We start from the raw sequence: 43,885 nt of genomic DNA, 5'->3' as shown, positions 1-43,885 counted from the left end.
GGTAGATGCCTTCTTTCGCCGCAGTATCAAGAATTTGATATTGAGATGTTTGATGCAATAATTTTTTCAATGTATATACAATTTTCGTTGGGTATCCTTCTTTTCGATCAACCATGTCACGAAGTCCACGAATTACACCACGAATTTGACGATGACAAGTATGCTTTAAAACATGAATGAATTTATTCATGTCTGAAGACAGTTCACCGATATTCATTTCTTGTAGGACTGATTCAATAAATTTCGCTTTACGAGCATAGGTAGCTTTTGGTGTAAATGGATCCCTGTGTTGCTCTTCTCCAGATTCTTTCGTACATAAGAAGTCCGAATGGATAGATAGATATAAGGTTGTATATCGTTTTGTATGCCTTACACCTTTTTGCATTTTGCAAATTTTGAATAGGGGATTACCCGTACATGGTAAAGCAGTTGTTAATTCTTCGATAACCGCACGGATTTGGTGCGGATATTTTTTATGTAAGAAACGATACATCCCACCAAAGTGAGTTTTGTTGCCCCTTTCGTCCTGCTTGTCTAAAGAACGCTTTAACGTTGTTTCGGTATGTTGTTGCATAGCAATGTCTAAGAATAGTTTCTTAGCTGCTACAGATAGCTTAAAGAAAGCCTTTGTAAATACAACAGGACTAATATATACGTAGGGATTAGCCTTTTCTGTTTCTTCATTCATAAAATGAGTCAATTTGATTGTATATCGACCATCTACGCCATTTTCGATAGAGATTATGTTATGTATACTTAATTTCTTTAGAGCAATATAGAACTGAGAATGCTGGATGTATGCAAATTCTTCTTTATATTGCTTGTAATCTTCCCACATCATATGTATCGTTACATTTGGAATGACACCATTAGTAAAGCATTTTTTATGTAGATATAAGAACACTTCAAGATCTGCATTCGTAATACCATATAACTTATGTTTTCTTCCTGTTTTTTCTGCAAGTGCAGACATTGCTCGACGTGAAAAAGATGGTTTCGCTTGTTCGACAAAGCCTTCTACATCCGCAATACGTTCTTCGTATGTCATGTGCTGCAGAATATCTTCTAAATATGTATCTTTATAGCTGTAGTACTTCTCCTCAAATGTTGCAACAAACTTCTGCCAAGATTTTAGTGTAACTAAAACAGCATTTGTTGTTTTTCCATTTAAGCTACGCTGATTTTGAATAATAAATGATTTCCCCATCTTTTTCACCTCCGTTCTGCAAATTCAGAAATATATGTCAAAATACTATAAAATATACCAATTTTGATTATAGCAAATCGAAGATTGGTGAAAGGTGTTCCTTTAAGAAGAAAGATAGCAACTTGCAACAGCTTATAAAGCTAGGTGTATCAAGGGATATGAGAATTCTATTAAATTTTTTTGTGTTAAGGATACCGCAAACGTGTTGCAAGTTGAATTATATGTATAAGAATAAGTAAAAAGTCATCTCCCCACTTGATATATAAGGGATTAGATGGAAAATGACAAAAAAGTTAGGGTAAGGATACCGCAAACGTGTTGCAAGTTAAGAAGTATGCTTATTAATCATGAAATATAACGATTATCGTTGATGTAATAGGTTTAATTAGATTTGTATGGATTACGATAGGGTGAGGATACCGCAAACAGTGTTGCATCTTATGCGAAAAATAAGGGTAAGGATACCGCAAACGTGTTGCAAGTTGAATTATATGTATAAGAATAAGTAAAAAGTCATCTCCCCACTTGATATATAAGGGATTAGATTAAAAAAGACAAAAAAGTTAGGGTAAGGATACCGCAAACATGTTGCATTTTATTTGAATAACTTGTTGAAAGTATAAAAAAATCACTCAAAAATTTAAAAATAGAATGATTTTTTGTGTAATGTATTAGGTTGAGAAAAAAATATACTGTTGCAAGTTAGACGAAATAGGGTAAGGATACCGCAAACATGTTGCAAGTTGTAGAGTAAAGGAAAGAAAAGCGCAAAAGGAATGCAAGCAAAGAGGAATAGGGAAAAGAAAGAGCAAACGTGTTGCAAGTTGTAGAGTAAAGGAAAGAAAAGCGCAAAAGGAATGCAAGCAAAGAGGAATAGGGAAAAGAAAGAGCAAACATGTTGCAAGTTAAGGAATTAAGGAGAAGAAACCGCAAAATCTTGTAAATATCTGTTACAATAAATTAAATATAATAGTAGTAAAGATTTTTATGATGAAAACTACTTTGTTGTGATCCATGGTTTAGGGAGGAATATAAAGTGGATAACTTATTACAAATGTTCCGAGATGCATTGCTAATCTCTGAGCCAATTTATAAAACGAACGAGCTATTATGGAATAAGTGGAATGCGTACTTTAAAGATGTTGAAAACAATAATAACAAAGTACTAACCTCACACTATGCTTCTCCATCATTTACTGCATTAGTATCTTGGTTAGAGAAAAAGCAAGAATCCGGAATTACATTAGTACAAATTTATGCGAAGATTGATTCTTATAAGGAAGAAATATATAAGGAAATTGAAGAGTATATAGAAAAAGAATTTCAGAATGTAGCGCATTCAAATTCCATAATATTAGAAAATGATCAAAATATAGATAAGACAAATATAGTGAACCATGAGGATTATTACGAAGTAAATAATTCTGCTGTTTATTATAAACTAAGAGATGGAATTGCAAAGAATCAATTTGAAGAAGATGAAAAAAGTAAAGTCCTACAGTATCCCATTGAAACGAAGTCTTCTAATGGTGTAGCTCAACTTTCTTCACACAAAGACGAGGATTTAAGACTTACAAACAATGAAGAATCAGCTCGATGGAATACCCTTGTTGATGATGTAATGAGTAATATGGATGATTTGACGGCAGACTGTTTAGATGCAATTACAATACAGTGGATAAATGAGGCGAAATCTCCAGATGAATTCATTGATTTTTCATACGAGCAAGTTTTAGAGATGTGCAATATTCCAAAGACAGTCGTTAAAAATAAAGAATATTATCGAGCGGAAGATAAAATTAAAATAGCGAAGAGGATTGCGGCTTTAGCAAGTATTTTTATCTATTTAAATGATGATAATGAGGTCGTAGTACTAAACGATCGTGATGACGAAGGAGAACGAGTAGAATTAAAGCGTGAGGTTATTAAAAGGTTATTTGTTTTAGATTCGGTTGTATTGTGGAGACATAGTGTTACAAACGAATATATGGGGATTGAATCTTGTCGTATTAAGCCAGGTAGTTTTTTAACGAATTATTTATACGGATCAAATAATACAACAGCATTATTGTCAAAAAAAGCACTTGAATACAATAGTTATAGACATAAATATCATAAAAGGTTAATTCGATATTTAACATGGCAATGGAGAATTAGACAAATGTATTCATCATTGAAAAAGCCATATTCTATAGGAGGGGACAAGGGTTTACTATCAGTAATGGATATTCCAAAAGATTGGAAGCCAAATCGAATTAGAGAACAGCTAGAGAATGTTTTAATGGATTTAGAAAATGAGAAGGTAATTTCTCATTGGGAGTATAGTGACCCGCTTGATGAACAACAAGTTGGGAAACGTAACTGGTTTAAAAATTATTACTCTAACTTAGGTATAACTATTTTACCGCCTGAGGAAATGCTACAGTCAATGGATAGTGGAATAGGAAAGAAATTTATAGAGGAACCACAAGATCAATTACCTGTAGTAACAGTTGTTGAAGAGGTTAGGGAGACTGTGGAACCAGTCGAACAAAGAGAGAAGAAAATTCGGGATCAAATACTGAAAGTGCATAATGAAAAAAATGTAAGTATTCGTGAAATAGCAGATGAAGTTAGTATTTCGCCATCTACGCTGTCTAGATTTTGTAATTATAAAACAAAACGCTTGTCTAAAAAAGCATTAGAAAAGTTAACAAAATGGTGTGAAAGACAAGAGATATTAGAGAAGATGTAACGTAGACTAAAAACTACTTATAGAAATAGTTATAAATAAAATATTGGGATTGTCAAGAAATCTGTGTAAGTTTTTGAAACGAACACAGAGAATAGCAAATATTAAGGCAAGATCGCTTCTGTCTTTTTTATCTTCTTTTGACTTTCGGTTTGTGTGATAATTAAATCGAAAGGTCGTGGAAGAATGAAGATAGCGGTGATACAAGCAAGTACCCAAATTAGCAAAAATGAACTGATTTTTGAAGGGACAAAAAGGGCTGTGGCGAGGCATGGATATGAAGTGCTCAATTTTGGTGTTACAGTTGAAGAATCCGAGTTAAGCTATATCCAAGTGTCCTTAGCTGTTGGTCTACTTCTAAATTCAGGTGCAGTTGATTTTGTCGTCACTGGATGTAGTAGCGGTGTTGGTATGTCGATTGCCTGTAATACACTTCCGAATGTCATTAGTGGTTATCTGCCAACTCCAACAGATGCGTTCCTATTCGGTAGGATAAATAACGGAAACTGTGCATCACTGCCACTTGGATTGAACTTCGGTTGGGCGGGCGAATTAAATCTTCGCTTCACGCTTGAGAAACTATTTGAAGAACCGTTCAATACTGGGTATCCTGAAGAATCCGCCGAACGAAAGAAACGTGATGCAGAACTTTTTAAAGCAATCAAGAGTTTTTCACATCATGGCATCGTTGAGATTCTAAGTCAGATAGATGGAGCCGTTATTAATCCTGTTCTTCAAAAGCAAGATTTAGTGGAATTCCTCTTGCGAAATGGCACCAACACAGATATATCAAATTATCTTATCGAACAAACGAAGCATTTAAATTACGATAGGTAAATACTGTATTTTTTCAATACGTTTTGGCGAATTTATCGTTATCTATAAGTTGATTCAACACCATTGACCACTTGCGGATATGACCGACATTCCATTTGTTTTGGATTTCTTTTACACGTAAAAACAGAACTTTTATTAAGGCGTTTCCGGTCGGGAAAGCGCTTTTTCGTTATCTTACGGAAACTTGAATTGACACATTCGGCAACATTACACTCTCTAAAAAAGAAGCAGGTACCTCTTAAAGGTATCTGCTTCTTTTCACATAGATTCTATAATCATTTGTCTTTCATACCACTTGTTAAGTTTTTCATTAACACTTTTTGAAATGCGTTTCATTTTTTTATTACAAAATCTTGATAGCGTAGCAGGGGATAAACCTATTTCATCTGCTATCTCACGCATTGTTTTATTTTGATGCATATGCTGATGCATGATTTTTTCCCGAATCATATCCTCTGATCCTATAGTAGTTTGTTTTACTGTATCTGCAGTATAAGGTTCTTCCTGCTTCTCTTGCATATCTATTGTTTTTTTCTTCACCATACTATCTATATTATTCATCAATTCTTTTGGAGGTAAGATAATGATTCCCAACTTTTCATAGTAATTCTTAAACCAATTACGTTCGCCTATCTTTGTTTCATCCAATTCTTCTGCATATGCCCAATGTGAAATGACATTTTCTTTTTCTAAGTCAATTAAAACATTTTCCAGTTGTTCTCGGATTCGAGTTGGGCGACCCTTCGTTGTTTTAATACCTATTACAGATAGTAGACCTTTTTCTCCACCAATGGAGTATGGCCTTTTTAAAGTACTGTATTGTTGACGAATTCGCCACTGCCAAGATAAATAACGTATTAAACGTTTATGAAACTTGTGTCTATAGCTATTATACTCTAATGCTTTTTTCGACAATAAAGCAGTTGTACTATTAGATCCATACAAATAACCTGATAAGAAACTACCTGGCTTAATCTTACAGGATTCTATTCCCATGTATTCATTAGTATTCTTATCTCTCCATAACACTACAGAATCAAGTACGAACAGCCTTTTGATTACTTCACGTTTCATTTCGAATTGTTTCCCAGTTTCTGCTTGATCGTTCAATACTACAACTTCATTATCATCATTCAAATAAATAAAGATACTAGCTAAAGCTGCAATACGTTGTGCTATTTTTATCTTATCTTCTGCGCGATAATACTCTACACCATTTGCGGATGCTTTTGGCATATTGCACAATTCCAATACGTTTTCATAACTAAAATCTATGAATTCATCTGGTGATTTAGCTTGATTTAGCCACTGGATTGTAATGGTATCCAAACAATCTGCTGTAAGGTCATCCATATTACTAATTACTCCATCGACCAATATGGACCATCTCTCTGCTTCGTTTGTGTTAACTAGTCTCAAATCCTCATCCTTATGTGAGGATAGTTGTGCAACTCCACTTGAATTTTTCGTTTCTAATGGCAATACCGGTTTTGCTACTGCTTCATCTTCCTCAAAATGATTTTTTGCTATTCCATCACGTAATTGATAGTACATTGCGTCATTAGTTACAGGATAGTAATCATCCGATATATCTGCTATATGTTCTTTTACCTGACTATCTTCAAAAATTGAAATTTGAGTTGGCTCAACTGCTTCAACTTTTCCTCCGAATTCTTGTTCAATGATCTTATCTAGTACATTTTGAATCTCAATTTTATATTTATCCAGATTGGCATAAATGTTCAATACCGATACTCCTTGCTCTTGTTTCTGACCTAACCAAGAAACAAGCGTTGAAAAGGAAGGGGACATATTAGCAGATGTTACTAATTTATCGTGATTCTCTTGTACTTCTTTATAATATTTATTCCATTTGCCCCATAACTGCTTATTTTCTTCATAAATTGGAGCAGCAAGTAGGAGGGCATCACTGAACAATACTAATACTTTTTCCATATTTAAATACCTCCTAACAATGTTAATTACAAACATAATTTGCATCTTAAAAATGTGAAACGTCATAGCTATATGATGGCTACATAGCCTTGAAGTTAAAATATTATCAGAATAGTCCTTACAAGTATCAGCTTTCTTATACAATCTAATTATGGACTCATTTAATTTCTTCTGTGCTTGTCTTTATTATATAAAACTGTTTCTATTTGTAAAATTACTACTTTACAATACAGTTTCAATTTTTAAAAGTAAATTAACTATTTACACTGATTTTCTTCCTACAGCTTAGATAACTTACTACATTAGGTTACACCCTTTATAACCAGCTGCTTCTTACTTGAAATCATACAGCCTTATCATGGCTATAACTCTTTACTTGAAATCATGCAGCCTTATTGTGGCTGCAATTCCTTATCTTTAATTAGACATAGCTCTATTGTGGCAACAATTTAGTAATTTATGAAACGTTATAGCTATATGATGGCTACAACTCTTAAAAAATGAAACGAGCATGCCCTGATCATTATCCTTCTAAAAAAAATTTTATTCTATATGATTTTATGATAAACGTTGATATAAAGCCATTTCATAAAATATGATTGAAAACTCGATTAAACCATTATAGCTATATGATGGCCACAACTATCATCATAAAAAATCATGAAAACCCTTATATACCAAGGGTTACAGCGGTTTTTTATATAAGTTAAGTTGTTTTGAAAACATGAAACGCTATAGCTATATGACGGCAGGAAATATGAAATAAAATGAAACGTTTATAGCGGTATGATGGCTACAACTTTTCAAATAAAAGCAAATCTATATCCCTATATAACAACGTTTCTGTGGTATTTACAAAATATTATTATTCAACCAAAACATGAAACGTTATAGCTATATGATGGCTACAACTTTAAAACGAAATCAGCGAAAAACCCTATTAAATCAATGCTTAATAAAGATTTACTACAATTTATACTACGTTTCATATTTACTAAACTTCATAGACCTATGGTGGCAACAAACTTTTTTTCATGAAACGTCAAACCCCTTGTCGCACAAGGGATTGAGGCACGTTTCATTTTTTTGTTTTTCCTCTTAAAGGGACAGATTTCACCAGCATTCGATTTGATATAATCAAAAATGTAATTCTATACCTAATTGTGGGGAAAACTGCAACTTAAAATAAAAGGAGGTGAAAAAGATGGAAAAACCTTTCGTTATAAAGAACAAACGTAGTTTGAATGGTGAAACAACAACACCGGTAATTGTAACAATTAAATCATGGCAAAAGTTAGTAGAAGCTTTGGAAGGTAGGTATTACAGTTTTAAAGATACTTATTTAGAAGACATTGTGAAGTCAATGTCCTATGAAGAACGAATTGCAGATGAAGAGGGGTTTGTTGAACAAGCAAAGCCATCTTTTTCACTGAAAATGAAAAAAGTTTTAGATAAAGTAAGTGTATTTGATAAAAATGAGGGCAGAAAACATAAGCTATATGGTATTACAAATGCTGATTTAGAAGTATTTCTATTTCTTTATAAAAAATGTAATACATATGGTGAGCTTTCGCATGTATCGATCCACATGCTTTGGGAAGATTATAAAAATTATAAAGAAGCATTTGCACATATTCACCACTCACAATTTTATGTGGCTTTGAAGAAGTTAAGTTTCCATAACATCATTACAATCGAAAATGAGTACAGTGGTAAATATAAAATCATCTTAACTGATTTCATGAATAAGGAAACGAATAAAGCAAATGCATATACATTTATTAGCCCGATAGTATTTACCAAAGAATTCTTTGAGTTATCCATTGCAGCTAAGAAACTATTCATGGATGTAGCAATGCAGCAGAAACGCGAAACTACCCTGAAACGTTCTTTATTCAAAGTTGATGAACAAGGAAACTCAACACACTTTGGTGGTATGTATCGTTACTTACATAAGAAATACCCACATCAGATTCGTGCTGTACTTGAGGAATTAGAAACAAAACTTTCTGCTACTGGATCTCCTTTATTTAAAATTTGCAAGTTAGAAAAAGGGAAGAGGAATAAAAAGCAATACACAACATTGCATTTATCTGTACATCCTGATTTCTTATGCGCGAAAGAAGAAGGAGCAGAATACCGTGATCCATTTACACCACGAGATACATATAAGCGTAAAGTTAAATTCATTGAGAACTTGTTAGTTGAAATGAATATTGCTGAATTTGCAAAGGATATGAACCAATTCATTAACGTTTTAAAACACTCTTGTCATCGTCAAATTCGCCAAGTAGTTCGTGGATTACGAGAAATAATTGATCGACAAGAAGGATATCCGAAAAAGCTTGTTTATACACTAAGTAAATTATTAAAGCAATCTTCTCAATATCGTGTATTAGACACAGCCGCTAAAACTGGTATTTATCCTTTAATTACACACAATGTACCAAAGCATGAACAAGAAGAGGCCATTTTTAAATTTGGTACTCATTTTGCTATATACTCTTTACGCAATGTTCAAAAGCTATTCCGGAAAGCGCATGACCTGCTTCATGCGAAATATGCTGTACCTGTAACCATAGATGCTTATCACCGTAATTACATGCAGTATCAAGAGGAATCACTATTTAGGAAATATGCTTATGAGCAAGGAGTAAATATTAACGCATATACAGCATTAGAAATTGAAATTCGCGAACTATTAAAATCTAGTGGGCATAAAGGAAATCAAATCCCTAGCGATATTCGTGAACTGTTCATTGAAAAAATTGATAAATTGCCGAAGGAAAAGATTCGTGTAATTGAGGTCGCTGAAGACTTTAATTTAATTCAGTTTCTACAGTCCTTAGAAGCATATTACCGTTCAACTAGTGAAGTACCGCATACGGTCGATCAGCTGCTTCCAGCAATGTAAAGATAAAGCTCTCTATTTTTGAAAAAACAAAAGTGGAGGGCTATTCGTATTGGAGATAACATGTGGAATGCATTACTTCAAACAAAACAGAGAGAAAGTTTTCAATCTTAATGATTACGACTCTCTATTTTTTATGCAATTACATACATTGCACGTGGAACAAAATGAGATATTCACAATTTCCGAGTTGAAGAATCTGAATTTTTATTTTTTTATGCCATTTCATCTACAAAAAAGCATAAATATTTTTTATTATTCTGTTGATATCTTAATAATTTTGTCCTGATGTGTATAATAGAAAGCTTTAAGTACTGTTCTTATCATGTTCTATCTCTAAATCTACTTAAAATCAGAAAAAATTCTGTTAGTTATGTTTAAAAAGTGGATTCTGTTCCTAACTATGACCAATTTGTTAATAAATTGGTCATAGTTTTTAAGAAATGTGGAAAGTTTGTTCGTAAGTCAGCGAAATTTGCATTTATTATTTATTCATTCACTCGAATCAAATTAACGATGATTATATGTAGATTTTATATACCTACTTTACGATATTTTGTAGTTTTTAATCATCATCCAGCTCATTAAGTACGTTCCCAGTATTTACTTTTTATGATTTTTTGCGGCTAGAGTAATTATGAACCCTTAGCACAGCACTGTTTTAACACTCTTTTCCCTCTGTATAAAAGTATTATCTTTTTTCTTTATATATTAAAGATATATATTATATTAGGTTTTAATATTGTTTAATGCTTACTATAGAGAATAGGTCCTGTGTAAAACCAATTTCATTTCTTAATGGAATTGGTTCTTTTATGTACTGTAATAAACATTTTATTTAGTATTAATCATTCCTAAAAAACTTTGATATAAAATATAAATTTTTTTATATTCTCTTAGATTTCCGAAAAAAGTAAATCATACTTAAAGTAGATAGTTGATTAATGGAAATTACAGGTGTGAAGGTACAAAATAAAAAAGCAAGAGCATTAGAATTATTAGAGAAGGTAGGACTCACAGAAGTAGAAGCGAACCGAAACGAAATGTCTTGCAACTAAGTGGTGGACAACAACAACGTGTAGCAATTGCTCGAGCACTATCTTGCAATGTCGATTTATTGATTGCTGATGAACCAACAGGAAACCTTGATGGAGAAACAGCAAATGAAATTATTGAGTTGTTTCAGGAGCTCGCTCATCAAGAGGATAAATGTGTAATTGTAGTTACGCATTCACAAGAAGTTGCAAAAAAATCGGATCGAGCAGTTTATTTAAGGAAAAAGAAGTTAGTAGTAAACGAAATTAATAATATTTAAGAAAAAAGCTAATTTCGTTCTTAATACACGTAATTTTCAAAATTAAAATTTATGGCTGTTAATATTTGTTATATAATATATTTGTCAAAGCATTACCCCTGTAATTTCTATGATGAATCTGTAAGATAGTTTGTTTGTCTCGTATATTCATCTGAAACTAAAAAGAACTTGTAGAGATTCCTACAAGTTCTTTTTGTTTTAAGGGTTAAATGTGGATTTGAAATAAAGTTACGATTTTTTGAGGGGAGGGAATAAATATAAAAGTTTGTAAAAAAGAGAGGTTTTTAATACGAAAATTTGAGTTCAAAGATTGGCAAGCTGTCCATGAGTATACGCCATCAGGTGGTTTTGGTGCTACATGGCAAGAAGAAATGAAAAAACAGAAATAAAATAACGTATATACCTATTATGTGGATTAATTGGTAAATTTATAGAATAAATATCATATTTTATGATATTTATTCTATAAAATTCGAAAAGATGACAGAGTGTTGGAAACCCAAGAGGATTTCTCAACACTCTGTCTATTACTAAATATTAATATTGTTGTTGATATTGTCTTATAAGAAGGAATTCATTTAAGATATTAATTGAAAATATTAATTGGGAGGATGTTAGAAATGGAATTAAATAACGGGGATGGAATTAGTATAGAAAAAGGTACAAGTATTAACATGGAAGAAATGGAGTTATTATTACTAGCTGATCCCTCAACAGAAGTAGTTAATGGGTATCTTAAAAAGGGGGATTGTTTTGTTTTAAAAAAAGGTGCTGTTACTGTGGGTATTATGATTTTAATTCCTACTCGAACTGAAACAATTGAGATTATAAATATAGCAGTTTCCGAAAAAGAGCAAGGAAAAGGATATGGGAAATATTTACTTAGATTTGCTATAGACTATGCTAAAAAAGAAGAATATAAAACTATAGAAATAGGCACGGGGAATTCTAGTTTAATGCAATTAGGCCTTTATCAAAAATGTGGTTTTAGAATAACCAGTGTGGATAAGGACTTTTTCTTACGCAATTATAATGAAGAAATATATGAAAATGGTATTCAATGTATGGATATGATTAGGTTAACGCAAAATATATAAAAATTATTTGTACATAAAAATCGCAACGTCCATTAAATGTGGAGAGTTGCGATTTTTTGATGTAATGCGTCATTATGATTTGTGGGTAGTAAGAGCGAGTATATGTATTTGTGAATTATTACAAGATAAACAAGTGTTAATAAATGTATCTGTTATGTCAACAATTTGAATATATTTCAAATTGTTTTTTATAATTCAGATAGATTTTTTTCCATTAATTTTAATAAAAAGTAAAAAATATGAAATTCATCCGTTTTAGTTATAATTAAATATTCATTTGAATAATCGTTATGTGTAATTTATTGGATAATTATGAGTGTAATTTTTACTTTATTATGGGATGAAATTCTTACTAAATGTAGATATAACAACTATTATGTCGTTTCAATGATATAAAAATGTACAGTTAGTAAAATTAGAATTTTCATAATAATAAATATTATTATGTATTGAGAAAGTAAAAAATTAGAAAAAAATCAATTGAATCCCATAAAATAACGTGTGAATATTATAGATATAAGAAAACACTTTGATGTTTGAGGTGACTTTTCTACAAATTTAAATGCTTATTACATTAGGAGGAATGATAGTATTAATAATTTAGTTTGTTGCTAATTCAGTATTTTATATGCATCCATGGGCTTTTAGAACGCACAGTTCTTATTTGCTAGTAAGAATTTTAATATTAAATTTCTGGGGAAGTGATAAGTAATGGTCACTGCATTAAATAATGAAATTAAAAAATCATTAGTTGAAAAAATTGTGAATAAAAGTGCGTGTATTGGATATATTGGTCTGGGATATGTTGGACTACCATCGGCTCTTAAATGTTTAGAAGCAGGTTATGAGGTAAGAGGATTCGATAAAAGCACAGCTAAAATAGAAAAATTAGAATGTGGAACAAGTTATATCAGTGATATACAGGATACCGAAATCCAAGATGCTTTACATACAAATAGGTTTTTTATTAGTACAGAAATGAAATATATAAATGGATGTGATGTTGTCGTTATATGTGTTCCTACTCCTTTAGAAAAAGATAGTAAACAACCAGATTTAACATATATTCATTCAGCAGCTAATGAAATAGTCAAGTACATTAGAAAGGGTACATTAGTCATTCTAGAAAGTACTACTTATCCAGGTACAACAAGAGAAGAGATTTTATATAAATTAGAACATGAAACCAATTTTGAAATTGGTACAGATATTTTTGTAGCATACTCTCCAGAGAGGATTGACCCTGCGAATAAATCATTTTCAATCCAAGATATTATTAAAATTGTAGGTGGAGTTACGTCTAATTGTACAGATTGTGCTGCAGCCTTTTACAGTAACCTAATTAATGGGATCCATAAGGTCAGTAGTCCAGAAGTAGCAGAGACAGCGAAGTTATTAGAAAACACTTACCGTTTTATAAATATTGCTTTTATTAATGAAATGACACAAATATGTAATGAATTAAACATTAATATTTGGGAAGTAATTGATGCCTCTGGGACTAAGCCGTTTGGATTTCAAAAATTCTATCCAGGTCCTGGTGTAGGAGGACATTGTATTCCAATTGATCCTATATATTTTAAGTGGATTGCAAATAATAAAGATTTGGCAACAAGAATGATTGATGTAGCACAAGAAATTAACGAAAACATGCCAAATTATATTATTAAAAGGGCATTACAGTTACTACAAGATGAAGATGGAAAGAATGTTCTTATGATTGGCGTAGCATATAAGAAAAATGTTAACGATGCTAGAGAATCGTCAGCTTTGGATATTATGAATGGTTTAATGCTAGAAGGGTATAACGTCGATTACCATGATCCATTTATTGAGGATCTAATTGTGGACAATCATAATGTGAAAAAATCTATCGATTTAACTATGAATGCATTAAATAAATACCATTTAATTATTGTTCATACGGATCATGATTGTATTAATTTTAATTTGTTCAATGAGGCAAATTGCTTAATTTTAGATACAAGAAACATATTTAAAGATGAATCAATATATAAAAAAAATATTATATGTTTGTAGGTGATTATATGGTAGAATTTATTCCTTTTTATCGACCAGAAATAAATGATGAAGATGTTGAGGGAGTTATTCGTGCTCTTAAGTCTGGATGGCTTTCAAAGGGGCCAAAAGTGATAGAGTTTGAAGAGAATTTAAAAGAATATCTAAATACTGAACATGTAGTAAGTTGCAATTCAGGGACTGCGGCGTTACATTTAGCGTTATTGTCTTTGGGGATTGGATTAGAAGATGAAGTAATAGTTCCAAGTTTTACTTTTTGTTCAAGTGTAAACGTTATTATGCATGTAGGTGCAAAACCAGTATTTGTAGACATAGATGAAGAGGATTTATGTCTTGACCTCCATGATGTTAAAAGAAAAATCACTAAAAAAACTAAAGCCATTATTGCAGTTCATTTTGCTGGATACCCAGCCAAATTAAAAGAACTTCAAAAGATATGTAAAGAACACGGCTTATTTCTGATAGAGGATGCGGCTCATGCATTAGGAACTAAGTATGATGATACTTTGATTGGTACACATGGAGATATTATTTGTTTTAGTTTTTATGCTACTAAAAATATAACAACAGGTGAAGGTGGAGCGTTAGTCACTAAAAATGAGGAGATTGCTGAAAAAGCTAGATTATATGGTTGGCATGGCATCACCAAGAATGCATGGAATCGTTATGGCGAAAAAGGAAGTTGGCGTTATGATGTTCTATTACCTGGATTTAAGTATAACATGATGGATCTACAAGCTAGCTTAGGTATTAGTCAGTTAAAAAGAGCTGATAAAATGATTGAAAAACGAAAGAGAATAGCGGAAATATACCAGGAAGAATTAAAAGAAATCCAAGAGTATATAACATTACCTAACTATGTAAACAATCCAAGTATAAAACATGCATGGCATTTATTTGTTATAAAGATTAATCCTAATTCTCCTATCAGTAGAGATCAGATGATTCAAGAAATGAAAAAGAGAAATATTGGGCTGAGTGTTCACTTTATTCCCGTTCATATGCATCCATATTATCAAGAGAGATTTAATGTACATTTACCCAAAACAGAAGAAGTATTTGATCAAATTATTTCATTACCATTGTATAGTGCACTTACAGAAAATGAGGTTGAACATATCGTTACATCTTTAAAAAGTTTATACCAATTAAAGGTAGGGAGGTAAATATTTATGAAGATAGGAGTTATTGGTGGCGGTGGATTTATTGGTAAACATGTTACAAAGGAGTTAATAGCAAGAGGTTATGAAGTAATTATATTTGATAAATTTAAACCAAGTATTGATGTTCCTTTTGAAGAAATTGATATCTTAGATATTGCGACATTAAGAGAAAAGCTTATTAATGTGGATGGGGTCATACATTTAGCTGCATTAGTAGGTGTTGATAATTGCCGTTCAAATGAAGAAGATGTAGTCAGGGTGAATTTTGAAGGCACGAAAAATATTGTAGAAGTTTGTATAGAAAATGGAATAGATAAGTTATTATTTTCTTCTAGTTCCGAGGTGTATGGGGATGGTGTGAGTGTTCCGTTTAAAGAAAATGATGTCAAAATTCCCAAATCAGCTTATGGAAAAGCTAAATTAATGTCAGAAGATTTTTTGAAAGAATATGCTAATAATAGTTTTAAAGTCAGAGTGGTACGTTATTTTAATGTATACGGTTCACAACAAAATGATAACTTTGTGATTTCTAAGTTTTTAAAACAAACTCATAACGGCGAAAATATTACTATTTATGGGGACGGACAGCAAATTAGATGCTTTAGTTATATTAGCGATATTGTTAACGGAACTATATTAGCATTTGAATATGAAGGAGAGAATTTTGCTGATTTTAATATAGGAAATAACAAGCCTATATCTATGGAGGAATTAGCGGGAAAAATCAATGAGTTAATGGGAAACAAAAGTGAAATTGAATTTCTTAATTTAGGAGATGAGGGAGTAAGAGATTCTAACATAGAAATATTTAGAAGAATCCCTTCGATAGAAAAAGCTCAATTATTATTAAACTATCAACCAGTTATTTCATTAAATAAAGGGTTAGAGATAATAATAGAGGAGAAATATGGAAACACAGTATCTATATCCTAAAAACCCCAAAAAAATTAAGTATCCAATATATCCTTCTTTTTGGAGTATATTTGATCATATATATTTTTTGAAAAGTATATATAGATCCAATCATTCTAATCTAAAAGAGAGTTTACAAACTCTCTACCCTAATTCCGAAATTATATTAACTAATAGTGGTTCGTCGGCATTAGTAGCAGGGTTAAAGTATCTAAAGATAAAAAAAGAGGATGAAGTAATTTTATCAAATTTTAATTGTCCTAATGTAATAGAGGCTGTATTAACAGTAGGAGCAAAACCTGTATTAATTGATTTGACTACTGATTACTCACTTTCTCTTAATAAAATAAAAAAATACTCAAATGAAAATACAAGAGCAATTATTCTTACACATGTGTATGGATGTCATGAAGATTTAGAGGTTATTAATTGGGCCAGAGACAATGATATTTATATAATTGATGATGCAGCACAAGCAATGTTCTCTTATCAAAACGAAAAATTAATTGGTAGTTTAGGTGACATTGGAATTTTAAGTTTTGGGGGAACTAAACCCATCCCAAGTATAGGGGGAGGAGCATTACTTCTTAATCGTACGGTAAATGACTTGTGTGATATGGATGAAGAAAAGAAAGAAGAAGTGCTTTTAGATTATAAAAACCACCTGAAAACGCAATTAGCTTTAAGAATTAAGAAGAGTAGGCTACTGGGTTTATTTACTGATTATTGGGAAAAGTCAGGGATTCTTCCTTCTTATAATGATAGCAAATTGGATTCTTTGCCAGAGGAAACGGAAGTTATATATCCAAAAACAATGTCCACATTACGCTCATTGCTAATTGATAAACACTTAAAGAGAACGAAAAAGATTTTAGAAATTAATATATGTAATGCCAGTTTGTGTTATACGATGCTGCAATCAATTGAAGAAAAGTACGGGGTAAAGATTATATTTTCAGCTCAGAATGTTTATTTGAACTATTTCACTATTATTTTCAAAGAACCCTCTGATAGATATGAGTGTTCCGTATATTTGGCGGAAAAAGGAATACAAACTTGTTGGAATTATCTACCTTTAGGTGAAATCCCTATCTTTTCCAATTATGCCACAGAGTCAAAAAATATAGAATTTTTATGGTCTAGAGTATTATCAATACCTTTTAAATATCCTTTAAGGAAAAAAGACCTTAAGTATATATGTAGTCAAATTCTAATATATTTAGAGAAAAAGAAGTAAAAGGTGATTATATGGAAATCGAAATATGTACTGATGCCCAATATTGGGATACTTGTATGGAAGAATATAATGGTTCCGTATTCCATTGTTATGAATGGGGAAAATTAATGGAATTATTACCTGGTGTTCAATTTTTTCCAGTATTAATAAAAACAAGGGGTACAGTAGTTTTATCTCCTATATATGTACAGGATGGTAGGGTGCTGGGAAGTTTAATTGGTTATGGAGGCCCTGTAATCATTGGCCAAGATAAAATAGATTTTGCATTTTATGAATCGATAATAAATAGGAAGTTTGAAAATAAAATTCAAAAGCTTTTATTACCTATAACAATAAATCCTTTTCAAAGTTATAGTGATGAAAAGTGGGAGTATAAAGAAACTTATATGTTAGATCTACCAAATAATTTTGAGGATTTATGGACATCGTGTTCAGGAAAAGCTAGGACAAGTGTTAGATATGCCCGTAAACAGAGTGTTGAAATTCGGCCTATAGCCTTAGAAGAATTAGATGAATTTTACAATTTATATCAGGAACATAATAACAGTATAGGAGCGAGTTATTCATTTAGTAGAGAGTTTTTTTATTATTTATTTATAAATTTAAAAGAAAGAATCCTTTTCTTAGGAGCATTCTTAGAAGAAGAACTAATTAGTTCCAGTATATTTATAATGGATAAACAAGTTTTATATTACTGGATTAATATTAATAATATCAAAGGGAAAAATACACAATCTTCATACTTACTACTAAATGTTGCGTTTGAATTAGCAATTCATAATAAATTAAAGTATGCGGATTTAGGCTATTCACATAATAAAGGGATTGCTAGACCTAAGATATACTGGGGAGCAGCTTTGAAAAAATGTTTTTGTTTAAAAGAGAGGATTTAAACTATGATTATTAGTGGCCACCAACCAAGTTATTTACCTTGGTATGGTTTTTTTGAAAAAATTCATAAATCGGATGTGTTTGTATTTCATGATATAGCACAATTTGAAAAGAAAGGTTTTTTAAATAGAAATCGTATTAAAACTTCCCAAGGAGTATCCTGGTTAACGGTTCCGATGCAAATGAAAAATTATAAAGAAATCCCATTGAATAAGTTAAAGATAGATAATACACAAGATTGGGAGAGAAAGCATTGGAAGACAATAAGAATTAATTACTCTAATGCGCCCTATTTCAATGTATACAAGGATTATCTAGAGGGTTTTTATTCAGAAAAATGGGACAATCTTAACAGTCTAAATATGAATTTTATTCATTTTATTATTCGAGAATTAAATATTGATACGGAATTATATTATGCATCAGAGATAGAGGGTATTACAGGGAAAAAAAGTGATTTTGTACTAGAGCTTTGTCAAAAGTTTAATGCCAGTACTTATTATTCTGGAAGTTTAGGTCAAGATTATTTAATAGAAAGTGATTTTGAGCATGAAAATATAGAAATCATGTACCAAAGGATAAGAGAGTATTCTTATCCACAGTTATTTGGTGAGTTTATACCGCATTTATCTATGCTAGATGTTTTGTTAAATTGTGGTCCAGAGGAAACAGAAAAATTAATTAAAGGAGTTTAAAATCATATGAATGTACTAGTATTTGCTGCACACCCGGATGATGAAATTATTGGTGTTGGTGGAACAATAGCAAAACACGTGGAACAAGGTGATGATGTACATGTTGTAATCCTTGCAGAGGGGAAATCTTCGAGATCTAAAGAATACAGAGAACTAGATTTAGAGGTTAAGAGCCTGTCTTATAAAGAAACGGAGGGGGCATGTACTACACTTGGTGTAACAAGTTTTGCGAGGTTAGATTTTCCTGATAATCGTCTTGATACATTGCCATTACTAGATGTTGTAAAAGAAATTGAAGAGCACATTAATAAAATAAACCCTACGATTATTTATACTCAATATGGTGGAGATATAAATATCGATCATACTGTTGTTTATAGAGCAGTGATGACAGCTACACGACCTCTACCAAATAGTAATGTTAAATGGGTGTTTGCATATGAAACCTTATCTTCTACTGAGTGGAATTATAATGAGAAAGATAAGTTTCTTCCTAATTATTTCGTAAATATTGAAGAACATTTGGAGACAAAATTAAATGCGATGAAACATTATGAATCGGAGTTAAGGGAATTTCCTCACCCACGTTCAATAGAAGCAATGAAGCACAATGCTTTTGTATGGGGAGCAAAGTCAGGATATAAAGCGGCTGAAGCATTTATGTTAGTAAGAGGAACATGGTAGGTGAAGAGAATATGTTAATACCACAGGTACCATTCTTTGGATTAGATAGCAAACAAATTGATTTAAAATGGGTTGAACAAGGTTATGGATTAGAAGCAAATATTTTTGATGGAGAATCTTTACATGATAAGTCATATACAACAAAGTTTTCAGATGTACTTTCTTTTGTTCAAACACTTAATCCATCTTTATTAACCTTGCATTTTCCAACTGATAATGCAGACTATTTAAATAGTGAATTTATAAAAAAACAGTTATATGAGTTTATTAATCTTGCTATAAAATATAACGCAGCAGGTATAACAGTTCATGCTAATCAATTTATGAACATAGCAGAATTTCAGACTTATAATCTTATTGATAATAGAAAAAGAATTATAGAGTTCTTTAAAATGATAGATGAGGAAATAAAAGGAACCAATATATGGATAGGTGTTGAAAACTTACCCATAATTGGAAACTTAGGTGATGACTTTGATCCTATATTTGTATACCCAGAAGATTTTAATGACTTGGTAAATTTGGATTTATCTAATGTTGGAATAACGTGGGATATATGCCATTGGTCTATCACTTATCTTACACGTCTAGGAATTTCTAAATTATTAAGACAAGAGGAAATTGAGTATAAAGACTTTCATAAGTATATAAATTTAATGGATCATATCAAACATTTACATTTTAGTTCTTTTAAACATTTGACGATTCCTTATAGTGAGGTACGCTGCTTTGAGGGAGAAAGTCCGACTAATGGTTCTATTAATGAAAATTTATTACATGAAACTTTATTAAAAGTAAAGAATCAAGTTTCAAGTAGAAATATAGGAATTGTATTTGAAGTACAGGAGACTGATTACACAAATAGAGTGAAATCATGGGAGACTCTTAATTGGTTCCAAAAGAATATTACTGGCGTACAAGCAAACTCGAATTTTTTAAAGATATAAAAAGAGTTACTGCTTTAATATCATAACAAGTAATTTGAGTTAGAGATGATTTTAGTAAACCTTTTCTTCTAAATAAGTATGTTAGAAGGAAAGGTTTTACTATTAATGTTTTCTAATAAAAGGGAGGACAAATGAAAAAATTAGCTATTACAAAAAAAATCATTGTAAGTTTTGGAATTCTATTGCTTTTCTTTTTTAGTAATCCATATGGAGAACCAGTAAAAGTAAATGCTATGGTTAATAATAATCTGTATTCTCCTGTGACAGAACAAGTTCGTGCTAGTCGTGCCATTGAACATATATGTTTTCTTTCTGAAAAAATTGGTCCACGGCCAAGTGGGACTATGCAAGAACATAGAGCAGCTAAATACATTGGAGATACATTGCAGAAATTAGGGTATGAGGTTGAATATCAAGCACTTCCTGTACCTGATCAATATATTGGAAGTATTTCTTTTAGTATGTATGGGGAAAAAGATTGGCAGGTTGGGGCAGCATCTAATGCATTTATATCTAAAAATCCGGTGGTTGGCTCGGTAGTTTTTATAGGAAAAGAGACCAATATTAATAGTTTATCTGAGTCAATCCATGGGAAAATAGTATTATTAGAACAAGCCGATACTATTGAAAAATATAATGAACAGGTTGAGCATGTAGCGATAAAGGGAGCAAAAGGTGTGTTGTTATATAGTACGATTGGGGATAGAGGGAACTATGGAGAAGCTTTTAATCCAATTTTAAAAAAGGAACAATCGATACCTGTATTTGGACTTGCCTATAATCAGGGGATTAGAATGAAAGAAAAGTTATTACATAATCAAAATGTAGTCAGTTTAAAGGCAAAGCAAGAAGTAAATTTGCGCTCATTAAATGTTATTGCGAAAAAAAAGCCTAAACATACGACAGGTGATGAGGAAGTAGCAATAATGAGTGCTCATTATGATAGTGTTATCGGGGCACCTGGAGCAAACGATAATGCTTCTGGAGTAGGGCTTTTATTAGAGTTGGCTTACAATTTTAAGGATATAGAGACTAATAAAGAAATTCAATTTATTGCTTTTGGAGCGGAAGAAAATGAATCTTTAGGAGCTTATCATTATGTTAATCAGTTATCTGCTAAAGACAAAACACGTATTCGAGGAGTGTTTAATGCAGATATGATTGCAACAAGTTATCATCAGGCTAAGGATTTATATGCAATGACGTTAGATGGCTCTCAAAATGAAGTAACAAATACTGCTGTAGCTACTAGTAAAGAATTGAGGAAATCGGTTGTGTTAACTGGAAAGTTTGATTCTAGTGATCATGTACCATTTAATCAAGCTGGAATTCCCTCTGCTTTATTTATATGGATGGATGTAGAGAGTTGGGATCCTCTTATTTATCATGTTGAAAGGGTTTTCCATACACCTCAAGATACCGTTTTAGAGAACATCTCGGCTCAACGTATGCAAGATGCACTGGAGATTATTGGTACGAGTTTATATTATTTTATCAAAAGATAAGTATTTTTATGAATTGGTAGCTTATTTTGCTAAATTTAGATTTTGGTAAAAGTGTTATAAAGCTCTTTACGTAATAAAAAATATACAGTGAGCATAGGTGAGATATATATGAGAAGTACATGGAAAGAGTTCAAGGGGATGGACCTTAATGTATGGATTCGCTTTATTGGAGAAGCTTTAAATGGTATTGCAATGATGATGTTAATGCCATTTTTCGCATTATATTTAAAGGATAAAGTAGATTCTTTGCTTGAGGTAGGTGTGATCATAGCTTTATCTCCAATTGCAGCAAGTATAGGCTCGTTAATTGGAGGACATATAGCAGATACTTATGGCCGGAAACCAACTATGGTACTCTCTATGGCTAGTAATGGGTTATTAATGCTGTTTTTTTTGTTCATAGATGGTTTTATAGCATATGCAATCTTATCTATCGGTTTAGGGTTATGTAACTCTTTTTTTGAACCAGCCGCATCTGCAATGGTTACGGATGTAACAGAACCAGAAAAAAGAACTGAGGCATATGGATTACTTAGAATGGCTCATAATATAGGAGCAGCGATAGGTCCTATAATTGGCGCAGCAGTTGTAGTTGTATCAAAAGATGTCATCTTTTTGATTACTTCTGGAACCATGCTGTTTTATACAATATTAATGGTACTGTTTTTAAAGGAAACAAAACCTAAAAATGTCATGATACATGAAGAAACACCTGAAAATTCAATAAGATCCACATTAAGAGTTGTTATAAGGGATAGGATATTACTTTTCTATATAGTTACAGGAATCATTATATTTATGGGATTCTCGCAATCGGAAGGTATGTTACCGCTTCATTTTAGTAATGAGAAGACAATGATTTTTGGAAATAGTAATCCATTTCCATATTTAATGACGTTAAATGGCCTATTAGTTGTTTTTTTTCAATTTCCCATTTCAAAATGGTTAACTCACAAATCGATTGGGAAATCAATGCTATATGGCGCAATTCTTTTTGGTATTGGTCTTTTGGCAATAGGATGGTTACCAAAGTGGTTTCAAGTAATAAACACAAACGATTTAGTTATTTTAGTTTCATTATTAATAGCTTATACAGTTTATACTTTAGGAGAAATGATTATGTCACCTGTCCAAATGACTTTCGTTGCTAATTTAGCTCCAGAACATTTGAGGGGTACTTATATGGGAGCCGCTAATCTGCAGTGGATTACAGGTAATATATTAGGGCCTCTTTTAGGCGGTTTGTTACTGGAGCATCTTCTAGGGCATATATTATTTACAATCTTAGGTGTGGGATGTGTTATGTCTGGATTTGTTTACTTATTATTAGATAAACTTGTTGAGAATAGAAGTAAACAGATACCTATAAAACAAACATCTTAATTTTAAAAGTGTTATCAAGTTGAAAAAAATTTCTATTTTATGAATTAAGTAAAGCGCACGTTTATTAACAATAAACGTGCGCTTTACTTATTATCATTTATAATGTATTGAAGTCAATTCATACATAGTAACTTTGACAGGCTACGGTTTTAATACGATAAAAATTAATTTGATTCTTCTTAGTCGACTACAATCAGATTTCTTGTCTTATCAATATGATTAAGTAGCATATGATACTCTTCTTCATACATAGTTAAACGTTGTAGAAGGGTTTGATTCTCTGCTTCTAAATATTCAATTTGCTTTTGTAAATTTGTCAATTCATTCACTTCTTTATAATTTTGTAGAAAGATAATAATGTCATCTAATGTAATAGATAAAGAGCTTGTTTCTTTTGTTTGTTGGATGGGGGACTTGTTATTTCCAGTTTTTTGATTTTGTTTAGCCTGTTGTATTTCTTCTTCGTATTGTTTTCGTACGCATGAGTTCCAACGAAATCCGCAAGCAGCAGGTGTCCTAGCTAATTGCTTAGCTACCTCTTTAAATGCAGCTAATTGTGTTCCACCGTCACGAATATTTTGAAGTACTATTGTTGCGAGAAGTGAATCGTTATCGTTAGTCCAGGAATCTTGTCTTGAAATTACCATTTTTCAATCCCCCTTATATGCCTTTAATTACATATATGCAATTACTTAAAATGATAGAAGCCCAACTTCTCTTAAAATGTAAAGGTTTTATACTTAAATAAGAGATCGGTTTAATATGAGGAGAATAAGACTCAAATTAAAATAATTAGGAGTAAGTTGATAGAAGTATACACTCTTTAAAATGCGAAATTGCATAAAAAATAAGGTTGACTATTTATTAAGTCTGTAACTACACTTGTTACAGCTATGCGACTAAAGTAATAGATTTGATGGCATGAACTAGTTGTATTAATGATATATAAGTGAATATAAAAAAATGAATGGAGTTGAAAATATAACCCTAAATATAAGACGCTTGTATAAAAAAGAAGTTAGGTAATCTATAGTTTTTTATAATCATATATAAATTAAAAGAGGTGCACGATTTGAAAATTTTTAAGGGAATTCTAGTTTCTTCAATTGCATTAACAGCATTTAATGGGGTGGGAGGACTACTCCCAAGTGAAAAATCAGAAGTTGCCTACGCAGCTAGTTACGATTATTCAAATAAGCAATTGAATTCTATTGTACATAAGCAAGTTACTAAACAATTAATTTTGAAATTTAAAAATGAAGCAAATTTGCCATATCAGGATGGGATAGAAAAATTCATTAAAGAAGAAAAACAAGACCCTGAATTAAATGGAATTTTAGCCAAATATCAAAATGTAACTATAAATCGACTTTTTAGTTCTTTAAATCCTAAAGAAATTAAAAATCTAGGTAAAGAAATAAAAGACTCTGATCATATTTCTTCTAATTTGCTAAACTATTATATTGTAGAAACCCAAGGTGATATTGATGTACAAGCATTGCTTGTACAATTTGAGAAATCATCTCTTGTTGAAACGGCATATTTACAGGAAGAAGAAGCTCCACCTGAAGAGCGTTTATCCAATTTATCAGTTAATCCATATGATGAACCTAGACTTACAAGGCAAGGTTACCTTGAACCAGCACCATTAGGAATCAATGCACCTTATGCCTGGAGTATAAAAGGTGGAGATGGAAAAGGAACAACTTTTGTAGATATGGAGTATGGCTGGTTATTTAGTCATGAAGATTTAGTGAATCAGAAGATCGAATTGATGTCCGGACAGAACAAGAGTGAACACCATGATCATGGTACCTCAGTCTTAGGAATTGTTTCTGCAGAAGATAATAACATAGGTGGAATTGGGATTGCACCAAAAGCTAAGGTAAAGGTTGTATCTCAGATTAGAGACAACGGTATGTATAATACAGCTGATGCTATATTAAGTGCGGTTAACAATATGCAAGCTGGAGATATTCTTTTATTAGAAGCTCAAGCAACTTATGAAGGATATGGAGATAAGAACTATCTTCCTGTAGAAGTAAAACCGGATATATTTGATGCAATTCGTCTGGGAACAAATAAGGGAATTATTATTATTGAAGCAGGTGCAAACGGCGGAAATGACTTGGATCAATTTAGAGACCGTAATGGTAAACAAGTTTTAAATCGTAATAGCCCTGATTTCAAAGATTCAGGGGCGATTATGGTTGGAGCAGCTTCTGCAAGGGTCCCTCATAAACGTTCATATTTCTCTAATTATGGTAGTAGGGTAGATGTATATGGATGGGGGAATGCAGTGGATACAACAGATGCTAAACCACGTGAATTTATGATAAATCTATATACTTCTAGCTTTAGTGGAACATCTAGTGCATCACCTATCATTGCTGGTGCTGCTGCATCAATTCAAGGAATTACAAAAACTAATCTGGGAAAAGTATATACACCAAGCCAGCTTAGAGATATTTTAAGTGATCCTAGTACAGGAACGAAATCCAATGATCCAGCCTCTGATAAAATTGGTGTTTTACCTGATTTAAAAGCCATTGTATCTAAACTTGGCTTTTCACCAAACTTAAGCAATGATTCTTCCATTGTATTCCCAGAGGAACAAGAAATAAATAAAGGGAATGAAGGAACTACTATTACATTCCCGAAAGAGGATTCCGCTAATAGTGAAGGGAACTCTAACTTCATTTTCCCAGAATAATTGTAGAAATACCTTTTATTTAGTATGAAAGAATCTTATATAAGTAGTTGTTTATAATACTAGTGAGACAGGCTCTTATGTGTAATAGTATAAGAGCCTATCTGTTGTACTTTTAACTATATGAGGAAGGTACTTCTGGGGATATTTTAATTGCTTTAACAAATAAAGCGTTAAATTGAATTTATTTACAAAATATACAAGCCGTTTAAGAAGATTTAAGAAGGAGGGCAATTTAATATTTTTAATGTATTATACTGCGTAGCTGAAAAGGTTATATAATGGTTATGATATAATAAAATTCAAGTACAATAAGGAGGGGAAAATTAAATGATTTTTCAAAGCATGATTACAGCTATTATAGAAAAATTACAAGAGACTGTGAATCCCTATTGGATAATTGTATTTGGATCCATAGCAGAGGACAGAGAACGAGATGATAGTGACATTGATATAGCTTATTTAAGTGACATAAAATTAGGGAATTATGAACGTTTTTTATTAGCACAGGAGTTAGCGGATATTGTTCATAGAGATGTTGATTTAGTTGATTTATCAGAAGCTTCTACAGTTTTCCAAGCTCAAATTATACATACAGGAAAGACAATATTTTGTTCGGATGAAGAGCGAAAAACAATTTTTGAAATAAAAACTTTAAAAATGTATTCAAAATTGAATGAGGAACGCAAAATCGTATTTGAGGATATAAAGAAAAGAGGTTCTATATATGAAGAATGAAGTTATTTTGAATAAAATTTCTACAATAGAGCGTTGTATAAAAAGAATTCAAGAGGTATATGGAAATAACCCTGATAATTTAGAGGATTATACAAAGCAAGATTCTATAATATTAAATATTCAAAGAGCATGCGAAGCAAGTATTGATTTAGCAATGCATATTGTTGCAGGAAAGAAGTTGGGACTACCTCAATCTAGTAGAGAGGCATTTGATTTGTTGGTTGATGCAGATATACTTAGTACCGAACTGGCAAGTAAGTTAAAAGCAATGGTTGGGTTTCGAAATATTGCTGTTCATGATTATCAAAGTGTAAACTTAGATATTGTTCGCCAAATTATTGAAAAACATCTAAAGGACTTTAAACTATTTACGAAAGAAGTTATGGGAATTCTAGAACTATAAAAGTACAAATCTTAGAACTATGATTAAAGTGGAGAACACTGTAGTAACTGTATATCATGAGGAGGAAAGTACTTCAGTGGGTTCTTTACTTGCTTTAACAAGTAAAAATAAATTAAGCGTTACATGGACATATTGAAAAAAGGCATCTTAAGGTGTCTTTTTTTGTTTTGGAAATTATTCGTATATTTTATTATAAACGGAACATAATATTACTAAAATCAGTGGAGGTGTGTATGAAATGCAAATTCGCGAAAATAATAATTCGAACGAAATCTTGATAGCAGCTGCAGCAAGTGCTATTGAGCAAATGAAATATGAAATTGCTCAGGAGTTTGGTGTTACACTTGGACCGGATTCAACAGCAAGAGCAAATGGTTCAGTAGGTGGGGAAATTACAAAACGCTTAGTGCGTATGGCGCAAGAACAGTTATCAGGACAATATAAAATTCACTAAGAGAAAATATGTGTTTGAGCCAAAAGATAGGGAAGGAGTGTGAAAGTATTATTCACACTCCTGTTTTATCGTGTATAGGTAAAGTGTTTAAATCAACTAAATGGCTAACGTTGCTCAGTTGATGGCAGTTAACTTTTTAGATGTATTCCCACAGTAGAGCAGTTAATTCATTTAATGTTTTATATGGAGATAAATTAGCATTCATATGCTAATTTTCATGGAAAATAGAAAAACCACCCTTATAAAAGTGGTTTCTAATAATTATTTTGGATTATACATTTACAATTAGGCGATAAGATAATTGGGCAAAGTTAAATTAATAAGAGATACTTTATACATTTCTATTATTTTGGTTCTGGATAATGATTGTAGTACGAGATTCTAATAAATTCTTGGTAGATATTTGTTAATTTAGCATCTCTAAGAGCATCGTTGAATCTTTGCATACGTACACTACCTTGAGCGTATCCTCCACCAGGAGTATAAGGATTTCTAGCTTCAAAGTCATCCATAAATACTTTTAATTTTTTATAGTCTTGAGATTGATAGAAAGCAGCGGCTTCTTCAGGTGTAACATCAAAGTAAGAAGATGATGCTGAGTTATAAGTAGCTGCTTGAGCAGTAGGTGTCTCTAGCATAGTTGCAGCCCCACCAAACATAGTAAGCGCCATAGAAGACACAATGATTTTTTTAAACATAATAAAACCTCCATATAGAATATTTGGATTAAAAATCATCCTGTAATCATTATAGTTACAACGGAAATGATTATCAAATGCAATGGTGCATAATTTATGATGTGAACGAGAAGTCCCTCCATCTCTATATGAAGGAATGTAATAGGAAATTAATAGATTGAAAGAGGGATATATACTATTGGTGTTAACAAGGAAATAAAAAGGCTTTTTTTAGTTGGAGGAATTTAAAAGGCCCCGTCATTACAGACAGGGCCTTTCAAAAGGGCATGACATTTAACAACTGAAGGTACCATTATACTACCATTAATGGGATTGAAATTCCATTTGTTTGGTGTTGAGAAATAAAAAATATATGTTGTAGGAGGAGAGATGAAGAGATGTTTCTTATAGATTTTGAAATACGAGAAAGCAAATGCCGAATTTAAATCTGTCTTTAAACAAAGGGATAGAAGTATTACTTTTGCTTAGCAAAGCGTGTTAAGCCTCATTCAAAGTCAAGTAATTGACTACAAAATAATTCTCTCAACACAAAATATAGTCTGGTTAAAAAATTAGGGGGATCAAATCATTGAAGCAGTAAAAAAACTGTTTTCAGGATAGGTAACCTTTTTGTTTTAAAAAGAGAATATATTTTCTCAACAGGACAAATGGTAATCATCTATAAGTACTAATTATAAGGATAATAGGAAAATAGAAATTAATAATAAAGGAGAATGCGAAATGAAAACAGTAGTATCTGATAGAAATCTAGCTGAAATCCGCGAAGAAGATGTAGAAGTCTTAAAGGTAATGGCACATCCGGTTCGGTTACAAATTGTAAATGAATTAATGCACCATAAAAAGTGTAATGTTACGCAGTTAACGGAAATATTAAGACTCCCACAATCTACTGTTTCACAGCATCTATCAAAATTAAGGAGAACCGTACTCCGTGCAGAAAGAAGAGGGTTAGAGATGCATTATTATATAGATAATGCTAAGGCTCGTCAGATTGTAGGAATTTTAGGTTTGTGGGGAAGTGATAAGTAGCGGCTACATTACATTTTAAAATGAAACACATTTGACACTCCCACCCCTAAAGGGGCCAGCTGACTAACGTCAGTGGGATTCTTGCTACCAAAGGCGAAGTCCATTTCTGGTATCGCTGACGTGCAAGATTGCGGTGTGCCATCACCACTCCCACAACAGACCATATAGGTTCGTGGGCTACGGTACTGTGACCATACCGTACAGATTGTTGGTTCTCAAATTACAAAAACAATTAAATTGATACATTTAAGGTGCAAGTTATAAAAAATATTAAAGGGGGAATTTTTATGTTTAAGAAATTAGTAGTAGGGGCTTTAGCAACTGGGTTTATGCTGTCTGGTGCTACAGGAACATCCGCAGCTGTAGACACTGATAATAATTTGAATAACAGTAATAATTCAATTGCCGCAACATGTGATTATAAGGCTTTTCCTTATAATAGTAAAGATGATATGCCTATGGTAGTGATTAATGGTAGTGATTAAAGGGGGAATAAAGCATTATTTAAAAGGAACTGTTATAAACGGTGGACAGTTATACGGGTTATATGAACCTGAATATTGTTAAAGAAAGGACACTCATTTGAGTGGCCTTTCTCCGACTTAAAAAATATAACAATCATCGAGTAAGCTTATTATAGCATCAATAAATAGGATTTTTATATGTAATATTGCATATATATAGATTTATTGAAGTTTTATCTATATAGTTTAATTGTCTGTTATTTGTTTTAATTCATTTACTTATATTATTTTTTGAGCGCTCCAGCAATGGAGCCTTTTTTTATGCAATAAAACATTTTCTTTACATTATTTAGTCGATGTATATTAGCTTTTCCTTCTTAAAAGTTACCTATATTTTACCAAAACATTGTATAGACGACCAGTCTTTTTATGAGAATTTAGTGAGTTAATAGTATTAAATTTGAAAATAGTTTTTATATCAAAAGTAGTAGATGGATTATTCTGTATGTCAATCGATATGCTAAATTGCATATCGAAAAAAGTAGAATTTGTTAACGTTTTCAAAATAAGGGATATTTTTATAAATTTCTGCTAATATCAAACTTGTACTTATTATAAAACAAGGGGATGTTTATATGTTTAAAAAAGTTACATTAGGGATATCATCATTAGGGGTGGCGGCGGTAGTTGGGTTAGGAATGGCATCGGAGGCATCAGCAGGACCAGCAGCACCTCTAACTTCTTTAAGTGTAGTAAAAGTAGAATCACAATTGGGTGGAGTTGAATACATTAATCCTAATAGTTTTAGTACAACTAAAGATCATGGGGGAAGTTACTTATATGTTTACACAAAAGAAATAGGATATGGCCAGTTTCCTTTTGCCAAAATGAATGGATTTGATGTGAAAAGTATTGGTTCACAAATAATTGGTGGTAATCCTATTGTAGGTTGGGAATATAAATGGGACGCATCAAATCATCAAGAAGGGACTTTTGAATATCAAAAGACTTCAATAAATTATCCAAGAGATACGTGGCGCACTTCATTATATATTAAATAATTAGTTTTATATATTCGTAGCATGAAAATTCCTGCACCTTGTGTGGAGATTTTCATAAAGAAAAGGCACCCTTATGTAGGTGCCTTTTCCAATAGTTTGTTTAGCAGAAGCAGCTAGCTCCAACTATGATTAATAAAATAAATAGTACAACTAATAAAGCAAAGCCTCCAGCAAAGCCACCGCCACAACTACCGCAACTACCACCAAATCCCATTTTAATCTCTCCTTTGAGTAGGAGGGGAAAATTAAGGTAATTCATGTATTTTAACGGGTTCACTTTACCCTATGTTTTTACGGATTAATTGAGCAGGTCCTTTTGAAAATAAAAAAAGACACCCTAAGGTGCCTTCCTCCGACTTGAACCACTTTACTTTTAATAATATGTATTGGACATTAAGTAAACACATCCTATAAAACAGAATCATTTATTTTTACCAGATTGTTAGTGTACAAATACAAGAGAATCGAGATCGTTTGTTTGGCTAGATTAAAGCAACGCCACATCTATATGGTTGAGATGTGTTACGCCTTCTAATCGGAGAATCTGCTTTATAGAACGTGTCCACAATTTATATTTTACTACATGTAATATTTATTTAGTGTAATTTTTTACAAATATGTATAATTGCATAAAGTTTACGAAAAAATGAGAGTATAATTTGGTATTGTGTAATAAAGATAAAGTCCACCTACGGAAATAGGTGGGCTTTTTAATGCATAAAGAAAAGACACCCATATAAGAGTGTCTTTTCCGATAGTTTGTTTAGCAGAAGCAGCTAGCTCCAACTATTATTAATAGAATAAATAATACAACTAGTAAAGCAAATCCTCCAGCGAAGCCGCCGCCACCACCACCACAACTTCCACCAAAGCCCATAATAGTTCCTCCTTTAGATAAGAGGATAAAACAAGAGGTAACTCATGTATTTTAACGGATTCAATTTACTTTATGTTTTTATGCATTAATGGAGCAAGTTCTTTTGAAAAAAAGAGAAAGCCAATCTAAGGCACTTCTCCTGAATATTAATAAATCGCATATATTAATAAAAACAGACTATTTAATATAATGTATTAATCCTAACAGAAGGGAGGAATAACCATGCAATTAGTTTGTTTCCAAGTAGTAAGTGGACAATACTTCTTAGTTGTAGAAGGTATCCAGATTCCTGTACCAATTCCAGCGTTTGCTGCAGCTCTATTAATTGGTTTAGGAGTAATCCCACTTTGTTCTTAATTTAAGGAATTGTAAGCAGTTTTACCTTTCAATCGATAAGCCCCTAAGTATATAAATGCTTGGGGGTTTTCTTATAAAAAAAAGACACCCTAAGGTGCCTTCCTGCGATTTGAACCAACGTAATATGGTATTGGATGCCAATCCAATTATTATTTTACCACGTTAGATAATTTCGAGTATTGAGAAATAGTAAAAGCACTCTTTCGAGTGCCGCTATTTACTTCACTACTTTATCCATAACTTCTTTATACTTATTAAACTCTTCATCTTTCATATCGCCATTCATCTGTAAAAGGAAATTCCCCTTAGCATATGTATGTGAGAAAAGCATTGGAGCTGAGTTTCCTAGCTCATCATAGTACTTCTTAGCTTTTTCTAAGTCTTCTTTCTTACTAAATTCAAACACACGGCCACCTTTATCCTCACCTAATTTAGGAATTAGGATTCGTTTACCATCTTTACGCATGTTACCGAACTCTTTTTGTGGTAGATCCGTAGCATTTTCAGCTTCTATACCAGCTTTCTTGAACTCGCTAATAAGTGAAGTTGTAGTAACCGGTTCAGGCTTTTTAGCTTCTTGTTTAGGTTTAGATTCAGTTGCAGTCTTCTCATTTGAACCACAAGCGGATAATCCCATAAGTAAGGCGCTACATGCTAATGCTGCAAGTAATTTGCGTTTCATTGTGTTACCCCCAGTATGTATTAGTTATATAAGCTGAAATGTAAGATTTCTTATCTCATGGTAGCAAACAAGTTATTTGTATTTTGTTATATTTTGTCGAATGAGAATAAAAAAAGCACTCACAAGAGTGCTTAACCATAAATCTAATGTTTTTTACTAGATTTTTTATGTCCTTTATTTCGTTCACAAGCCACGCCATCGCCATCGCGATCTAAATGTGAAGCATAAGCTGGGCTATCTGGAGTTATATCATAGTAACCGGCATTATTTGCATCTGTACAGTTTGCAAAGTGCACTTTCTCTTGTTTAGGTGCAGCTTGTTGCTGAGGTGCTGTATTAGCAGTAGTTTTTTGTTGCTCCTGTTCTTTTGCCCGAGCTGCTTCTTGTTGTTTCTTTTGTTCTTCCTGTTGTCTTTGAGCCTCTTCTTGTTTTCGTTGTTCTTCTAATTTCTTTTGCTCTTCAGCCTTTTTCTGTTCTTCTAATCGTTTCTGCTCTTCAACTTCTTTTTGTTCTTCGGCTTTTTTCTGTTCTTCTATTTTCTTTTGTTCGTCTTCCTGTTTTTGCTCATCTAGTTTCTTTTGTTCATCTTCTTTTTTAGTTTCTTGTTTTGGTTCTTCTGATGTACTTGCTTTATCACTTGAACCACAAGCAGCCAATCCCATAAGTAACACGCTGCATGCTAAAGCCATTAATAATTTCTTGCTCATAATTTAATTCCTCCAAGATATATAAAATGTAATATTTCTGGACAATCTTATCAAAATAATTATCCGTATATTGTTATATTTTGTCGATTAGAAATAAAAAAAGAGAGCCGTAGCCCTCATTGGTTAATTTGGTACAATCTTCACATAATTTTATCCCTAGAAAATGGAAGGAAGTACATTCTCGTATTTTATGATACTGGTACTAGTTATCGGAATTGCAGGATTCATTTACCTGATGGATCGGATAGACAAACGGATTATGAAGGATGAAAAGTGATGGATAAACAGCAGAGTGACAAAGAAGAAATAGCAAACATAATCAAAATGATACGAGATTTAAGAGCTAGAGGGGTACATAACAGCGCAGATAAGGTAGAGGATATTACTTTAGCTAAATAAAAAAGCCTCGCAGGGGGCAAGGCTTTAAACAGGGTAAAAGAATTGTCGAGTAAATAAGAATTACTTCTTGAGAATGGCTTAATTTTAACACGATAACTCGTATGCATGTGTTACGGAATTATGAACTATTCTGATGTGCGAAGCATCATAAAGGGTGAGAAAAATGCATCCGCTAACTAAAATTAGCATAGTAAAAGGCCTGTGCAGATGCACAGGCTGGTTGATACACATATCGGTAATTAAATGTTAACAGATTTATTGAATAATCGTTATTGAGAAAATAAAAACAGTCGATTACCCCTAATTAGCTATTTCATGAAACGACACAATATTTTGTCCCTCTATTATAACATGGTCGTTTCTTCTAATTAAACAAGGAGTGAAAGCCTATGTTAGATAAAAATCAATCAAAAGTCTTCCTTCCTTCATGGGTATGGAAGGAAGGACGAAATGAAAAAGAAGCAAAAGAAAAAGCGATTGAGTACATTACTCCCAATCGCTATCCAGGATACAAAATCATTGAAATAAGAGGCGATATATCGCTTTAGAAGGATTGGACCTAGTGTTTGATGAAAGCGAAGTGATTCAATTACGAGAAGTGTGGGATGAGGATAAAGATATTCTTGAAATAGCAAAAGGGCTAGGAAGGAATCAACTAGAAATCGCCACATTAATCATGGATCAGGCAGATAAGAACAAAATTAAATCTCGTCCAATGGGGTTAGGGGCATGAAACAACTACCACGGGAGGGATATAGTCGAAATTTTTGATTATACTGCAACAAGTACAGCGGACAAATTTTTGAAGCGTAATAGCGTTATGACGTACTCATTAGAGTTTTATGACAAAGACGAAAAGTGGAAGCGTCGTTGGCTTGAGGCGAAGTCCGAGAGAGAAGCTATAGAAATCATAGGATTACCAACGGATTACCATAATAGGTAATATATTTCTAAATGCTAGGTGTTGAGAAATCTTTTTATAAATCCTTCATTCGGCTCAACAAAGCAATCAGCTTAATTAGCTAACTGCTTGTTGTACAAAAGAAAATTAGGCCCTGCAAGTTAGGATGTGTAACGTTAAGTTACAGTTATAGTGTTAGCAGGACCGGAAATGTTATACGGGGATTAATGTAATGAAAATTTCATTTTGTCGAACTCTATTTGAATAAAGTAACTAAAATTAATTGATTGTATCCAATGCAAGGGATATTTTTGAATAAAGTAACTTTAATCAAAGGGGAGATATATATAATGACTGGACAAAACAATCGTGGTGGGAAAAGAGAAGGAGCAGGACGTAAAGCGATCGGTGTAACAAGAAAAGTATCGTTAACTTTACCAACTGAGTTATGGAGTGAGATTGAGTTTCTGTGTGAATACGCTGGGGGGAGTCAATCTAAAGTAATTCGAAAAATGTTAGAGACGCAGATACCGAAAACTCAAATGGTACGGGATATAAAAGAACTTCAGAATGCCAACATTGGTGCAAATATTACAAGTGATGAGGATGCCGTAGATTTTTGCGTGAAACTGGTTCACGAGATCTTTATACAGAAGAAAGATTTTTCTAAACACAAAAGTAGAAGAACGTTTCAAAATGTTGGTTCAAAAAATATGTAACGGACTGGATATTGTTATTATCGTAATGGAATGTGATACAGACCACGTTCACTTGTTTTTAAATACAATGCCAACACTTAGTCCCGCCGATACAATGGCGAAAATTAAAGGGGTGACATCAAAGCGTTTGAGGGAAGAATTTCCTCACCTTATGCACTTGCCAAGTTTATGGACACGTTCCTATTTTGTTTCTACCGCTGGGCTATCGCCCTTCACACGCTTGAGGAAGGAGAATTCTTTCAGTAAATTCGTTAAAATGGATTCTTTTTTTTGCTACAAAATATAGACTAGCGTAGTGTTTTTGATCAAACTTCATTTTAAAGCTACAGAAAGGGAGATTTTTAAAGAAAAAGGCGTATTGGAAGAAAGTTCAAAAACTGTGCACAATTTCAGTATAAGTTTAATGAATTATTATGTGATAATTTAATTATAAAGCTATTTGGATGTAAAGGAAGTTAAATGAATATTTGAGTATGAAGTTATGAGGTTTCGTTTTTATTTGTTTAATCTTTGTAATCTATGTTTATTATTCTTTTACATCAATGCTCTTAATATAGTAAGAAAATTAATAGGAGGGGACTATTAAAATGAATAAAAAAATTCTAAAGCAGTTGAAAAAAATGACTACAAATAAAAAAGGATTAAGTGCTGCTGTAGTAGCAGTAGGAATTATGAGTACAACTTTAATTCCTCAAAATGCCTATGCACATGGGTTCGTTGAAAAGCCAGGTAGCCGTGCTGCTTTATGTAGCCAGAATTATGGAGCTTTGAATTTAAATTGTGGCAATGTAATGTATGAGCCGCAAAGCTTAGAAGCGCCTAAAGGATTCCCACAAGGTGGACCGGTTGATGGGAAAATTGCTTCAGCAGGAGGCCTGTTTGGTGGGATTCTTGATCAACAAACAGCTGATCGATGGTTTAAGAATACGATTAAGGGTGGAGAGAATACATTCACTTGGAAATACACTGCTCCTCATTTAACAAGTCAATGGCACTATTACATTACAAAAAAAGGATGGAACCCAAACAAACCTCTAACAAGAGCGGATTTTGAATTAATAGGAACTGTAAAACACGATGGTTCTGCAGCATCTAATAATTTATCACATAAAATTAATGTACCAACTGATCGTAGTGGATATCATGTCATTTTAGCGGTTTGGGATGTAGCTGATACCGTAAATGCTTTTTATAATGTGATTGATGTGAATCTAGTTAATAATGAAAAACCAGATACAGAAGCACCAACTAGGCCATCTGGACTACAAGTAGTAAAAACCACTTCAAATAGCGTAGAACTTAATTGGAAGCCTGCAACAGATAATGTAGGGGTGAAAGAGTATCAAGTGTTACGTAATGGAGAAGTAATTAATACTGTAGCAGGTACTAGTGTAGTTGATAAAAAATTAAGCCCAAACACAGATTACACGTATACAGTAAAAGCAGTAGATGCTGTAGGGAATATATCTAAGGAAAGTGAAGTATTAGTTATTAAAACAACAGTGGAAAAACCAGATACAGAAGCGCCAACTCAACCTAAAGGGTTACACAGTATGGGAATCACTGCCAATACTGTTGACTTAATGTGGAGTCCGTCTGAAGATAACATAGATGTGGATCATTATATTGTATACAGAGAAATTGCAGGGGTTACGAAGGAAATAGGTACTGTTAATACCACATCATTTATGGACAAGAATTTGCAAGTAAATACTACATACAAGTATGTAGTTACTGCAGTTGATACGGCTGGCAATGAATCAATGAAAAGTGATATCTTAACAGTTACTACGAAGGAACAAGAAAACGCTTATGAGAAATGGGATTCGTATAAAGCATATAAAAAAGGAGATAGAGTAGTTCACGAGGGTAAGGAATACGAGGCGGCCCAAAGCTATCAAGGGAATGGGGATCCGAATTGGATCTTTGCTTTATCTTTATGGAATGAAATAAAATAGTAATTTAATTAGTAGCTCATTTTTCATGTAATCAAGTAGATTTGAAATGAATAATTAAGAGGAGACAAAATCAAGTTTTATATTATAATTAAGCGCATCCTCTTAAAAAGAGGGGCATTATTAATAATTTACAATTAAAAACCTTATAATCAAATTAATGGATTATAAGGTTTTATTTTTAATATAAAAATTATTTACTGAGATTTTTTATGTCCTTTCATCTTTTCATCTCCTGTTATAAAATATTAATAATAAAATTGCGATATTGTTATATTGACATGAATTGTAATATGTGTGTATAAGTTTATATAAAAAGAAAGAATTTTTTTGAGAGGATTTCTTATTTTTATATAATATATGTGGTGAAAAACAGTCCAAGGTTAAATAATAAAGTGGAATGTATGGGTCACTGTTAAAGAGACGCAGTTAATTAGTGGGTACATATATTAACTATACTAATAAAATATTGATTTTTCTCATAATTTATTGGAAGTAGAGCGTGATATTCCAAAAATTAATGCAAAAGTCAGTGCACATTATTCACTAGATCATCTTGATAATAATAACTAAATTATTTAATATATAGGTATATTGTTAGTTTAATTGATTCCGTTTATTCCCACACCTTATGTGTTGTGGTTGAGTTGTAGAAGCAAGTTGTGTTCTTGTTTCAATTTTGAAAGGGCTTCTTTGAGCCGATTAGTGTATATAGCTTATTTTGCTATGCACAATTAATCGACTTAAAGGAGTCCTTTTTTGTTTGTTTAAGTGGATATATAGAGTAGGTATTAAGTTAGAGAGAAATATGGTTGTTTAGAAGGAATGTGTAATGATGAATTGAAAAATATAGCATCTAACTAAAAGAGCTATATGGAATCATAGTAAGAATGATCTCAAGTAGAGACGAGAAATCAAAGTTATAAGTACAGGGTTAGAGTAAGTACTCTAACTTTTGAAGGGAACCTAATAATTCATTTATAGAAGAGGAGAAGACGAATTGAGAACAACCCGAGAAAGATACGTAAACAATGGGGAGTATGTAATAGAACGTAAGGATCTACATAATGAGATTATTGAATCATTTTTAAATGAACATTCACAGCAAGAAAAAGAACCTGAAGCCATATTACTTGGTGGTGGTTCTGCTGCTGGAAAAAGCTCAATTGGAGAGTTAGTAAGTAAGGGGTATAAACGCAAGAAGAAACATATGATTTGGATAGATTCTGATAAGATCAAAGAAAAAATACCAGAATATCAACAATTAATGGAATCAGGGGACACAGAACTAATAAAACAAGCAGCCTTTTTGGTTCATGATGAAAGCAGTGATATTACCATGGAACTTTTAAAAATCTGTATGAAGAGAAAAATAAACTTTATGTATGATGGTACAATGAAAAATGTAGAGAAATATAAAAAATTGATTCAACAATTAAGACAAGCTGAATTCAGTATTAATGCAATCATTGTAGATGTTCCAATAAAGGTTGCTTTAGAACGATCAATCATGCGTTTTAAACTAACAGGAAGATTGGTTCCGGAACATATTATTGAAGAAAGCCATATGAAAGTAGCAACTACATTTTGTAAAATTAAAGATTTGATAGATTGTTATAGCTTATATGATAATACGGGTCAGCAACCAGAAATTTTTGCTTTTAAAGAATCAAAACAAGCAAAAGAAATTATTGTTGATGAATCTCGAAATAATCAATTTAACGAAAAATCAGCTCTTGTTTTTTAGGGAACATACATTTAATAAATTTTATAAAATGATAAATAGATTTAATTTCTATAATCTCCTGACAACTTATAATATTATTGATATAATAAGTATAGGAGGCGATATGAATGGAATTTAAAGAACTTATGAAGTATATAGAAGAAAACAAAGAAGAGCATTTTCATGATTTAATCGCTAAAAATGAACGGGAAATGGAAAAAAAGGAAGAAGAGAAATAAAGAATTTGAAGCAGAGGAGTTGACCTTTTAGGTCAACTCTTTTGTTTGCATAAATGAGTATTTAGTTAAAACTCTCCATTTATCACAAAAATCAATAATAGCGCATGTGCTGCTTTTGTAGATATTTGTGTGATATGTACTTTATCATTTTAGCCAAGAAGACTCCTTCCTCAAGGAACGTGAAGGGCCACAGCCTAGTGAGTAGGTGGGAGATGAATTGGCTTCGGACAAGGGATGGCAAGAGCCATCTTAATTGTTCGACAGGTAGTAAAGTGTTACTTGACAAATTGTCATGATCATTTTACTATATGTCAAATGTACGTTCGGTGTATAATGGATATATATTGAAATGGAGACTATGATTTGAATAAAGCAAAGGTCATCGTCAATCCAAAAGAGTATAAAGATCGAAATGGTCTTCCGATTAAGGGAACTGATTTAAATAATGAAGAGTTAACATCCTATATTAAACGTATCTATTACGTATTATTATCTCGCGGGATAAATGGATGTTACGTCTATGCAGTAAATCAAAATATGCAGAGATATCTAAAAGAAATAGTGAGAATAAGTCAATAATTATGAAAAGAAGTTACTTGAATTAGAGTAGCTTCTTTTTATTTAATAAAAATGAAAGGGTATATAGGTATTAAGCGATAATACTAAAGTTATATTTTATTGTTAACCAGATTTTTGAAAACGTTAGGGTAGAAATTTAATATTTTTTATAAAAAAAGAATTGACTTTCGTCTTAGTTGTAACTAATATAGTTACATTAAGTTGTAATCGAATAAGTTACAACTAATACCTATTTTAAGTGGAAATACGATTTGTATATTTATTTAAGGATGGTGGTTCACACGTTGCCGCTAAGGGTAGATAGTTACTGACATATTAAAAGAAATGCATATTCCGTACTGTAGTATTTTCTACTTTTGGGCAATAATATACATCGTTGTCTTTTGCTAAAAATCTTAGTTGCTCTTTCTTTAAAAGGGTTAGTTTTTGAAAAATATAGTAAGGTGCCTCAAAAAAGAACAAGATACTAAAAAAGATGTACTTTTACAAACCAAAAAGTTGGCTGAGAATTTTAAGTGATAGCTGGACTGGTAAATAAAAATAAAGGTAGGAGATTTAAATGGAAACGAAACAAGATAACTTTATATATGTATGGGACGCATATTGTGGATGGTGCTATGGCTTTTCAGAAAGTATTAAAGGATTTTACCAAAAACACACTGAAGTGCCGTTAACGGTTTTATGTGGAGGGTTATTTTTAGATGATTTACCAATAAAAAATTTCTCATATATAGAAGAGGGAAATAAAAGAATTAATCAACTTACAGGTGCAGAGTTTGGTCCTTCATATCAAAAATTGGTGGAAGAAGGTACTTTTAAAATGAATTCGAAAGATGCTGCAATTGGCTTTTCCGCTTTACGTTCATTAGCGCCAGACCGTTTGTTAGAATTCACTTCGGCTATGCAGAAAGCATTTTATTATGAGGGGAAAAGTCTAAGTGACCCTGAAACATATCGTAAGATTGCAATTGAGCATGGTTTGGATCCTGAACAAGTAATAGAGCGTTTAAATGCTCAAGAAACAATTGTAGATGTACAAAATGATTTCAATAAGGTTCGACAGCTTGGTGTTAATAGTTATCCTTCATTACTTTTACAAAAGGATAATCAAATTATCCCTATTGGTGGCGGGGTAATGACGCCAGATAAAATCGAAGCACGTTTCAAAAATTTATATTAAAAAACTTTAAGTTAAAGTATATAACATTTAACGTTTTAAAAAAGACTAGAAGTGGATGGACTTAAATCTTTCTGATAACAGTTATAGTTTCTATTTGTTATTAAAGAAGGTCCAATTATGATTTTACTATAGATCACAGTAGCAAACATGCTAGCTTACGCCAACCGACATACATCTCCTATCTATTTGCTGGTGCGATTAACTATGCAGGGGAATTGAGGAGGGGCCTTCTGTCGGAACAAGATAAAAATGTGTTATCTATTCAATAACTTTAACAAAAGGAGAATAACATTCTATGTTTAAAACAATCGATACAAATCTAAATGATGTAAAATTGACGGTGTTTAGTTCGGATGAAAAAAGTTTTATGGTAACTGCAACCTTAGTTGAGAAAGCAGGACATGCATTTTTAATAAACTCAAAATTTACTCAATCTGATTCGAAAGAAATTGTGGATTATTTGAAAAACAATAACTTATCTCTAGATAAAATCTTTATTATCCATGGGGATCCTGATTACTATTTTGGGTTAGAAAGTATTAAAGCTGCTTACCCAGAAGCTATAGTGTATGCTACAGAGTCTACTGTTGAACATATTGTTCATTCTGTATTAGGGAAATTAAAAGTTTGGAAAGATGTACTAGGAGAAAATGCACCAAACAATGTGGTATTACCTCAAGTTATTAAAGAGAAAACAATTGATTTTCAAGGTTTAACATTTGAACTTGTAGGCTTAGATGATTACAGAACTAGCTTATTTAATAAAGAGCTAAAATTATTGATTGGAGGCATTGATGTATTTAACGAAATCCATGTGTTCTTAGCAGATACTAGCTCAAAAGCAGCAATGGAGGCATGGATTGAGAACTTGAAAGTATTACAAGCGTTAAATGCTGACATTATTGTACCAAGCCATGGATCAATCGAAAAATCCTTAGATAATCAAGCGATTATTGCAACTATGGATTATCTAAGAACTGCAATTCAAGCTTCTGAGGAAAGTAAAACTTCAAAAGATTTTGTAGCAAAACTTGAAACAGCATATCCAGGCTATGCTAATAAAGGTGTATTGGAATTAAGTGCAAAAGTTGTAACAAAAGAAATGCCATGGGGTTAATGCTATGAATAAATATCAAAAACTATTACATGAAACGTATGTGTTAACTGGCGAGGGAAAAATGGATGCTTTCAAAACATATTTAAGTGAAAATGTATCTTGGACAGAAGCTGCTGGGTTTCCATATGCGGGCACTTATATAGGTCCTGATGAAGTAGTGAAAAATGTACATGAACGTCTTGGAACTGAATGGGATAACTATAGCGCTAAAGATGAAATTTATGCTTTTAATAACAATACTGTTATCGTGTATGGAAAATATAGTGGAACATATAAAGTAACAGGGAAATCATTCATAGCAGATTTTTGTCATCTTTATGAGTTTGATGAGAACGATAAGGTTAAGAAGTTTATTCAAATTGTGGACAGTGCAACTGTTAATGAGGTATTAAGTTAGAGTTACCAGTTTCAAATATGCCTCGTATAAGGAGTATTGTTAGGATAGATGGATTTTCCTAACAATATTTCTTACATCACATTCTGGGAAATGTTTTTCCTTTATTAAGCGTGTTATCGAAGGTGAATTATAAAATTAAAAGAGGTAGATATATATGAAATTAGAGAAAAATTTAATAATAATAATTATTTCTGTGTTTATTTTAGGAATTGTATCGACTTTGACATTTCAATCCTTCACTGGTAATGCCAAAGGTAACTCAATAAAGAGCGAGAATGTTGCACCAGTATCGAAAGATGATGTGGCAGAAAAAGAAAAGAATAAAAAGATGGTAGTTGATTTCTATAATGAAGTTTTTAACAAACATAATATCGATATCATCCCTAAATATGTAAGTGAAGATTATAAGCAACATAATCCTTTTGTGGCTGATGGACGAAAAGCTTTCATGGATTTCTTTAAGGAGGATTTTGTTAAAAACCCTAACTCCTCTGCAGAAATTAAACGTGTAGTAGCTGAAGGAGATACAGTTGCTCTTCATGTACATTCTCGTGCTAACTCTCAAGATAAGGGAGTTGCTATAGTGGATATATTTCGTATAAAGGATGGTAAGATTGTCGAACACTGGGATGTAATTCAAGAGATTCCAAATGAAACAGCTAATAATAATACTATGTTTTAGATAGGAGATATATCTAATTATTATTTAATTGATAGAGATGTATAGAATTTAGAAATTTAGAGAAGTTATGTATATATGATTAAAATGAAGGGGTGTCCTAGTAGATATGGTACTAGGACATCTTTTTTTGCTTGAACTAGATTTGTTTAAATTAAAGGTTTGTTATTAGATTAGTGAACTACTCGCCACTTAGCAAAGCTTGAAGTGGGAGCTTCTCAGTTCCACGACGAAAGTACCCTTTCGTCTCCCTGAGCGTTACTTCGGGGTGTTCCACCCCTAGATGTCCAACGCTTGGACGCT

General features: G+C 32.2%; 39 protein-coding genes and 7 pseudogenes. 37 read left to right on the top strand and 9 right to left on the bottom strand.

Going from position 1 to position 43,885, the window contains the following annotated elements:
- Positions 1-1,207, bottom strand: a 1,207-nt coding sequence (locus MR155_RS27425; RefSeq protein WP_242311592.1) for a hypothetical protein, incomplete at its 3' end; no start/stop codon positions are given.
- A gap of 1,036 nt (positions 1,208-2,243) precedes the next feature.
- Here MR155_RS27425 and MR155_RS27420 point away from each other — a divergent pair.
- Together MR155_RS27420 and MR155_RS27415 are read left to right on the top strand one after the other, a co-directional pair.
- Positions 2,244-3,941 (top strand): helix-turn-helix domain-containing protein, encoded by a 1,698-nt coding sequence (locus MR155_RS27420; RefSeq protein WP_002068881.1) that lies wholly within the window; start codon positions 2,244-2,246, stop codon positions 3,939-3,941.
- A 183-nt stretch (positions 3,942-4,124) separates the two neighbouring features.
- Complete coding sequence (locus tag MR155_RS27415) at positions 4,125-4,775, top strand: RpiB/LacA/LacB family sugar-phosphate isomerase (protein ID WP_242311590.1); 651 nt, start codon at positions 4,125-4,127, stop codon at positions 4,773-4,775.
- Here MR155_RS27415 and MR155_RS32460 read toward each other — a convergent pair.
- Both MR155_RS32460 and MR155_RS27410 read right to left on the bottom strand, forming a co-directional pair.
- Positions 4,763-4,984: pseudogene (locus MR155_RS32460) on the bottom strand (IS256 family transposase); the annotation flags it as partial. The gene MR155_RS27415 and the pseudogene MR155_RS32460 sit on opposite strands and share 13 nt — an antisense overlap.
- 49 nt (positions 4,985-5,033) lie before the next feature.
- Positions 5,034-6,731: a helix-turn-helix domain-containing protein gene (locus MR155_RS27410; RefSeq protein ID WP_002068878.1), complete on the bottom strand. Its 1,698-nt coding sequence runs from the start codon at positions 6,729-6,731 to the stop codon at positions 5,034-5,036.
- 1,204 nt (positions 6,732-7,935) lie between these two features.
- Here MR155_RS27410 and MR155_RS27405 point away from each other — a divergent pair.
- From MR155_RS27405 to MR155_RS27345, 14 genes and pseudogenes are all read left to right on the top strand, one after another.
- Positions 7,936-9,645 carry a hypothetical protein gene (locus MR155_RS27405; protein WP_242311589.1) on the top strand — a complete coding sequence of 570 codons (1,710 nt, stop codon included), beginning with the start codon at positions 7,936-7,938 and terminating at the stop codon, positions 9,643-9,645.
- A gap of 941 nt (positions 9,646-10,586) precedes the next feature.
- Positions 10,587-10,957 (top strand): annotated as a pseudogene (locus MR155_RS27400) (ATP-binding cassette domain-containing protein); the annotation flags it as partial.
- Positions 10,958-11,214: 257 nt separating this feature from the next.
- Positions 11,215-11,292: pseudogene (locus MR155_RS32095) on the top strand (GNAT family N-acetyltransferase); the annotation flags it as partial.
- Positions 11,293-11,577: 285 nt separating this feature from the next.
- Positions 11,578-12,054: a GNAT family N-acetyltransferase gene (locus MR155_RS27395; RefSeq protein WP_242311587.1), complete on the top strand. Its 477-nt coding sequence runs from the start codon at positions 11,578-11,580 to the stop codon at positions 12,052-12,054.
- 711 nt (positions 12,055-12,765) lie between these two features.
- Positions 12,766-14,094: a nucleotide sugar dehydrogenase gene (locus tag MR155_RS27390; RefSeq protein ID WP_002068787.1), complete on the top strand. Its 1,329-nt coding sequence runs from the start codon at positions 12,766-12,768 to the stop codon at positions 14,092-14,094.
- Between the two features lie 8 nt (positions 14,095-14,102).
- Positions 14,103-15,260, top strand: a complete 1,158-nt coding sequence (locus MR155_RS27385) for a DegT/DnrJ/EryC1/StrS family aminotransferase (RefSeq protein WP_242311585.1) — start codon at positions 14,103-14,105, stop codon at positions 15,258-15,260.
- A gap of 6 nt (positions 15,261-15,266) precedes the next feature.
- Positions 15,267-16,190 (top strand): NAD-dependent epimerase/dehydratase family protein, encoded by a 924-nt coding sequence (locus MR155_RS27380; RefSeq protein WP_016096897.1) that lies wholly within the window; start codon positions 15,267-15,269, stop codon positions 16,188-16,190.
- A complete protein-coding gene (locus MR155_RS27375; protein ID WP_242311583.1) occupies positions 16,165-17,406 on the top strand; it encodes an aminotransferase class V-fold PLP-dependent enzyme in 1,242 nt (413 codons plus the stop codon). Before MR155_RS27380 ends, MR155_RS27375 begins: the two co-directional genes overlap by 26 nt.
- A gap of 11 nt (positions 17,407-17,417) precedes the next feature.
- Positions 17,418-18,299, top strand: coding sequence for a peptidoglycan bridge formation glycyltransferase FemA/FemB family protein (locus MR155_RS27370; RefSeq protein WP_113937380.1), 882 nt, complete (start codon positions 17,418-17,420; stop codon positions 18,297-18,299).
- Between the two features lie 3 nt (positions 18,300-18,302).
- Positions 18,303-18,992: a WbqC family protein gene (locus MR155_RS27365; protein WP_085313268.1), complete on the top strand. Its 690-nt coding sequence runs from the start codon at positions 18,303-18,305 to the stop codon at positions 18,990-18,992.
- Between the two features lie 6 nt (positions 18,993-18,998).
- Positions 18,999-19,676 carry a PIG-L deacetylase family protein gene (locus MR155_RS27360; RefSeq protein WP_002068796.1) on the top strand — a complete coding sequence of 226 codons (678 nt, stop codon included), beginning with the start codon at positions 18,999-19,001 and terminating at the stop codon, positions 19,674-19,676.
- 11 nt (positions 19,677-19,687) lie between these two features.
- Positions 19,688-20,623, top strand: coding sequence for a sugar phosphate isomerase/epimerase (locus MR155_RS27355; protein WP_242311581.1), 936 nt, complete (start codon positions 19,688-19,690; stop codon positions 20,621-20,623).
- 131 nt (positions 20,624-20,754) lie between these two features.
- Positions 20,755-22,128 (top strand): M28 family metallopeptidase, encoded by a 1,374-nt coding sequence (locus MR155_RS27350; protein ID WP_242311579.1) that lies wholly within the window; start codon positions 20,755-20,757, stop codon positions 22,126-22,128.
- A 108-nt stretch (positions 22,129-22,236) separates the two neighbouring features.
- Positions 22,237-23,511: an MDR family MFS transporter gene (locus tag MR155_RS27345; protein ID WP_002068800.1), complete on the top strand. Its 1,275-nt coding sequence runs from the start codon at positions 22,237-22,239 to the stop codon at positions 23,509-23,511.
- Positions 23,512-23,690: 179 nt separating this feature from the next.
- On the opposite strand, the gene MR155_RS27340 is transcribed toward MR155_RS27345, so the two are convergent.
- Positions 23,691-24,158, bottom strand: a complete 468-nt coding sequence (locus MR155_RS27340) for an RsfA family transcriptional regulator (RefSeq protein WP_002144287.1) — start codon at positions 24,156-24,158, stop codon at positions 23,691-23,693.
- A 425-nt stretch (positions 24,159-24,583) separates the two neighbouring features.
- Between MR155_RS27340 and MR155_RS27335 the strand changes: the two genes are divergently transcribed.
- The 4 genes from MR155_RS27335 (at position 24,584) to MR155_RS27320 (ending at position 27,816) form a co-directional block, all read left to right on the top strand.
- Positions 24,584-26,224: a S8 family peptidase gene (locus MR155_RS27335; RefSeq protein WP_151304182.1), complete on the top strand. Its 1,641-nt coding sequence runs from the start codon at positions 24,584-24,586 to the stop codon at positions 26,222-26,224.
- 327 nt (positions 26,225-26,551) lie between these two features.
- Entirely contained in the window at positions 26,552-26,959 is a 408-nt protein-coding gene (gene mntA / locus MR155_RS27330; protein WP_002204144.1) for a type VII toxin-antitoxin system MntA family adenylyltransferase antitoxin, read from the top strand.
- Positions 26,949-27,362, top strand: a complete 414-nt coding sequence (gene hepT, locus MR155_RS27325) for a type VII toxin-antitoxin system HepT family RNase toxin (protein ID WP_242311577.1) — start codon at positions 26,949-26,951, stop codon at positions 27,360-27,362. The genes mntA and hepT overlap by 11 nt, the downstream gene beginning before the upstream one ends.
- A 238-nt stretch (positions 27,363-27,600) precedes the next feature.
- Entirely contained in the window at positions 27,601-27,816 is a 216-nt protein-coding gene (locus MR155_RS27320) for an alpha/beta-type small acid-soluble spore protein (RefSeq protein ID WP_001167047.1), read from the top strand.
- Between the two features lie 344 nt (positions 27,817-28,160).
- Here MR155_RS27320 and MR155_RS27315 read toward each other — a convergent pair whose 3' ends face one another.
- Positions 28,161-28,514, bottom strand: coding sequence for a hypothetical protein (locus MR155_RS27315; protein WP_242311575.1), 354 nt, complete (start codon positions 28,512-28,514; stop codon positions 28,161-28,163).
- Positions 28,515-29,234: 720 nt separating this feature from the next.
- On the opposite strand from MR155_RS27315, the gene MR155_RS27310 reads away from it, so the two are divergent.
- The 3 genes and pseudogenes from MR155_RS27310 to MR155_RS27300 all read left to right on the top strand — a co-directional run bounded on the left by MR155_RS27310 (position 29,235) and on the right by MR155_RS27300 (position 31,068).
- Positions 29,235-29,543, top strand: a complete 309-nt coding sequence (locus MR155_RS27310; protein WP_078205906.1) for an ArsR/SmtB family transcription factor — start codon at positions 29,235-29,237, stop codon at positions 29,541-29,543.
- Between the two features lie 287 nt (positions 29,544-29,830).
- Positions 29,831-30,110 (top strand): annotated as a pseudogene (locus tag MR155_RS27305) (hypothetical protein).
- A gap of 532 nt (positions 30,111-30,642) precedes the next feature.
- On the top strand, positions 30,643-31,068 hold the full coding sequence (locus MR155_RS27300; RefSeq protein ID WP_242311574.1) for a DUF4879 domain-containing protein: 426 nt from the start codon (positions 30,643-30,645) through the stop codon (positions 31,066-31,068).
- 100 nt (positions 31,069-31,168) lie between these two features.
- Here the strand turns inward: MR155_RS27300 and MR155_RS27295 are convergent, their stop codons facing one another.
- Both MR155_RS27295 and MR155_RS27290 read right to left on the bottom strand, forming a co-directional pair.
- Positions 31,169-31,282, bottom strand: coding sequence for a YjcZ family sporulation protein (locus MR155_RS27295; RefSeq protein WP_113937363.1), 114 nt, complete (start codon positions 31,280-31,282; stop codon positions 31,169-31,171).
- Between the two features lie 549 nt (positions 31,283-31,831).
- Positions 31,832-31,945, bottom strand: coding sequence for a YjcZ family sporulation protein (locus tag MR155_RS27290; RefSeq protein WP_078205657.1), 114 nt, complete (start codon positions 31,943-31,945; stop codon positions 31,832-31,834).
- Positions 31,946-32,167: 222 nt separating this feature from the next.
- On the opposite strand from MR155_RS27290, the gene MR155_RS31885 reads away from it, so the two are divergent.
- Complete coding sequence (locus MR155_RS31885; protein WP_002016520.1) at positions 32,168-32,302, top strand: hypothetical protein; 135 nt, start codon at positions 32,168-32,170, stop codon at positions 32,300-32,302.
- A gap of 217 nt (positions 32,303-32,519) precedes the next feature.
- Here MR155_RS31885 and MR155_RS27285 read toward each other — a convergent pair whose 3' ends face one another.
- Positions 32,520-32,984: a stress protein gene (locus tag MR155_RS27285; protein WP_201063491.1), complete on the bottom strand. Its 465-nt coding sequence runs from the start codon at positions 32,982-32,984 to the stop codon at positions 32,520-32,522.
- Positions 32,985-33,127: 143 nt separating this feature from the next.
- Positions 33,128-33,691, bottom strand: a complete 564-nt coding sequence (locus tag MR155_RS27280) for an excalibur calcium-binding domain-containing protein (protein WP_201063490.1) — start codon at positions 33,689-33,691, stop codon at positions 33,128-33,130.
- Positions 33,692-33,967: 276 nt separating this feature from the next.
- Between MR155_RS27280 and MR155_RS31880 the strand changes: the two genes are divergently transcribed.
- The 13 genes and pseudogenes from MR155_RS31880 to MR155_RS27220 all read left to right on the top strand — a co-directional run bounded on the left by MR155_RS31880 (position 33,968) and on the right by MR155_RS27220 (position 43,585).
- On the top strand, positions 33,968-34,090 hold the full coding sequence (locus MR155_RS31880) for a hypothetical protein (RefSeq protein ID WP_265324696.1): 123 nt from the start codon (positions 33,968-33,970) through the stop codon (positions 34,088-34,090).
- 389 nt (positions 34,091-34,479) lie between these two features.
- On the top strand, positions 34,480-34,638 hold the full coding sequence (locus MR155_RS27275; protein ID WP_181777931.1) for a hypothetical protein: 159 nt from the start codon (positions 34,480-34,482) through the stop codon (positions 34,636-34,638).
- Complete coding sequence (locus MR155_RS27270; RefSeq protein ID WP_113937361.1) at positions 34,629-34,823, top strand: hypothetical protein; 195 nt, start codon at positions 34,629-34,631, stop codon at positions 34,821-34,823. Before MR155_RS27275 ends, MR155_RS27270 begins: the two co-directional genes overlap by 10 nt.
- A pseudogene (locus MR155_RS27265) lies at positions 34,820-35,033 on the top strand (hypothetical protein). Before MR155_RS27270 ends, MR155_RS27265 begins: the two are co-directional and overlap by 4 nt.
- A 308-nt stretch (positions 35,034-35,341) precedes the next feature.
- Positions 35,342-35,710 carry a CopG family transcriptional regulator gene (locus MR155_RS27260; RefSeq protein WP_201063489.1) on the top strand — a complete coding sequence of 123 codons (369 nt, stop codon included), beginning with the start codon at positions 35,342-35,344 and terminating at the stop codon, positions 35,708-35,710.
- Positions 35,640-35,996 (top strand): annotated as a pseudogene (gene tnpA / locus MR155_RS27255) (IS200/IS605 family transposase); the annotation flags it as partial. The gene MR155_RS27260 and the pseudogene tnpA, both read left to right, overlap by 71 nt.
- Positions 35,997-36,297: 301 nt before the next feature.
- Entirely contained in the window at positions 36,298-37,668 is a 1,371-nt protein-coding gene (locus MR155_RS27250) for a lytic polysaccharide monooxygenase (RefSeq protein ID WP_242311573.1), read from the top strand.
- 997 nt (positions 37,669-38,665) lie between these two features.
- Positions 38,666-39,412, top strand: a complete 747-nt coding sequence (locus tag MR155_RS27245) for a zeta toxin family protein (RefSeq protein WP_016093841.1) — start codon at positions 38,666-38,668, stop codon at positions 39,410-39,412.
- Positions 39,413-39,978: 566 nt separating this feature from the next.
- Positions 39,979-40,209: pseudogene (locus MR155_RS27240) on the top strand (DNA/RNA helicase domain-containing protein); the annotation flags it as partial.
- 559 nt (positions 40,210-40,768) lie between these two features.
- The gene (locus MR155_RS27235) at positions 40,769-41,389 is read left to right on the top strand and encodes a DsbA family protein (protein ID WP_085313301.1); all 621 of its coding nucleotides are present in this window, start codon (positions 40,769-40,771) and stop codon (positions 41,387-41,389) included.
- A 295-nt stretch (positions 41,390-41,684) separates the two neighbouring features.
- Entirely contained in the window at positions 41,685-42,506 is an 822-nt protein-coding gene (locus MR155_RS27230; protein ID WP_242311572.1) for an MBL fold metallo-hydrolase, read from the top strand.
- A gap of 4 nt (positions 42,507-42,510) precedes the next feature.
- Positions 42,511-42,903 (top strand): nuclear transport factor 2 family protein, encoded by a 393-nt coding sequence (locus tag MR155_RS27225; protein ID WP_042889832.1) that lies wholly within the window; start codon positions 42,511-42,513, stop codon positions 42,901-42,903.
- 154 nt (positions 42,904-43,057) lie between these two features.
- Positions 43,058-43,585, top strand: coding sequence for a nuclear transport factor 2 family protein (locus MR155_RS27220; protein ID WP_137076830.1), 528 nt, complete (start codon positions 43,058-43,060; stop codon positions 43,583-43,585).
- Positions 43,586-43,885 lie beyond the last annotated feature (300 nt).

Origin of the sequence: Bacillus cereus group sp. BfR-BA-01331 (genome assembly GCF_022663915.1) — a bacterium.
Taxonomy (GTDB): domain Bacteria; phylum Bacillota; class Bacilli; order Bacillales; family Bacillaceae_G; genus Bacillus_A; species Bacillus_A mycoides.
Note: the sequence above shows the minus strand (reverse complement) of the source record. Positions and strands in the feature narration are given on the sequence as shown.

Excerpts from the sequence above, each read along its gene's own strand:
- MR155_RS27290 (WP_078205657.1), bottom strand. The coding sequence starts at position 31,945 with ATGGGCTTTGGTGGAAGTTGTGGTGGTGGTGGCGGCGGCTTCGCTGGA.
- MR155_RS27340 (WP_002144287.1), bottom strand. The coding sequence starts at position 24,158 with ATGGTAATTTCAAGACAAGATTCCTGGACTAACGATAACGATTCACTT.
- MR155_RS27275 (WP_181777931.1), top strand. The coding sequence starts at position 34,480 with ATGTTAGATAAAAATCAATCAAAAGTCTTCCTTCCTTCATGGGTATGG.
- MR155_RS27405 (WP_242311589.1), top strand. The coding sequence starts at position 7,936 with ATGGAAAAACCTTTCGTTATAAAGAACAAACGTAGTTTGAATGGTGAA.
- MR155_RS27220 (WP_137076830.1), top strand. The coding sequence starts at position 43,058 with ATGAAATTAGAGAAAAATTTAATAATAATAATTATTTCTGTGTTTATT.
- MR155_RS27225 (WP_042889832.1), top strand. The coding sequence starts at position 42,511 with ATGAATAAATATCAAAAACTATTACATGAAACGTATGTGTTAACTGGC.
- MR155_RS27280 (WP_201063490.1), bottom strand. The coding sequence starts at position 33,691 with ATGAGCAAGAAATTATTAATGGCTTTAGCATGCAGCGTGTTACTTATG.
- hepT (WP_242311577.1), top strand. The coding sequence starts at position 26,949 with ATGAAGAATGAAGTTATTTTGAATAAAATTTCTACAATAGAGCGTTGT.
- MR155_RS27385 (WP_242311585.1), top strand. The coding sequence starts at position 14,103 with ATGGTAGAATTTATTCCTTTTTATCGACCAGAAATAAATGATGAAGAT.
- MR155_RS27390 (WP_002068787.1), top strand. The coding sequence starts at position 12,766 with ATGGTCACTGCATTAAATAATGAAATTAAAAAATCATTAGTTGAAAAA.
- MR155_RS27350 (WP_242311579.1), top strand. The coding sequence starts at position 20,755 with ATGAAAAAATTAGCTATTACAAAAAAAATCATTGTAAGTTTTGGAATT.
- MR155_RS27415 (WP_242311590.1), top strand. The coding sequence starts at position 4,125 with ATGAAGATAGCGGTGATACAAGCAAGTACCCAAATTAGCAAAAATGAA.
- MR155_RS27380 (WP_016096897.1), top strand. The coding sequence starts at position 15,267 with ATGAAGATAGGAGTTATTGGTGGCGGTGGATTTATTGGTAAACATGTT.
- MR155_RS27345 (WP_002068800.1), top strand. The coding sequence starts at position 22,237 with ATGAGAAGTACATGGAAAGAGTTCAAGGGGATGGACCTTAATGTATGG.
- MR155_RS27235 (WP_085313301.1), top strand. The coding sequence starts at position 40,769 with ATGGAAACGAAACAAGATAACTTTATATATGTATGGGACGCATATTGT.
- MR155_RS27310 (WP_078205906.1), top strand. The coding sequence starts at position 29,235 with ATGAAAACAGTAGTATCTGATAGAAATCTAGCTGAAATCCGCGAAGAA.
- MR155_RS31880 (WP_265324696.1), top strand. The coding sequence starts at position 33,968 with ATGGATAAACAGCAGAGTGACAAAGAAGAAATAGCAAACATAATCAAA.
- MR155_RS27375 (WP_242311583.1), top strand. The coding sequence starts at position 16,165 with ATGGAAACACAGTATCTATATCCTAAAAACCCCAAAAAAATTAAGTAT.
- MR155_RS27370 (WP_113937380.1), top strand. The coding sequence starts at position 17,418 with ATGGAAATCGAAATATGTACTGATGCCCAATATTGGGATACTTGTATG.
- MR155_RS27285 (WP_201063491.1), bottom strand. The coding sequence starts at position 32,984 with ATGAAACGCAAATTACTTGCAGCATTAGCATGTAGCGCCTTACTTATG.
- MR155_RS27250 (WP_242311573.1), top strand. The coding sequence starts at position 36,298 with ATGAATAAAAAAATTCTAAAGCAGTTGAAAAAAATGACTACAAATAAA.
- mntA (WP_002204144.1), top strand. The coding sequence starts at position 26,552 with ATGATTTTTCAAAGCATGATTACAGCTATTATAGAAAAATTACAAGAG.
- MR155_RS27410 (WP_002068878.1), bottom strand. The coding sequence starts at position 6,731 with ATGGAAAAAGTATTAGTATTGTTCAGTGATGCCCTCCTACTTGCTGCT.
- MR155_RS27360 (WP_002068796.1), top strand. The coding sequence starts at position 18,999 with ATGAATGTACTAGTATTTGCTGCACACCCGGATGATGAAATTATTGGT.
- MR155_RS27320 (WP_001167047.1), top strand. The coding sequence starts at position 27,601 with ATGCAAATTCGCGAAAATAATAATTCGAACGAAATCTTGATAGCAGCT.
- MR155_RS27365 (WP_085313268.1), top strand. The coding sequence starts at position 18,303 with ATGATTATTAGTGGCCACCAACCAAGTTATTTACCTTGGTATGGTTTT.
- MR155_RS27395 (WP_242311587.1), top strand. The coding sequence starts at position 11,578 with ATGGAATTAAATAACGGGGATGGAATTAGTATAGAAAAAGGTACAAGT.
- MR155_RS27355 (WP_242311581.1), top strand. The coding sequence starts at position 19,688 with ATGTTAATACCACAGGTACCATTCTTTGGATTAGATAGCAAACAAATT.
- MR155_RS27300 (WP_242311574.1), top strand. The coding sequence starts at position 30,643 with ATGTTTAAAAAAGTTACATTAGGGATATCATCATTAGGGGTGGCGGCG.
- MR155_RS27230 (WP_242311572.1), top strand. The coding sequence starts at position 41,685 with ATGTTTAAAACAATCGATACAAATCTAAATGATGTAAAATTGACGGTG.
- MR155_RS27315 (WP_242311575.1), bottom strand. The coding sequence starts at position 28,514 with ATGTTTAAAAAAATCATTGTGTCTTCTATGGCGCTTACTATGTTTGGT.
- MR155_RS31885 (WP_002016520.1), top strand. The coding sequence starts at position 32,168 with ATGCAATTAGTTTGTTTCCAAGTAGTAAGTGGACAATACTTCTTAGTT.
- MR155_RS27295 (WP_113937363.1), bottom strand. The coding sequence starts at position 31,282 with ATGGGATTTGGTGGTAGTTGCGGTAGTTGTGGCGGTGGCTTTGCTGGA.
- MR155_RS27260 (WP_201063489.1), top strand. The coding sequence starts at position 35,342 with ATGACTGGACAAAACAATCGTGGTGGGAAAAGAGAAGGAGCAGGACGT.